We start from the raw sequence: 57671 nt of genomic DNA on the forward strand, positions 1-57671 counted from the left end.
TAAAAATGAATTATTTTAATGTTGGGAAAATCGTTAACACCCAAGGTCTGCAAGGTGAGATGCGGGTTTTGTCAGTGACGGATTTTGCAGAAGAACGTTTTAAAAAAGGTAATAAACTGGCCCTTTTCGATAAGAAGGACCAGTTTGTCATGGACGTGGAAATTGCTAGCCACCGCAAGGTCAAGAACTTTGACATTATCAAGTTCAAGGGGATGTATCATATCAATGACATCGAGAAATTTCGTGACTTTAGTCTGAAAGTAGCCGAAGAAGACTTGGCTGATTTGGAAGACGGAGAGTTTTACTACCATGAGATTATCGGCCTTAAAGTCTATGAAAATGATGTTCTGTTAGGTACGATTAAGGAAATTCTCCAGCCAGGAGCCAATGATGTCTGGGTGGTCAAACGAAAAGGCAAGCGTGACTTGCTTCTGCCTTATATTCCGCCAGTGGTGCTGGGAATTGACATCGAGCAAGGTCGGGTTGATGTAGAGATACCGGAAGGACTGGACGATGAAGATTGATATTTTGACTCTCTTTCCAGAGATGTTTGCGCCCTTGGAGCACTCTATCGTCGGTAAAGCTCGGGAAAAAGGCCTCTTAGAAATCAACTACCACAATTTTCGCGAAAATGCGGAAAAATCTCGGCATGTGGATGACGAGCCCTATGGTGGAGGTCAGGGCATGCTACTGCGGGCCCAGCCTATTTTTGATGCCTATGATGCCATTGAAAAGAAGCAGCCGCGCGTGATTTTGCTGGATCCTGCCGGACGGACTTTTGACCAAGCCTATGCTGAGGAGCTGGCTCAGGAAGAGGAATTGATCTTCATATGCGGTCACTATGAGGGGTATGATGAGCGGATCAAGACCTTGGTGACGGACGAGATTTCGCTGGGTGACTATGTGCTGACCGGAGGAGAATTGGCGGCTATGACCATGATTGATGCGACAGTTCGCCTAATTCCAGAGGTTATTGGCAAGGAAGTCAGTCACACGGACGACAGCTTTTCGTCTGGACTATTGGAGTATCCTCAGTATACTCGTCCCTATGACTATCGCGGCATGGTCGTTCCGGAAGTTCTCATGAGTGGGCACCACGAGAATATCCGCAAGTGGCGTCTTTATGAAAGTCTGAAAAAAACCTATAAGCGTCGTCCGGACTTGCTGGAAAAATATGAATGTACAGTCGAAGAAGCCAAAATGTTGGAAGAAATTCGAGCCAATAGTAGGGATAGTGAACACTAGTCCTTTCTATAAAATAGTAAAATTTAGATATCGTTTTCTCAAAGCCACGTTTGTGGCTTTTTTATTTGGATGAATGGTTGGAAAATTTTTGAAAAAATTCAAACTTCCTTCTTGACAGAAAAAATAAAAAGGAGTATTATCTTAACTAGTTAATAAACCAGTTAACAAAAGAAGCTATTTTTGAAAGCAATTCTTGGGAAAGAATGTTTTGAAAATAGTTATTTCTTTGAATGATTGCTAAACTGGTTAAGGAGTTGAAATGAAAATCAAAAAAGTTTTGATAGCTCTAAGTCTAGCCTTGCTGGGCCTTGGCCTTGCCGCTTGTAGTAAAAAGGAAGCAAGCGGTGCTGGTAGCAAACGCGGACTCAATATTGTCACGAGTTTTTACCCGATTTATTCAATGGTCAAAGAAGTATCAGGAGATTTGAACGATGTCCGGATGATTCAGTCGGGTGCAGGGATTCATGAATTCGAGCCGTCAGCCAGCGATGTAGCGGCTATTTATGAAGCAGATGTCTTTGTGTATCATTCTCGAACTTTGGAGTCTTGGGCTGGTAGTCTGGATCCTAGTTTACAAAAGTCCAAAGTAGCGGTCGTAGAAGCTAGCAACGGGATGCAGTTGGACAAGGTGGCTGGCTTAGAAGAAGTGTCTGCTGAGGAAGAGATTGATGAAAAGACCCTCTATGATCCACATACTTGGCTAGATCCTGAAAAAGTGGCAGAAGAAGCGCAACTCATCGCTCAAGAATTGTCCAAGCTAGATAGTAAAAATGCGGCTACCTATCAGAAAAATGCTCAAAAATTTGCAGAGAAGGCAAAGGCCCTGAGCGAAAAATATAAAGGAGTATTTAGCGGACTAGATGAAAAAACTTTTGTGACCCAGCATACAGCTTTTTCTTATTTAGCCAAGCGTTTCGGTCTCAAGCAATTGGGGATTTCAGGCATTTCGCCAGATCAAGAGCCTAGTCCAAGGCAGTTGACGGAGATACAAGATTTTATCAAGACCTATAAAGTCAAGACGATTTTTGTTGAGAGCAATGCTTCTTCTAAGTTGGCAGAAACCTTGAAGAAGGCGACAGGAGTCAACCTAAAGGTGCTAAATCCTCTCGAAGCAGATCCTGAAAATGATAAGACCTATCTTGAAAATTTAGAAGATAATTTAGAAATTTTAGCCAAAGAATTAAAACATTGAGGTGATGTATGAAAAAGAAATATATTATTAGTTCAGTTGCGGCACTAGCTACACTTGGTGTATGCGGTTATGCAATCATGCAGTATCAAGCAGATAAGCCACAAGAACAAGCAACAAATCGAGTGGCCTATGTAGAAAAGAAATCTACAAATAAGCAGGACAATAAATCTAAAAAAGCCGATAAATTGACACCTGAGCAGATTCAGGCCAAAGAAGGCATTACTGCTGAGCAGATCGTTGTCAAGATTACGGACCAAGGCTATGTGACTTCACATGGTGATCACTATCATTACTATAATGGCAAGGTTCCCTTTGATGCAATTCTAAGCGAAGAGTTGATCATGCGGGATCCAAATTATCAATTGCAAGAATCAGATATTGTCAACCAAGTGAAAGATGGCTATATTATCAAGGTTGCAGGAAAATATTACCTCTATCTGACCAATGCCAAAGAAACTAGCAATGTTCGTTCTGTTGATGAAATTGCACGGCAAAGACAAATTCATCCTAGCAAGGAAGAAGGCGAAAGCGGGTCAGAAGCTAAATCGACCCAAACTGTTAGCAGAAAAACGCAAGACTTCAGTCGTCCAAGTGCCGCCTATGCTGCAGGAAAGAGGACCTATCAAGCAGAAGGCACTGCATCGAGTCGGAGCAATGGCGCCTATACAACAGATGACGGCTATGTTTTCAGTCCATCTGATGTGATTTCGGATACAGGAGATGGCTTCCTTGTGCCACATGGCGGTCATATGCATTATATTCCAAAAAGTGATCTGTCGCCAGGTGAGTTAGCGGCTGCCCAAGCCTATTGGGATTCCTTGCAGCGAGGCAAGCAAACAGCTAGTCCAGCTGAAAATCCTAATACAGGAGGAGAGGCTTCTGCTCCTACAGGTAAAGCATCAGAAAATCAACATGCAGGAACTGCGACTAAGCCAGCGCATCAAGCTGACAAGGGACAGACTGCTAAGCCAGCTCAACCGTCCAAACCTGCCCAATCAGATGCTGGGCACGGAGTTAAACCAGCTGAAAAAGTAGAAGATGCACCATCAAGTTACCAAACCTTACTTGAGAAACTCTATCGTACACCAAAAGAAAAACGCTATGTTGAAAAAGATGGTCTTGTCTTTGATCCAAGCAAAATCGTTAGACGGACCGCAGAAGGAGTGGCCATTCCACATGGAAATCACTACCACTTTATCCCTTACAGCAAACTGTCTGCTCTAGAAGAAGAAATAGCTCGGAACATTCCTGTTGCTGGTCAGAAGACTTATCCTAAGGCTGCTGCAAGTACACCAAGCCAGCCTAGTCAACCAGCAAATCCAAATCAGCCAGCTAAACCAGCTGATAAAGATGAGCACGATCATGGTTTCCATGCTGAGAATGTCATCTCAAAAGATGAAGAAGGTTACGTTGTCCAACACGGCGGGCATGCACATTATTTCTTCAAAAAGGATTTGACCAAAGATCAGATTGCAGTAGCAGAAGCAAACCTGGCTAAGCACAAAGATTTAAGCCAATCCAGTCAAGTCAGCACAGAATATGACCGTTTTTCTCGTGACGCAAGTGACGAAGAGAAAATCGCTTATATTTCCAAGACTTATGGTGTACCGCGTGAAGCGATTAAGATTTCAAAAGGCTTCTTTGTCTTTAATAATCCAGATCAAGACTACGATCCGACACACATCCATCCATACGCTGTTCGAAAAGAGCACGTTCGGATTCCTTTAGAAACTGGAAATCCAGAGCTGGACTTCCTAAACGAGCTTTATACAACAGCACTGCGTTCAGGTCTGTCTCCATACAGTATTCAGGTTGAAAATGGTCAGTTTGTCATACCGCATGGCGATCACAACCACTACATCCGTGTCCAATCCAAAGGATTGAATCTAGGCTTGAAGAATAAAATTCCAGCCTTGCAGTCAGCTTATCTAGAAGGAGCTTATGATCAAAAGGCCGTTCTTGAAAAGGTGGATGCCCTCTTGGCAGCTAGCCGAAGCATTTATGCTAAAGACTTGCTTATGCAACGTCGAATCGAGCTAGCTCTCGGTAATTTTGTAGAAACCATGAAGCAATTGCCAAGCAACTCAACAGAGGGATATTTGGCAAGTCTAGATCAATTTGATAAGCACTACATTCATGTTGATGAAAAAGCGAAAGCGGAAGAGCTGACCGAAGTTGATAAAAAATATCAAGAATTGGTTGACAAGATCAAACGTTTGGAAACGGATAGCTACAATGTGAACAAAACCAGCTTGCTCGGTGAATTGCAATCAGCTAAGGTAGAAAAAAATCAAGCTAAGATGGCTGAGATTGAGCAGCTATTGGCAAGTCTGCAAGATTATCAAGATCGGACAGGTGTGACTTCCGTTGAGTATCTCAAGGCTTTCTATCTTGCGGTTGATGATGCTCGTTTGCAGCCAGAACTTCGTAAGAAAGTTGCTGATTTGACGCTTAAGCTTTATAAATCCCAAGCTTTTATCGAAGCGGTCGATCTGAAAGCTCTTTTCTTGGAACTCTATCAAACCAAGCTCGAAGTTGATAAGGCTCTGGCAAGTGGCGAGGCTGCTTCAGCCAAGGATAAAACGGTTCTGGATACCGAAAAGCTGGACGACCACAGTTATAAGACGGCTATCTATGGTTTCTTGAAAGAATTGTATGGAGAATTTGCACCGCAGCCTACGGAGGAAATCTCAGAAGAAACTCTCCAAGCTCTCTTCCAAAAAGGCCAGGAACTTTTGGAAAAAGTAACGGATTCGACACTGCAAGAAAATTATCAAAAGCAACTCGCAGCACTTCGAACCGATTTGCAAGAAACTCGCAAAGATAGAGAAACAATCTTAGCAGAAACGAAAACACTCTTGGCTCAGATCGTTGAAACCCTAAAAGAACAGCAAGCATCTGCAGCGCTCAAGGATAAAGAGACCTATCTGAAAATTTACAATTTGCTGATGTCCGCCCACAAGATGCTTGAGGAACAACAGGGGACAGATGAGCAATTTGCCAAGGTAGATGCCCTATTGGATAAATTATCCGATCCGAGTGTAGACAAAGTAGCCCTGCTAGCCGAAGCAGAAGCGTTCGTTAATCAGCTTCAAGCCAACAAGCCGGCTCCTACTGAAACTAAAACTGAGCCGGAGGCTAGTTCGACTGAGGAAACTAAGGAAGAAAAAACTAGCGAGTCTCCTAAAGAAACAGTGGAAGAGTCAAGCTTGCCAGCTACTCCTAAAGTAGAAGAAGCGAATGCAGCAGCTCCTTCAGAAAAAGAGGCTGAAAGTCAAGTGACACCAGAAGAAAATAAGCAGTAAAGATTTTTTCGAAATAAATGGAACAAGGAGCGGAAGAAGCTGGAAAACGCTTTAAATCCGCTCTATTTTCACTTTATTAGGATGAAGTGTTCGATTTTTGTCATAGAATTGTAATAAAATTTCTATTTAAATGATATGGTTTTGACTGGTTTAACCAGTCATTTTATGTTAGTATTATAGCATAGGACTAAAATATGAAATGATACATGTGCTATTAGAAGGAGATGTCTATGGACAAGAAAATTGGTAAATCCGTTGTAGCGACTGGCATTGCAGCGACAACGATTATTTCTGGTGTGCTCAGCCATCAGGTCAAAGCGGATGAACTCGTTGAGTCAACAGCGACGAAACCAAAGGCAACAGCAGTTACCGAGAAACCAATTACGGCAGCGGATGTAGCAGAAGCCAAGGAAAAAGCGGATGCTGCCAAAGAAAATGTGAATCAACAACAAGAACAAACTAAGAAAGCTGAAGCAGACCTTGAAGGAGCAAAAGCAGCAGTTTCAGAAGCTCAGGAAAAGATAGATACAGCTACTGAAAATGAAAAGGCAGCAACTGAAGAAAACATTTCTCAAGCAGAAAACAGTGTTAAAAAAGCTGAAGAAGAAGTTACAGCAAAATCAGAAACTGTCAAAGAAGCAGAAACTGCAGTCCAAGAAGCAGGTAAAGCAGTTAAAGAGCAAGAAAATACCATTGCTGGCCAACAATCATTGGTGGATGTGGCAGAATCTGAGTTAAACAAAGCCAAAGAACCAGTTCATACGGAAACTGCAGCTGTAGAAACTGCTAAAAATCAAGAAAATCAAGCTCAGACAGCTGTGGAGCATGCTAAAAATGAACTAGCAAAAGCGGAACAGGCAGCAAGTGTTGCACCACAAAATCAAGCAGAAATTCAAAACAAAATCAATCAAACTCAGGCTAACTTAGAGCAGACCAAGCAATTGATTACTGCAACAAACACTGAGTTGGCGCATGAACAGAAAAATGCAAGTACGGCGCCAGTTGATCTACGGAATACGACCTATTCGCAATTTTTAGAGAATCTTCGAGATAATTCGAATAACGAAGCTGTAAGAAATGCTGCAGCTGATGCTTTAGCCCTTTACAAACGTGGTCAGAATGAATTCAACGTCACTGTTGGTTCAGATCCATCTAGCCCAGCTAGCTTGGAAAATAACTTGCAGGCCTTGGAATTGGTTAAGGCTATCAATGCCTACCGTCGTAATGCAGGACTGCCAGAACTTTTGGTGGATCCATATGCCAATGTTGCCAGCCAAATTCAGACCTTGTACTTTGAAAAGGCTAACTGGCACATGGGCAAGCTGATTGGCAATGAAAACGTAGCTATTAGCTTTGATCCTCAAGGTGCGGTTAATTTCTGGCATAGTGAAAAAGCCTTGTATCAGAAGATTGCTGCTCAATACGGTCTGCCAACTGATGAAAGACAACTGGATGCTAATGCCATTTATATGAAAGTGGGTGCGGAAGTCTTTGCTAAAATTGGTCACTATGTCCAAATGATGGATAATAAGGCCAATGCTATTTCTGCTGCCTATGATACTCATCCAAATCAATGGGGAACTCCACACGGAACTTCAGAAGTTGGATTCCACAATGTTCGTAATTTCAACCAAAGAGTCAATAATGGCACACTGCTAACAGTTGAAGCGATGGAGAAACTTCTCCGCAGCGGCGGCAGTCGTGGGGCTGCTTCAAGTGCCAATGTGACAGCGTTGAAGAATCGTTTGGCAGAGTTACAAGCGCAGAAAGTTAGTCAAGAGTCTAGCCTGAATCTTTTAAATAATCAGCTGACGGATTTGTCTAATGAGCAGAAAAATCGTGTGGCTGCTGTTATCAAAGCTAAGCAGAACCTTGAAGCTGCTGAGAATGGTCTAGCCCTGACTCAACAAAACTTGTCAGATAAAAAGGCTGCTTTGAGATCAGCGACAGCGAGAATCGCTTCTGCCCTCTCTCCATACCAAGCTAAATTGCAGAAAGCCCAAGCAACCTTGGAAGAGGCTAAAAACCAGCTTGCAGCCTTGAAGACGGCTGAAGAAAACAAGAATGCAGCCTTGGAAGCAGCTAAAGCTGAATTGGTCGCTGCTCAAAATCGTGTGGTGGCAGCTAAGAAGAAAGTTGTAGATCTGAAAACAGCTCCGCAGCAATTGGAAAAAGCTAAGCAAGATTTGGCAAGAGCAGAGGCTGACCTGAAAGCTAAACAGGCCCTCGCTGAGACCGAAAATAAAAAATTAGCTGATTTGCAAACAGCCTATAATGAGTTGCTAGCAAATTATAATTATTTGCTAGACCTTCTTCCAAAAGAAGAGCGTCAAGCCCTAGTATCTGCCACTACAACTACTTATCAAGCAAATGGTGGACTTAATTTTGCTGCAGCAGGTGCAGGTAGTCAAACGCTTCTGACTTCGAATGCAAATCCAGTTTCTCAAGATGAGAAGGATGCGCAGGTTGAACCGACAGCTAACGTAGCTGCTCAGGCTCAGCCAAAAACTGATAATAATACTAATGCTACATCGACTCCATCGACTCCTAAAGCTTCGCCTAGCCAGTCAGTTGTTCTTCCTAATACAGGAATGGAAGCGGAACAATTAGCCTTCCTTGGAATGACTCTCGGTGCAGCTCTTCTAGCAGGTGCAGTGAAACATCGCCGCAGAAAAACTTTATAGTATATAACAGTGAAGTGAGTATTACATCTCACTTCATTTTTTATTGGTGAATTAGTTTGATTGAAACAAATTTAAGAAGAAAAGTTTTTGAGACTCAAATAATTCTTAATTTAGCTAGAAAACATTCCTTTTATCTGCTTTTCAGGGGATATCATGTTATAATAGCAGAGGATTTTATACAAAAAGAGGAACTTATGACTAAAAAAGCTATTCTAATGATGACCTTTGGATCGCCAGAGGGTTATACTTTTGAGGATATTGCAGAATTTTTCACGAATATCCGTCGTGGTGTGCGACCTACTGACCAGGAGATTCAGCACCTTCATGATAATTATCAGCGTATTGGTGGCAGCCCCCTGCAACGCATCACGCGGACAGAGGTTGAGCTGGTGAAGGAAGCTTTAAAAGGAGAGTATGCTGTCTATTTTGCTAATAAATTTTCTCGCCCCTTTATTCCAGATGTTATTAAGCAGATGGAGGATGACGGGATTGAGGAATGTATCTGCTTGATTTTAGAACCGCATTATTCTTTTTACTCTGTCATGGGGTATGAAAAATTTATTACGAGCCAGACAATTAAATTCCATATTATCAAAGAATGGTATCAGGCTGAGGACTTGCTTCGCTTTTGGGAGGAAGAAATCAGGAAAATCTTGCAAACGCAAGTCAAAGATGAAAGTTTTAAGGTCATCTTCTCAGCTCACAGTGTCCCAGTTTTAGCGCTTGATTTTGAAGATCCATATATTGATCAGATTATTGAAAACTCACAGTTGATTGCCCATCGGCTGGGCCTTGCTCCATCTGAGTATACCAATACTTGGCAGAGCGAAAGCGATATTGGATTGCCGTGGATCAAGCCAGATGTCTTAGAATATCTCCGAGATCAAACGAACCACCCGCAACATTATATCTTTGTCCCAATTAGTTTCATCAGCGAACATATCGAGGTACTGTTTGATAATGACGTGGAGTGTCAGGAATTGTGTCAAGAACTCGGTGTGGCTTATCATCGCCCACCAATGCCTAACACAGACTCCCGCTTGATTGCTGCATTATTAGCAACTATTCGTCAGCATGAAACAGAAGAGCTTCGATACATGCACCCAGAAGAAACAACCTTTGATGAATTGGCTCCTTCAGAAGAAAGTAATCAAATCTTAAGCGAAACTGAAGAACTTCAAATGCCTGAATTTGTCAAAAAGTTGATAGAGAAAAAGGGCAGAGAAAATGTCAAAATGCCTTATTTCATAAAGAAAATGTTAGAAAAAAGGGCGCAAGAATCAAAGTAAGTCTAAGATCTACCAGCCTAGAAAGAAACATTTGCAATGAGGAATGATCATGAATTGTTAGGAAAGTGCATGTTCTAGGAAAATGAAAAATTTCTATTGAAAAGATAGGGTTTTGGAGAAATATGTCTACAAACAAGCTAATTCAATCCAAGCTGGAACTGTTGCCGACCAGTCCCGGCTGTTACATTCACAAGGACAAAAACGGTACTATTATCTATGTCGGCAAAGCCAAGAATCTCCGTAATCGGGTTCGCTCTTACTTTCGTGGCAGCCACGACACCAAGACGGAGGCTCTGGTTTCCGAGATTGAGGATTTTGAGTTTATTGTCACTGAGTCTAATATCGAGGCTTTGCTCCTAGAAATCAATCTAATCAAGGAAAATAAGCCCAAGTACAATATCATGCTCAAGGACGATAAGTCCTATCCTTTTATTAAGATTACCAACGAAGTCTATCCGCGTCTGATTATCACGCGCCAAGTCAAAAAGGATGGCGGTCTTTATTTTGGTCCTTATCCAGATGTCGGTGCAGCCAATGAAATCAAACGCCTGCTTGATCGCATTTTTACGTTCAAAAAATGTACCAATCCACCTGCAAAAGTCTGTTTTTATTATCACTTGGGGCAATGTGAAGCCCATACGATTTGCAAGCGGGATAACCAGTATTTCAAGAACATGGCCCAGGAAGTGTCGGACTTTCTCAAAGGTCAGGACGACAAGATTATCGATGAGCTCCGTGATAAGATGAATAAAACAGCTGCAGCTATGGAGTTTGAGCGGGCGGCTGAATACCGAGACCTGATTCAGGCTATTGGAACCTTGCGTACCAAGCAGCGGGTCATGGCCAAAGATCTCCAAAACCGCGATGTTTTTGGCTATTATGTGGACAAGGGCTGGATGTGCGTGCAGGTCTTCTTTGTGCGCCAAGGCAAGTTGATTGAGCGTGATGTCAATCTTTTTCCCTATTACAATGATCCCGACGAAGATTTCCTGACCTATATTGGCCAGTTTTACCAAGAAAAGTCCCACCTCAAGCCCAATGAAATCTTAATTCCAGCGGATATTGACGAAGAAGCTGTTCGGGCCGTTGTGGATACAAAAGTAGTCAAGCCTCAGCGAGGCGAGAAGAAGCAGTTGGTTAATATGGCTATTAAGAATGCTCGGGTCAGCCTCCAGCAGAAATTTGACCTTTTGGAGAAATCCGTTGAGAAAACGCAGGGGGCTATAGAAAATCTAGGGAAGCTCCTCAATATTCCGACACCCGTTCGGATTGAGTCTTTCGATAACTCCAACATCATGGGGACCAGTCCTGTCTCAGCTATGGTGGTCTTTGTAAATGGTAAGCCGAGTAAGAAAGATTATCGCAAATACAAGATCAAGACCGTGGTAGGGCCGGACGACTACGCTAGTATGCGAGAGGTTATCAAGCGCCGTTACAGTCGGGTGATTCGTGACGGGCTGACGCCACCAGATCTGATTGTCATTGACGGAGGACAAGGTCAGGTCAATATCGCTAAAGAAGTTATTCAGAACCAGTTGGGGCTTGATATTCCTATCGCTGGACTGCAAAAAAATGACAAGCACCAAACCCATGAATTGCTCTTTGGCGATCCTCTGCAAGTCGTAGAACTGTCCCGTAATTCTCAGGAATTTTTCCTTCTCCAGCGCATTCAAGATGAAGTCCACCGCTTTGTCATTACCTTCCACCGCCAGCTCCGGTCTAAGAATTCCTTCTCATCGCAACTCGATGGCATCGAAGGCTTGGGGCCAAAACGCAAGCAAAATCTCATGAAACACTTCAAATCTCTGACAAAGATTAAAGAAGCCAGTGTGGATGAAATCGTCGGAGTGGGCGTACCACGAGCAGTGGCAGAAGCTGTGCAGGCAAAACTCAATCAAACAGAGCCATCCCGTCCCTTGTTAGAAGTGGCGGAACCTTTGGCAGAATTGGATAGTTAATATATAAACTAAGACCGTGAAAACGGTCTTTTGTGGTATAATGGAGGTATTCTAGGAGGAAATATATGAACCACAAAATCGCGATTTTATCAGATATTCATGGAAATGCGACTGCACTGGCTGCGGTGATTGAAGATTCCAAAAAGCAAGGAGCAACAGAATATTGGCTTTTGGGGGACATTTTCCTCCCTGGTCCGGGGGAAAATGATTTGCTATCCTTGTTAAAAGGTCTTCCTATCACAGCGACTGTCCGGGGAAACTGGGATGATTGTGTCTTAGAGGCTTTAGATGGACAATATGGCTTAGAAGACCCACAGGAAGTCCAGCTCTTGCGTATGACTCAGTATTTGATGGAGCGAATGGATCCTGATCAGATCGCTTGGCTGCGGAGTCTGCCTATGGTTGCGAAGAAAGAAATTGATGGCCTGCGTTTTTCGCTCTCTCATAATTTGCCTGACAAAAACTATGGGAGTGACTTACTGGTTGATAATGGGACGGAGAAATTTGACCAGCTACTTGATGAGGAGACTGATGTGGCAGTTTACGGTCATGTCCACAAGCAGTTGCTTCGCTATGGCAGTCAAGGGCAACAAATCATCAATCCAGGTTCGATTGGGATGCCCTATTTTGATTGGCAGGCTTTGAAAAATCACCGTGCCCAGTATGCCTTGATTGAAGTTGAAGACGGGGAACTGGTAAATATCCAATTCCGAAAAGTCGCCTATGACTACAAAGCAGAGTTAGAATTGGCCAAAGAAAAAGCTCTCCCTTTTATCGAAATGTATGAAGAATTGCGACGTGAAGATAACTACCAAGGCCATAACCGAGAGTTGTTGGTTTACTTGAATGACAAGTACGGTTACACTGAGGATGTGAGAAAATTTTTTGGAGAAAATGACGATTAATCCCCTGAAAGAAGGAAAGGTGAAAAAGAAGGCTAGAGTAGCTAAATCATCTAGTCATACTAATGAAGTTGTTGGATGATAATAGACTGGAGCAGTATCATGTTAGACATAAGAAAGCAAAGTGTAAAGCCCCTTTTAGCAACATCCTAGTATTTGGAATTATTATCTAGAATAGAGGTAGCAGAACTTGAAAAGGGAATTTGGCTGGCTTGCCACAAATGTGCTTCAGCTATGATTTGACAATAAAATAATTTTGTATTATAATATATGTATTCTTTATTTACAGGAGACAATAATGAAAAAAATTATTACAGCTAGTGTAGCGCTTTTATCAGTTATCACTTTAGCAGCATGCTCAGGAAAAACACCTTCAGAATCTTCTGGCAAAGCTTCAAGCTCTGTAGAAAAAAAATCTACTTCAGAGAATCAATCAAGTGGCTCTGAAACTTCATCAAAAACGGCTAGTTCAGATGCAGAACTGTCAGAAATTGTTCTCTTGACTGACGAAGAAATCGACAATGCTAAGACAATTGGCGATATGAAAGCTCTCTTTGGGAAGCTGATTGATAACTACCAAAAATACATTACTGAAATCGGGAAGAAAGTCCCAGAGGCTGGGAAAGAAGCTTACAATCAACAAGTAGAACCTGCAATTCAGTCTATGGAAGCTTCTAGAAAGGCATTTAATGACACGCTTTCAAGTGTTGGCTCAGACGATGCAGAACTTCCAGAACAAAGTCGTGCCCTATTCGTTCAACAGTTGAAAACAGGACGTGATACCATGAAGAAAGCGATTGAAGGGGCTTATAAAGCTCTTGCTCCTCTCACATCTGGACAATAATATCAACAAAGTAGGTGAGCTATCACCTGCTTTTTCTGTGCTAAAATTAAAAAAGAGAAGCAAAGAAAGGACACTTTGAGAGAAAAGTTTGAATATACAAGTTCCTGAGTGTTTTCTCATTTAGAGAAATCTGTAAAAATAGAGAATAGCTACTGAAAACATTCCTAACACTTTTTTAGTCAGGTTCCTTTCCATGAAAAATCTCTGCAAACTCTTTCAATTTGTGGTAAAATAAGAGTAACAGAAATTAGAAAAGGAAATCAATTATGAAATTTCTTGAATTAAATAAAAAGCGTCATGCGACTAAGCATTTCAATGATAAACCGGTAGATCCTAGAGATGTCCGTACAGCTATTGAGATTGCGACCTTGGCACCGAGCGCTCACAATAGTCAGCCTTGGAAGTTCGTGGTGGTGCGTGAGCGAAATGAAGCCCTAGTGGGCATTGCTTTTGGCTCTAACCAAGATCAAATCAAGGAAGCCCCAGTGACAATTGCCCTCTTTACAGATACGGATTTGGCTAAGCGGGCACGAAAAATCGCGCGTGTCGCTGGAGTAAGAAATTTTTCTGATGAACAGCTTCAATTTTACATGCAGAATTTGCCAGCTGAGTTTGCTCGCTATAATGATCAGCAAAAGAGTGATTACTTGGCCCTTAACGCTGGCTTGGTAGCTATGAACCTTGTTTTAGCTTTGACTGACCAAGGTATTGGCTCAAATATCATCCTAGGATTTGATAAATCAAAAGTCAACGAAGTTTTGGAGATTGATGAGCGCTTCCGTCCGGAACTTTTGATTACTGTTGGTTATACAGATGACAAGCTAGAACCTAGCTATCGATTACCAGTTGACGAGATTATCGAAAAGCGTTAATAAAGTAGAAAATAGAAATCGCGATTTAATTCAGATAGTTTAAAACGAAGTGTTTTATAGAGGTGAGAAAATGACAATTGATTTTAAAGCAGAAGTTGAAAAACGTAGAGAAGCTCTGTTGGCGGACTTGTTCAGCCTTTTAGAAATTAATTCAGAGCGGGATGATTCAAAGGCAGACAAGGAGCATCCTTTTGGACCGGGTCCTGTAAAGGCCTTGCATAAGTTCTTGGAAATTGCTGAACGTGATGGTTACCCAACTCAAAATGTGGACAATTATGCTGGTCACTTTACTTTTGGTCAAGGAGAAGAAGAACTGGGAATATTTGCCCATATGGATGTGGTACCTGCTGGAAGCGGTTGGGACACAGATCCTTATACGCCGACGATTAAGGATGGCCGTCTCTATGCCCGTGGTTCTAGTGATGACAAGGGACCAACTATGGCATGTTACTACGGCTTGAAAATCATCAAAGACTTAGGCTTGCCGGTTTCTAAGCGCGTGCGCTTTGTGGTGGGGACAGATGAAGAGTCTGGTTGGAAAGACATGGAGTATTACTTTGCTCATGTAGGCCTGCCTGAGCCTGATTTCGGCTTCTCGCCAGATGCTGAGTTCCCGATTATCAATGGTGAAAAAGGAAATATCACAGAGTACCTGCATTTTGATGGTGAAAATGCTGGCGCAGCACGCCTGCATAGCTTTACTGGTGGCTTGCGGGAGAACATGGTGCCTGAGTCTGGAACAGCTGTCTTGTCAGGTCACTTGCCAAATCTAGTTGATAAATTAGAGCAGTTTGCTAAGGAAAATGGGCTAGATTTTACTTATGAAGAACTAGCTGGTGACCAAGTCACTGTAACCATTATCGGTAAGTCTGCGCACGGTGCTTCTCCTCAGTCTGGTGTCAATGGCGCAACCTATTTGGCCAAATTCCTAACGCAGTTTGACTTTGCTGGACCAGCTAAGGATTACCTAGATGTGGCTGGAAATATTCTCCTAAATGACCATGAGGGTAAGAACTTAAAGATTGCTTATGTGGATGGGAAGATGGGGGCTCTGTCAATGAATGCGGGCGTTTTCCGCTTTGACGAAAACAAGGCTGACAACACAATTGCCCTCAATATTCGTTATCCTAAGGGAACTAGTCCAGAAGCCATTCAGAATGTTTTAGAGCAGTTGCCAGTTACCAAAGTGACCTTGTCTGAGCACGGACATACTCCTCACTATGTACCGATGGAAGATCCGTTGGTGCAGACCTTGCTGGCTGTTTATGAAAAACAAACTGGACTAAAAGGTCATGAGCAAGTGATCGGTGGTGGTACCTTTGGACGCCTCTTGAAACGTGGTGTCGCTTACGGCGCGATGTTCCCAGACTATATCGACACTATGCACCAAGCCAATGAATTTATCGATGTTGAAGATTTATTCCGTGCAGCTGCTATCTATGCGGAAGCTATTTACGAATTGATCAAATAAGATAAGAACTCATTTGGCTATGCCAGGTGAGTTTCTTTTCAAGGAAGGAAATATGATGCAGACAATAGAGGATATTACCAAGGCCATTATATCTGACCCACAGAATAAAGATTTCACAGAGCAGGGGATCAAACCACTCTTTGCAGCGCCTAAGAATGCTCGGATTAATATTGTTGGCCAGGCACCAGGGCTGAAAACCCAGCAGGCGGGGCTTTACTGGAAGGACAAGAGTGGTGACCGGCTGAGAGAATGGTTGGGTGTTGATGAGGAAACTTTCTATCAGTCTGGATATTTTGCAGTTCTCCCCATGGATTTTTATTTCCCTGGGCATGGTAAGTCTGGGGACTTACCACCTCGTAAGGGCTTTGCTGAGAAATGGCATCAGCCGATTTTAGAGCTCCTACCAGATATTGAGTTGACTATCTTGATTGGCCAGTATGCACAGAAATATTATCTGCATCAAAAAGGAAATGTCAAACTGACCGAGACGGTTCAGCATTATCAAGACTACCTACCAGAATTCTTTCCCTTGGTACACCCATCGCCCCGCAATCAAATCTGGATGGTGAAAAATCCTTGGTTTGCAGAGCAGGTTGTGCCAGAATTGCGAGCATTGGTACAAAAGATTATTCATCATTAAAGGAGGAAAACTATGGATGCTTATCAACATGTAGCTAATAAGTTGCAAGAGTTGGGGATCCCCTTTGATGTGGTGGAGCACCCACCTGCATTTACGACAGAGCAGGCTGACTCCTATATCGAAGGAATCGAAGGAGTCCGGACTAAGTCTATGTTTTTGACCAATAAGAAGAAAACTCAATATTATCTTCTGATTATGGATGACAAGAAAAGTCTGGATATGGACCTATTTAAAGAGCTGGTTTCAGCCAACCGTATTCGCATGGCTTCAGCGGAATCCCTCTATGAAAAAATGCAGCTACCACCAGGAACAGTATCGCCTTTTGGTTTGTTAAATAATGAAGAAAAAGATATTCAAGTTTATTTTGATAAGGACATTGTATCAGAGGATATCATGACTTTCCATCCCAATACCAATGAAAAGACGATTTTTGTCGCCACCCAAGATCTTTTTAAGTTCCTGGCTCATCTGGGCTATGATTATCAAATTTTGGAACTATAATTTTGAAAATGCTGTGGGGCTTCTTGACCTTGCAGCATTTTTCTTGACACAAAAACTTTAGGACAATTATTATTCATTTCAAAGAGCAAGAGAAAGAGAGAAATAGAAAAGAGAGTGGGACAGAAATCGGTAATTCGTTAGAATTCGATTTCGTCGTCCCACCTCCGCACAGTTGAGTAGGGCTGTAAAAGCTGATGAATTCAGCGTAATAGAGCCCACTCAACCACTGCGTCTTGCTCGATAATCCAAAGACAATTGAGAGGCTAGGACTTTTGTCCCAGCCTCTTCTTGGATAGATTGAATATAGTTTTTAGTTGGATGCTTGAGTGCTGGACTCTGTTGTTGTATGCTGGTCTTGGCTTGTCGAACTGCTGTCAGTGGAAGGAGTTGTATGGCTCGTATTCGCTTCTGCGCTTGAGGAGCTTGATGATGTTTCGGTCTCAGTAGCAGCTGAAGTTTCTGTTGGAGTCGAGCTAATAGATGTAGACTCTTTTTCTACCTCTTTGATAATGGTAGTAGTCGTTGTCGAGTTGCCTGTATCAGTTTTTGATTTTGAGTCATTGTTGTTCATAAGGTTCATGATGGTAAAGCAAGCAATGACGATTGAAAGAAGACTGGCAATTGTAGCAATAGTCTTTTGTAGGGCAGAAAAGCCAGTTTTAATATGCTGACTGGTTGGTTTTCGATTTGAATTGCTGTTATTTTTTTCTCTGCGAGAATATTTTTCCATGTAAAAGTCGCTCCTTTTCGTTCTTAATTTATTATACGTCTTTTATTTAGAAAAGTCTTCCAAAAATTTGAAAATTTAAAATGAAAACGTACACAAAAGATAAATAACAACAGCTCTAAAAGGCGGAGAGATAAGCCTCTTAGAGCTGTTAGTTTTATCAAAATGTTAGAGCTTTTTTGGTGTCGTTTCAGAGTTAAGGGCAGCTTGGGCCACAGCTAGCCGAGCTGCTGGGACGCGATAAGGGGAGCAAGAGACGTAAGTGACTCCGATTTCTTGTAAGAAAGGAATGGAAGCTGGATCACCACCAACTTCGCCACAAACTCCGATGGATAAGGTTGGATCTACTTGGCGAGCTTTTTCAATGGCCAATTTCATCAATTGGCCGACACCTTCTTGATCAAGGCTTTGGAAAGGATCCTGGGTGAGCAACTTTTTCTCTTTATAGTCGTTGAGGAATTTTCCGATATCATCCCTTGAAAAGCCAAAGGTCATCTGGGTCAAGTCATTGGTTCCAAAGCTGAAGAAGTCCGCTTCCTGAGCCAGCTGATCAGCAATGAAGCAGGCTCTCGGCAGTTCGATCATGGTACCGATGTCATATGGGAATGGAGGGCATTGATACTTTTTGAAAATCCATTCGATATGCTTGATGAGCAGCTCTTTGAGATAGACAAGCTCTGATTTTGTAGCAATTAATGGAATCATAATTTCAGGACGGACTGGATGTCCTTCTTGCTGTAGTCGAATGGCGCTGCTAAAGATAGCTTCTATTTGCATCTTATAGATATCTGGCAAGGTGATTCCCAAGCGACAGCCGCGATGGCCTAGCATAGGATTTGTTTCTTGCAATTGCGTGATTTTTCTTTCTAGTTGACTGGCTTTTTTATTGAGCTTTTCAGCCAGTAGGGCAATTTCAAGTTGGTCTTTAGGGAGAAATTCGTGCATTGGAGGATCCAATAGACGGACAATCATGGGTTTTTGGCCAACAGTCTGGAACATTTGATAGAAGTCTTCGGCTTGGTAATCTAGGAGATGGGCAAGTGCCTCTCGTCTTTCTATCTCATTCTCGGCCAGAATTAATTTCCTCATTTGCAGGATTCTTTCCTCACCGAAAAACATATGCTCTGTTCTTGCTAGTCCAATTCCTTGAGCTCCAAAGCTAATAGCGGTTTGCAAATCTTGAATCGTTTCAGCATTGGCGCGGACTGTAAGTTTAGCTACTTCATCAGCCCAAGTCAGCAAGAGCTGCAAATCCTGATCATTTTCTACAGAGACTGTCGGGATTTGCCCTAGATAGAGAAAACCAGTCCGACCATCTACCGATAGAATATCTCCTTCATTGAGCAAGATATCTCCGCACTGGATGGTCTTGCTGTCCTCTTGGATAAGTAGATCTCCACATCCTGCTACACAGCAGGTTCCCATTCCTCGGGCGACAACTGCCGCGTGTGAGGTCATTCCACCTTGGCTAGTGACGATTGCTTGGCTGACAATCATTCCTTCTATATCTTCGGGAGAGGTTTCTTGTCGGACTAGCACAACTTTTTCGCCAGCTTCATGTAGTTCTTTAGCTCGCTTGGCAGTAAAGACAATTTTTCCTGTTGCAGCACCGGGACTGGCTGGCAATCCCTGCGCTAAAATTGTCGCTTGCTGGAGCTCATTTTCATCAAAAACTGGGTGAATCAGCTGATTGATATGAGCCGGGCTAATCCGGCGAATGGCCTCGCACTTGTCTATCTTGCCTTCTTCTACTAATTGCAGAGCGATTTTCAAAGCAGCCTTGACTGTTCGCTTACCATTACGAGTTTGCAGGATATAGAGCTTGCCTTTTTCGATTGTAAATTCGATATCCTGCATATCTTTATAGTGATCTTCAAGGATGTGGGCATATTCTTGAAAAGCAGCATAGGCTTCTGGCATCTTTTCTTGCAGATTTTGAATGGGCTCGGGCGTACGAATACCAGCAACGACATCCTCTCCTTGGGCATTTAAAAGAAATTCGCCAAAGAGGCCCTTTTGACCAGTTGCTGGATTTCGAGTGAAGACGACACCAGTTCCACTTTCTTGATCAAAGTTGCCAAAGACCATGACTTGAATATTAACGGCGGTTCCCAAATCTTCTGGAATCTGATTGAGCTTGCGATAGACTTGGGCGCGTGGATTATTCCAAGAGCGGAAAACAGCTTTGATAGCAGTGAAGAGTTGTTCCTTAGGATTTTGAGGAAAAGTCTGATAATGCTCACGATAGAGCTGCTTGTATTGATCGATGAGAGCTTGGTGCTCTTCTAAGCTAAACTCGTAGGCAGTCTTACCAGCATTCTTCTCAAAATAGGAGAGCAACTGATCGAAGTCCTCTTTGGGAATTTGGAAAACGACATCTGCATACATCTGAAGCAGCCTGCGGTAGCAATTATAGGCAAAAGCCATATTGGTTTTGGAAGCCAAGGTTTGGGTTCGCAGGTCATTTAGTCCCAAGTTTAAAATCGTATCCATCATGCCAGGCATAGAAAACTTGGCACCACTACGCACAGAGACTAGCAGTTGGTCCTCTTCGTTTCCTGAGAAGTATTGGCCAGTTTTTTGCTCTAGTTCGGAAATAGCCTGCAAAACATTCTCTCTTAATTTTTCTTCAAAAAAATAGGGGCTGTTTAAAAAATGAATACAGGCTTGCGTCGTAATGGTAAATCCTGGTGGAACTGGCAGTCCTAAATTGGTCATTTCAGCCAGATTGGCCCCTTTACCACCCAGAAGAGCATTTTGCTCGGCTCGTCCTTCCTCAAAGGAATAAATCCATTTCGTCATATCTTACCTCCAAATAGACAAAAATGTGTCATATATATCTGTTTTATATTCTAATATACATCACATATATTTGTCAATGGAAAAAACGTTATATTTCATTGATATAAGATAAAAATATGATATAATATGACAGAAAAATATGAAAAATAAAGTATTCTATCTCTAAAAAGGAGACATATTGTATTGGAATTATCAGCACGTCAAAAGCAGATTGTTGACATTGTCAAGAAAGAGCAGCCCGTCAGCGGGGAAAAGATTTCTGAATTGATGGAGATTTCTAGAGCAACTTTACGCTCAGACCTGTCCTTTTTGACGCTGGTTGGCATTTTAAAAGCGACGCCCAAGGTTGGCTATACTTATTCAGGGAATGATTTGGAAACCTTATTTTTCTTTGACACTTTTCGCAAGAAAGCGGAAGATATCATGGTTTCTCCAGTTTTGGTGCCTCAAGATACTTCCATCCAGGATGCGGTGATAAGGCTCTTTATGTATGACGCGGATGTTCTTTATGTCATTGATGAAAAGAAGCTACTCTTAGGAATTGTCTCGCGCAAGGATTTGCTACGAGCGGCTTTATCCAGTAGTATCGGAACAACGCCTATTGCAGTTTGTATGACTCGGATGCCTCATCTTAGAACCTGCCATAAGGATATGAATATATTAGAGGTGGCTGCTCTTTTACAGGATTTTGCCATTGATTCACTGCCTGTGGTAGAAAAAGATAATGAGCGCAAGATTTTAGGGACGGTGACTAAGACAGCCCTGCTGGACTATATCATTCAGGAAGCGCGCCAAGCGGAAGTAAAGAGACAGGAGTAGTGACAATGAAGAAAGAAATTATTGTATATAGCATTTCGGATTCTTTAGGAGGAACCTCGCAGCGACTCTTGTCAGCTGTAAGTGCGCAGTATCCAGATTTGACATTTAATAATAGCTACCGTTTTCCTTTTATAGACAAAGAGCAAGAATTGCTGGAAATTTTGCAAGATGCTTTAAAAGATGATGCCTTGGTCATCAGTACTTTGGTAAATGGAGAATTAGCTAGACTAGCTAGAGAATTTAGCCAAAACCACAAGCTGGCCTACATTGATCTCATGCACCCTTTCTTTGAAATCATAGGGGAAAAGACTGGGATTAGACCGATTGAGATACCAGGAACCTTGCACCGTTTGGATACGGAATATTTTAATAAAATATCAGCGATTGAGTTTGCAGTAAAGAATGATGATGGAAAATCTCCGCAAGGATTTTTGGAGTCGGATCTAGTTCTACTGGGAGTTTCACGGACTTCAAAAACTCCTCTCAGCATTTTTTTGGCCAATAAGGGCTACAAAGTTTCCAATTTGCCTTTGATACCAGAAGTTCCGCTTCCTCAAGTTTTAGACAAGGTGGACAAGCGTAGGATGATCGGTCTGGTCTGTGAGCCAGAAAAATTAGTCAAAATTCGTAGCAACCGTCTTAATTCGTTGGGCTTGTCCCACTCGACCAGTTACACAGATTTGGAAAAGATTTATCAGGAATTAGACTATTCCAAAGAAGTCTTTAGAAAATATCAGACGGAGGTCATCAATATTACAGATAAATCAATTGAAGAGACAGCTTTCCTGATTGAGGATTATTTAAAAAAATTAGATATGATTGGCGAGGCGAAGTAATCGTCTTCAGGGCTGGTTCCTAAATTTATCAGATAGGAACCAGCCCTTTTCTTGTCCCTAGGCTCGTTTCGTGTTACAATAGGAGTATTGATTTTTACTGATAAAAACAGAGGAAAAAGATGATTTATTTAGATAATTCAGCGACAACCAAGCCCTATCCAGAGGCGCTGGCTACCTATACAGAAGTGGCTTCTAAAATCTGGGGTAATCCTTCTAGCCTGCATAGTTTGGGCAGCCAGGCTACCCGTCTCTTAGAGGCCTCTCGCCGTCAAATAGCAGAGCTTTTAGGTAAGTCTTCGTCGGAGATTTTTTTTACGTCTGGAGGGACAGAAGGGGACAACTGGGTACTTAAGGGAGTTGCTTTTGAAAAAATTCCTTTTGGCAAACACATCATCGTATCTAACATTGAACATCCAGCGGTTAAAGAATCAGCCCTCTGGTTGCAGAGTCGGGGATTTGAAGTCGATTTTGCTCCAGTTGATAAGGCAGGCTTTGTTGATGTAGACAATCTAGCGGAGCTGATTCGACCTGACACCACTCTGGTTTCGGTCATGGCAGTCAATAATGAAATCGGCAGTATTCAGCCCATTCAGAAAATATCCGAACTGCTAGCAGATAAGCCGACTATTTCCTTTCACGTGGACGCTGTGCAGGCTGTTACGAAGATTCCGACAGCTGCTTATCTGACGGATCGCGTGGATTTTGCAACATTCTCCAGTCATAAATTTCACGGCCTTCGGGGCGTAGGATTTGTCTATATCAAGTCTGGCAAGAAAATCAGTCCGCTTTTGACTGGTGGTGGTCAGGAGTCGGATAAGCGCTCCACAACGGAAAATCTAGCAGGCATTGCAGCCACAGCCAAGGCTCTTCGTCTGTCCATGGAAAAACAAGAAACGTTTGCTCAGCGAACGTTTCAGTTGAAGAAGATTATCTTTGAAGAACTGCAGAAGTATCCAGATGTGGTGATTTTCTCAGACATGGAAGATTTTGCGCCTCATATCCTGACCTTTGGTATCAAGGGAGTGCGGGGTGAAGTCGTCGTCCATGCTTTTGAAGACTATGAGATTTACATATCGACTACCAGCGCTTGCTCTTCCAAGGCTGGAAAGCCAGCAGGTACGCTGATTGCTATGGGAGTCGAAAAGTCTCTCGCTCAAACTGCTGTCCGTATCAGTTTGGATCTTGATAATGATATGAGTCAGATGGAGCAATTTTTGACAACCTTTAAAATTATTTACGAAAAAACCAGAAAAGTAAGGTAAACAATGCAATATTCAGAAATTATGGTGCGCTACGGCGAGCTTTCTACCAAGGGCAAGAACCGCATGCGCTTTATCAACAAACTTAAACGCAATATTCAGGCTGTTTTGTCAGTCTATCCGCAGGTCCATGTCAAGGCCGACCGTGATCGGACTCATGTCTATCTGCACGGAACAGACTATCAGCCAGTCGCCGAGTCACTCAAGAAGATTTTTGGGATTCAGAATTTTTCACCATCTTACAAAATCGAAAAGTCTGTACCAGCCCTAATCGAAGCTGTCCAAACCATCATGAAGGAAGTTTATCAAGAAGGTATGACCTTTAAGATTTCCAGCAAACGCAGTGATCACAACTTTGAATTGGATAGCCGTGAGCTTAATCAGACGCTGGGAGATGCTGTTTTTAAGGCCATTCCCAATGTTCAGGTCAAGATGAAAGCGCCTGATATTGAGCTTCGTGTCGAGATTCGCGAAGAAGCAGCCTATATCTCTTATGAGACGATACGCGGTGCTGGAGGCTTGCCAGTCGGCACTTCAGGCAAGGGTATGCTTATGCTGTCTGGTGGGATTGACTCACCAGTGGCGGGCTATCTGGCTCTCAAGCGCGGGGTGGATATCGAGGCGGTTCACTTTGCCAGTCCTCCCTACACTAGCCCAGGTGCGTTGAAAAAAGCTCAAGATCTGACGCGAAAATTGACCAAATTTGGTGGCAACATCCAGTTTATCGAAGTTCCTTTTACAGAAATTCAGGAGGAAATCAAGGCCAAGGCTCCAGAAGCCTACCTGATGACACTGACTCGTCGCTTTATGATGCGCATTACAGACCGGATTCGAGAGGAGCGGGGTGGTCAAGTCATTATCAACGGAGAAAGTCTAGGTCAGGTGGCAAGTCAAACAATTGAGAGTATGCAGGCTATCAATGCTGTGACCAATACACCAGTTATCCGTCCTGTCGTGACCATGGACAAGCTTGAAATCATTGATATTGCAGAAAAAATCGATACTTTTCAAATCTCTATCCAGCCATTTGAAGACTGCTGTACTATTTTTGCACCTGACCGACCTAAAACCAATCCGAAAATCAAGAATGCCGAGCAGTACGAAGCTCGCCTAGATGTTGAAGGTTTGGTAGAACGCGCCGTCGCAGGCATCATGATTACAGAAATCACACCGCAAGCAGAGACTGATGAAGTTGACGAGATGATTGAGGACTTGTTATAGGAGTTTAAAAGTAGCTTTTTACTGAAAGAATCTGGAAAACTATCTATTGATGATGAAGATAAAAGGGGATATTTATGAACGAATGGGATTCCTTTTTGAGTGGACTCATGGGAGCATTGTCTTGGAAAGATGGACAAGATAATGCTTTGCTGTTTGGAATGCCCAGTTGGACTTATTTACTTGGTCTCTTAGTTCATTTTCAGATTTTCCTAAGCTTGTATGCTCTCTTATTTTGGGGATTTCATTTAAGCATTAAGGAAGCCGGCTCTGTCAAGAAGGCCATGAGAAATAAATGGAAAACCATACGCCAAAGCCATAAAAGTAAGGGCAGAGCTATTTTTGTTACAATAATTGGCTCTCTTCCTATATTTATTATCTTTCCTGCTTATGAAGGCTATCGAATGACCAATGGTATCTGGCGCTATCATTACTTTACTAATCAGACAACCGAGCTAAAAACGGCTTTAGTGACTGGTGTTGATGCCGAGACCGGAGGAAGCAAGTCTACCTATTCTCGTATTACCTTCACTATTACGGTTGATGGGAAAGAGCGAGAGGTTAATGTTTCAGATAGTAATAAAAGTCTTGCCAGATCAGCTAAAAAACACTTGAAGCCTCCGATAGCTATTGAGGTTCATGTCAATCAAGAAGGGCAGATTGTATATTTGAAATAAATGAAAGTAAAGAATGATAATATTTAGTTGAAAATCCGTTTTCATCAAATAAAATCACTTGCCAAAGGTTAGTAGAAGTGCTATACTAAGAATGTTGACTATGCACAGCCTGTGCAACCGCTCGAACATCGTAGCTCATATTTAGTGAGTATTAAGTGGTTCGTCCCACGATGCTAGGCGAGTCTTCACAAAAATACGGGGAAATCCCAAAAAAATCATAGGAGGTGCATAATGAGCACATACGCAATCGTTAAAACTGGCGGAAAACAGGTTAAAGTTGAAGTTGGTCAAGCTATCTACGTTGAAAAATTGGATGTTGAAGCTGGTCAAGAAGTGACTTTTAACGAGGTTGTTCTTGTTGGTGGTGATAAAACTGTTGTCGGAACTCCACTTGTTGCTGGAGCTACTGTAGTTGGAACTGTTGAAAAACAAGGAAAACAAAAGAAAGTTGTTACTTACAAGTACAAACCTAAAAAAGGTAGCCACCGTAAACAAGGTCACCGTCAACCATATACTAAAGTTGTCATCAACGCAATCAACGCTTAATTTATAGGAGAACACATGATACAGGCAGTCTTTGAGAAAGCCGAAGATGGCGAGCTGAGGAGTGCGGAAATTACTGGACACGCCGAAAGTGGCGAATACGGCTTTGATGTCGTGTGTGCATCGGTTTCTACGCTTGCCATAAATTTTATCAATTCAATTGAAAAATTTGCAGGCTACGAACCAATCTTAGAATTAAACGAAGAAGAAGGCGGATATTTACGAGTAGAGATCCCTATGGATATTCCGCCGCATCAGAGAGAAATGACTCAGCTTTTCTTTGAATCATTTTTCTTGGGAATGGCAAACTTATCGGAGAACTCTTCTGAGTTCGTCCAAACTAGAGTTATCACAGAAAACTAACACGGAGGAAAAACACTATGTTAAAAATGAATCTTGCAAGCTTGCAACTTTTCGCCCACAAAAAAGGTGGAGGTTCAACGTCAAACGGACGTGATTCACAAGCAAAACGTCTTGGAGCTAAAGCAGCTGACGGACAAACTGTAACTGGAGGATCAATCCTTTACCGTCAACGCGGTACACACATCTACCCAGGTGTTAACGTTGGCCGTGGTGGAGACGATACATTGTTCGCAAAAGTTGAAGGCGTAGTACGCTTTGAACGTAAAGGTCGCGATAAGAAACAAGTATCAGTTTACCCAATTGCGAAATAATTCATTATTGATAAAAATCCCTGTCTCAAGATCGGGATTTTTATTTTTGGTAAAAATTGAAATCGTTTCCTTGACATTTTCTCTTCTTAGTGTTTTAATATACCCTATAGGGGTATAAAGGAGAAAAATATGTTTCATTTTTTTACAAAGATAGATAGTATTTCGACGGATGAGTTGGAGAAGCGATTGAAGTCCAATATCCAACTAATTGATGTACGGACGCCATTTGAATTTCGTAGAGGACATATCAAAGAGGCCCAGAATGTTCCTTTGAGCCAAATTGGTCAATTTTCTCCAGCTAAAAAGGAGACGATTTACGTCATCTGCCATTCAGGCATGCGGAGCAAGATGGCAGCGAAAAAGCTGAAGAAAAAGGGCTATGATGTTGTCAATGTCCGAGGTGGTATGAGCGCTTGGACAGGGAAAACCATTTAAGTAGAAGGGGTTAAACAATGAAAATTATTATCATTGGTGGAGTTGCGGGTGGTATGTCTGCGGCAACACGCTTAAGACGGCTGATGGAAGATGCTGAAATTGTAATTTTTGAAAAAGGTCCTTTTGTATCTTTTGCGAACTGCGGCCTGCCTTATTATATTTCTGGTGAAATTGCTGAGCGAGAAGCTCTCTTGGTTCAAACACCTGAAAGTCTCAAGGCACGCTTTAACTTGGATGTGCGACCTTTTCATGAGGTGGTGAAAATTTCGCCTGAAGAGCACACGGTGACGGTGGCTCATGATGGTTCAGAGTTCACAGAGCAGTATGACAAGCTGATTCTTTCACCTGGGGCGAAGCCTTTTATTCCTGAGATTGAAGGACTTTCAGAAGCAACTAATGTCTTCACTTTGCGCAATGTTCCAGACTTGGATCAGATCATGTTAGCCTTGGATGAAGAGCCACAAGAGGCTGTGGTCATCGGTGCTGGATTTATCGGCCTAGAAACGGCTGAAAATCTGCGTAAGCGTGGCCTGAATGTGACAATCGTAGAAAAGGCACCGCATGTCTTGCCTCCACTGGATGAGGAGATGGCAGCTTTTGTCCAAGCTGAATTAGTCGATAAGGGAGTGAAAATCATCACTTCCCAGTCGGCTACTCGCTTCGAAGAAAAGGGCAAAGTGATCGTCTTGGAAGATGGTCAAAAATTGGCTTCAGATGTGACTATTCTCTCTGTCGGGATCCAGCCTGAAAACAGCTTGGCCAAGGCAGCAGGTATTGAGACAGGTCTTCGTGGGGGAATCTTAGTTGATGAGCATTATGAGACGAGTCAGAAAGATATTTTTGCAGTCGGAGACGCCATCCTTGTCAAGCAGGAAATTACTGGCGACGATGCTTTGATTGCTCTAGCTTCGCCTGCTAATCGACAAGGACGTCAGGTGGCAGATGTAATTGCTGGCTTGGAGCGGAAGAATAAGGGAAGCATTGGCACGGCTATTGTGCGTGTCTTTGACATGACAGCCGCTTTAACAGGTCTGAACGAGCGTTTCCTTCAGCAAAATCATTTGCCTTGCCAAGTGATTCATGTCAGCGGTAAGGATCATGCGGGCTACTATCCAGGTGCGACTGACTTGACCTTGAAATTGCTCTTTGAGCCAAAAACTGGCAAAATCTATGGTGCTCAAGGTGTAGGGAAAAAAGGCGTTGATAAGCGGATTGATATTCTGGCGACGGCTATTAAAGGAAATCTGACGATCTTTGATTTGCCAGAGCTGGAGTTTACCTATGCACCACCTTTTGGCTCAGCCAAGGATCCAGTCAATATGCTGGGCTATGCAGCCATGAATCTAGCAGAAGGCTTGAGTGAAAATATCCAATGGCACCAGCTGGAAGACGAGTTGGCTAGCGGGAAAGTCTTTTTAGATGTCCGAACACTTAATGAGTTTAAGCAAGGACGCCTGAAGACAGATAAGACAGTCCATATTCCGCTGAATGAACTCAGAGAACGCTTGGATGAGCTAGATAAGGAAGCAGAATATATCGTGAGCTGTCACAGTGGTCTGCGCAGCTATATTGCCGAGCGAATCTTAAAACAAGCAGGATTTGCAGTGAAAAATCTAGACGGAGCTTATGCTTTGTACAAAATGGTAAAACCAGAAGGAGTAGAAAAATGAAAACTATATCAGCAGCTGACCTAGAAAAGCAGTATCAATCTGAAAAAATGGCCATCGTAGATGTGCGCGAAAGACATGAATTTCAAGCGGGTCATATCCCAAATGCTGGAAATCTTCCACTCAGTGAGTTGGAAACTGGCTATAAAAAGCTGAATCCTGACTACAAATACTATGTCATTTGCCAAGGAGGAGCGCGTTCAGCGACTGCTTGCCAATTTCTTGCCATGCAGGGCTTCGATGTGACCAACGTATCAGGTGGCATGAACGCTTGGTCTGGAGAGACTGAATAAAAGATAAAAGGATTCAAGTCGTTGCTTGAATCCTTTTTTCCTGTCCTTCTTATTTTCGATTTACCAGAAAATGAATAGCTTTCTCTATTCTTTCCCTTTGTTTTTTCGGATCATCAGCTGGATTTTCTAGGCAATCCGTTAAATTCTCAGTGATAACCATCTCAATAACACGGTCAACGCTGGAGCGGACGGCTAATAACTGTGTGAGAATATCTGAACATTCCCTGTCCTCTTCAATCATTCTTTGAATGCCTCTTAACTGACCTTCAGAGCGCTTGAGGCGGGTAATATAATTATAATTCACTGTGATTTCCTCGTTTGCTTACATTGAGTTTATTATATGCTTAATCTGTATATTTGTCAATTGGATTGGTTGGAGGCTGTTTTCAGAAATTTTCCATAATCACTCTCTGATTCTTCTATTTACTTTTCATTATAATTTTGGTATAATAGTTTATGTTATAAAATGTAACATAGAAATTGGACTAAGATTAATATTGGATCAAATAAAGGAACAGCTTTATTTTTACTTCTCTTATTCTTAGGCTTCTCTCGATTTTTGGAGGTGTATTTATGAAAGTATCAAAAATGCTTTTAGCTACTGGAGTGGTACTTAGTGCAGGCGTGTTCTTGTCAGCTTGTGGCAAATCCTCATCTAGTACATCAATGTATTCTTATGTTTATGCCAGCGATCCTGATAGCTTGAACTACCTGACAGCTAACCGTGCTACCACGTCAGACGTTATTACAAACCTTGTTGATGGTCTTTTAGAAAATGACGAATATGGAAATTTAGTTCCCTCTCTTGCAGAATCATGGACAGTTTCTCAAGATGGCCTGACCTATACATATAAGCTCCGTAAGGACGCTAAGTGGTTCAATGTTGAAGGTGAAGAAATTGCAAACGTTAAAGCTCAGGACTTTGTGACAGGTCTTAAGTATGCGGCTGATAATAAGTCTGAGGCCCTTTACCTGATTCAAGACTCGATTAGTGGCTTGGATGCCTATGTCAAAGGCGATGAAAAAGACTTCTCAAAAGTTGGAGTGAAGGCAGTAGATGATTACACAGTCCAATACACGCTGACTCGCTCAGAACCTTATTGGAACTCAAAAACAACCAATAATATCTTGTTCCCTGTCAATGAAGAATTTTTGAAGTCTAAAGGAAAAGATTTTGGTTCTGTTGATCCTTCCAGCATCCTTTACAATGGTCCTTTTCTTTTGAAGTCTTTGACGTCTAAGTCTTCTATGGAATTTGTTAAAAATCCAAATTATTACGATAAGGACAAGGTCAGTCTAGAAGATGTCAAATTAACCTACTATGATGGGTCAGACCAAGAATCTTTAATTCGCAACTTCAGCGATGGTGCTTATAGCGGTGCTCGTCTCTATCCGAATACTTCAGGATACGCAGCAGTTAAAAAGAAATATGCGGACAATATCCTTTATAGCCCACAGGATGCGACCTCATATTACTTTAATTTTAACTTCAACCGTCAATCGTACAATCACACTTCCAAAACAAGTGATGATCAAAAGAATGCAACAAAAGAAGCGGTTTTAAATAAAGACTTCCGTCAGGCCGTCAATTTTGCCCTTGACCGGACTTCTTATGGTGCGCAAAGTAATGGTAAAGATGGAGCTACCAAGCTGTTGAGGAATACGCTTGTCCCTCCAACATTTGTTCAAATTGGCGATCAAACATTTGGCCAAGTTGTTGCCTCTAAATTAGTAAATTATGGCACAGAATGGGCGAATATCGACCTGACAGATGCTCAAGATGCTTATTATAATCCAGAAAAAGCCAAAGCAAGATTTGCTAAAGCTAAGGAAGCTTTAGAGTCTAAGGGAGTTCAATTCCCAATTCATTTAGACCTTCCTGTAGACCAGGCTGACAAGGTGAGTATCCAATGGGCAAGTTCAGTAAAACAATCAATTGAATCAACCTTGGGTGCAGAAAATGTAGTGATTGACCTGCAGAAGATTAGTGTGGATGATTTGAACAACATCACCTACTTTGCAAATACTGCAGCTCAAAAAGACTATGACTTCTATACAGGAGGCTGGTCAGCTGACTATCAAGATCCATCTACCTACTTAGATACTCTAAATGTAAATAATGGTGCTAGCTTGCAAAACTTTGGTTTTGAGCCAGGCCAAGACATGGACAAGATGAAAGAGCTGGGCTTGGACACTTATACTAAGATGTTGGAAGAAGCAAATGCTGAAACAACAGATGTGAAAGTTCGCTATGAAAAATATGCGGATGCACAAGCTTGGTTGCTGGATAGTGGAATTATCATGCCGACCATTTCAGGAGGCGGTAGTCCTTCTGTAAGTAAGTCCAAACCTTTCAGTCGTGCCTATTCACTCGTTGGAATTAAGGGATCTGGCTTCAACTTTAAATATACAAAACTCAGAAGTGAAATTGTAACGACCAAAGAATATGAAGAAGCTAAGAAGAAATGGCAAGAAAAAACCTTAGAATCTAACAAAAAAGCCCAAGAAGAGCTAGCAGATCATATCGAGAAGAAATAAAATATATAAAGAGGCTGGGACAAAAGTCCTAGCCTCTCAATTGTCTTTGGCTTGTCGAGCAAGACGCAGTGGTTGAGTGGGCTCTACTACGCTGATTTCATCAGCTTTTACAGCCCTACTCAACTGTGCGGAGGTGGGACGACGAAATCGAATTCTAACGAATCACCGATTTCTGTCCCACTCTCTTTTGATTTGCCCTAGATTAGAAATTTCATAAAAGGAGCCATTTAGGCTTGTTTTTTTGTGAAAAATTAGTTATAATAAATAAGTTGCCACCCTTAGTGTAATGGATATCACGTAAGATTCCGGTTCTTGAGATGGGAGTTCGATTCTCTCAGGGTGGATGATTTAAGCTTGGACTCGTGAGAGTCCTTTTTTGTCATCTAAGGGAGGAAATTGCTATGGCAGTAAAGTTAATCGCTCATACCTTGATTGAGAAGGATGGGCAGTATTTGCTTATCAAACGCTCTAAAATAAAGCGTGGACTTCCTAATGTCTATCCGGGCTACTGGGATGTTCCAGGCGGAAGTGTCGAGGAAAACGAGGCTGGGACAAAAATCCTAGCCTCTCAATTGTCTTTGGATAGTCGAGCAAGACGCAGTGGTTGAGTGAGCTCTACTAGGCTGATTTCATCAGCTTTTACAGCCCTACTCAACTGTGCGGAGGTGAGACGACGAAATCGAATTCTAACGAATTACCGATTTCTGTCCCACTCTCTACGTGAAGCTATGGAGGAAGTCAATCAAAAGATTCAGCTTGATAGGATTATTCATGAAGATAGTCAATTTGACTCAAGTAAAAATGCTGTTTTTACACGCTTGGTTTATGGGGCGAGGACTATAGAGCAGCGTGATATTATATTAGATCCAGAAGAGCATACGGACTTTGTCTGGATTTCTTCTTTGGAAGATATGGAGGGAGAGCTGATTGTTCCATATCTGATTGATATTTTTGATGATAAATCCATATAAAAAACATCCCCTTTTAGCAAGGAGATGTTTTTTCTGATTAGTTTTTAGATGCTGCTTGGAATTCTGGATTTTTCCATGCTTCATCAATGATTGCTTGCAATTCTTTAGCAGATGCTTGCATCTTTTGAGTCTCCGCATCGTTCAATGGGATGTTTACTGGGCGTACGATACCGTGTGCACCAACGATTGCTGGTTGGCCGATAAAGACATTTTCAACACCGTATTGACCTTCTTGGAAGACAGAAAGTGGAAGAACTGCATTTTCATCGTCAAGGATAGCTTTAGTAATACGAGCAAGAGCTACAGCGATACCGTAGTAAGTTGCACCTTTCTTGTTGATGATTGAGTAAGCAGCGTCACGAACAGAGATGAAGAGATCTACAAGGTCAGCTTCGTTCAAGTCGCGGTTTGCTTGCAACCATTGTTCCAATTTAACACCGGCAACGTTAGCGTGTGACCATACAGCAAACTCAGAGTCACCGTGTTCACCCATGATGTAGGCATGGACAGAACGAGCATCAACACCGATTTTATCAGCCAAAGCTTGACGGAAGCGAGCTGAGTCAAGTGATGTACCTGAACCGATAACGCGTTCTTTAGGGAATCCTGAGAATTTCCATGTAGAGTAAGTCAAGACGTCAACTGGGTTAGCTGCCACAAGGAAGATTCCATCAAAGCCTGAAGCAACAACTTGTTCAACAATTGATTTGTTGATAGCAAGGTTTTTACCTACAAGGTCAAGACGAGTTTCACCTGGTTTTTGAGGGGCACCTGCAGTGATGACTACGAGGTCAGCGTCCGCACAGTCTTCGTATTTAGCTGCGTAGATTTTCTTAGGTGAAGTGAAAGCAAGCGCATGGCTAAGGTCTTCGGCATCACCAACAGCTTTGTCAAACAATTGAGGGATTTCGATGATACCCAATTCTTGTGCAATTCCTTGGTTAACGAGCGCAAATGCGTAAGATGAACCTACGGCACCGTCACCGACAAGGATGACTTTTTTATGTTGTTTAGTAGCAGTCATTTCTAAACATCTCCTTATTATATTTAGGGTTTTTCCCATACACCTACATTCTACCACTTTTGAGACAGTTTGTCACGGCTAATCATCGGATTTTGACCCCCTGAGCACTATGTAAACGTTTTTATATCCGGCTTTAAATACTGAAAATATAGCTAAAATGTGGTATAATGAGATGGTGATTTAATATTGAAACGAGGCATTTTTTAATGCAAGATAGAAACTTAGTAGATGTCAATTTGACCAGTGAAATGAAGACCAGTTTCATCGATTACGCAATGAGTGTTATCGTGGCTCGGGCGCTTCCAGATGTTCGCGATGGTCTTAAGCCGGTTCATCGCCGGATTCTTTATGGCATGAATGAGCTGGGCGTTACGCCTGATAAGCCTCATAAGAAATCAGCTCGTATCACAGGGGATGTCATGGGTAAGTATCACCCGCATGGAGACTCCTCTATTTATGAAGCGATGGTGCGGATGGCTCAATGGTGGAGCTATCGTTACATGCTGGTGGACGGTCATGGAAACTTCGGTTCGATGGACGGAGATGGGGCCGCTGCCCAGCGTTATACAGAAGCACGTATGAGTAAGATCGCTCTTGAGATGCTTCGTGATATCAATAAAAATACTGTTGATTATATCGACAACTATGATGCCAGCGAGAGAGAGCCGGTGGTTCTTCCTGCTCGCTTCCCTAACTTGCTTGTAAATGGAGCGACAGGGATTGCTGTTGGGATGGCGACCAATATCCCACCTCATAATCTAGGCGAGTCTATTGATGCAGTTAAGCTGGTTATGGACAATCCGGAAGCAACGACTCGTGACATCATGGAAGTCCTGCCTGGACCAGATTTCCCAACTGGAGCGCTGGTGATGGGCAAGTCTGGTATTCACCGGGCTTATGAAACAGGGAAAGGTTCGATTGTTCTTCGTTCTCGTACTGAAATCGAAGAGATGAAAAATGGCCGCGAGCGAATTGTCGTAACCGAGTTTCCTTACATGGTGAATAAGACCAAGGTTCACGAGCATATTGTTCGTCTGGTGCAGGAAAAACGCATTGACGGTATCACAGCCGTTCGTGATGAGTCCAATCGTGAAGGGGTTCGTTTTGTCATTGAGGTTCGTCGTGACGCCTCTGCTCATGTCATTTTAAATAACCTATTCAAGCTGACTCAGATGCAGACCAATTTCAGCTTCAATATGCTGGCTATTCAAAATGGTGTGCCGAAGATTCTGTCTCTACGTGAGATTTTGTTGGCCTACATTGAGCACCAAAAAGAAGTAGTGACTCGACGGACGGCCTTTGATAAAGAAAAGGCGGAAGCGCGAGCTCACATCTTGGCTGGTTTGCTGATTGCGCTGGATCACATTGATGAAGTGATTCGCATCATCCGTAATAGCGCGACGGACGCAGAAGCTCAGGCTGAATTGATGGCTAAGTTTGAACTTTCTGAGCGCCAGAGTCAGGCTATCCTTGACATGCGTCTGCGCCGTCTGACTGGTTTGGAACGTGATAAGATTCAGTCAGAATATGACGAATTGATTGCTTTGATTGCGGACTTAGCTGATATCTTGGCTAAGCCAGAGCGCGTTGTCGCTATTATCAAGGAAGAGTTAGACGAGGTCAAGCGTAAATATGCGGATGACCGCCGAACTGAGCTGATGGTGGGAGAAGTTCTTTCTCTTGAAGATGAAGATTTGATTGAAGAAGCGGATGTTTTGATTACCCTGTCTAATAAAGGCTATATCAAACGTCTAAATCAGGCAGAATTCACTGCTCAGAAACGTGGTGGACGCGGTGTTCAAGGAACGGGTGTCAAAGATGATGACTTCGTCAAAGAGCTGGTTTCAACGAGTACCCACGATAGACTGCTCTTCTTTACCAATAAAGGCCGAGTCTATCGTCTCAAGGGCTATGAAATCCCTGAGTACGGCCGAACAGCCAAGGGCTTGCCAGTGGTAAATCTCTTGAAGCTTGATGAAGGAGAGACCATTCAGACCATTATCAATGTTCAGCAGGACAGTAGCAATCATTCCTACCTCTTCTTTACAACCCGTTTGGGTATGGTTAAACGAACCAGCGTAACAGAATTTGCTAATATTCGTCAGAACGGTCTCAAGGCCTTGAATTTGAAAGATGAAGACGAGCTTATCAATGTCTTTCTGACGGACGGTGATGCGGATGTTATCATTGGTACTAAGTTTGGTTATTCGGTCCGCTTCAATGAGACAGCTGTCCGGAGCATGAGCCGCAGTGCGACTGGTGTTCGTGGGGTCAATCTGCGTGACGGCGACCAAGTCGTTGGAGCAGGTGTGATTACTGAGGGTGACGAAGTGCTTGTCATCACCGAAAAAGGCTATGGTAAGCGTACTCTTGCTAGCGAGTATCCAACCAAGGGCCGTGGTGGTAAAGGGATTAAAACAGCCAATATCACTGATAAGAATGGGCCTCTCGCTGGTCTGATGACCGTTACTGGCGAGGAAGATTTGATGATTATCACTAATACTGGTGTTATCATTCGGACCAGTGTGGCTAATATTTCTCAGACCGGTCGTTCGACCTTGGGAGTGAAGGTCATGCGTCTGGATCAAAATGCACAGATTGTCACCTTTACAACGGTTGCGCCTGACGCAAAAGACGATGAGGAAGAAGTAGAATAAGAGGAGGATGAATGTGAAGAAATCTAAGAAGAAATTCAAGCTCAGAAATTTTATCATTAACTGTGCAGTTTTCCTTTTATTTCTGGTTGCCTTAGCGCTGATTTTCAACTCCTCTATCCGAAATATGATCATGGTTTGGCACACAAATCAATACCAGGTTAGCAAGGTTTCCAAGGAGGAAATCAAGCAAAATAAGGCAGTCGAATCGAGTTTTGAGTTTAGCGAAGTCCAATCTCTTTCGACAGAAGCGGTGATCAATGCTCAGTGGCAGGCTCAAAAACTACCAGTTATCGGTGGCATTTCAATTCCTGAGGTTTCGATGAATCTGCCAATTTTCAAGGGCTTGGATAATGTTGGACTTTACTATGGTGCTGGTACCATGAAAGAAGATCAACAGATGGGACAAGGAAATTACGCCTTAGCCAGTCATCACGTCTTTGGAATTACTGGAGCCAGTGACATGCTCTTTTCACCGCTAGATCGGGCCAAAATAGGGATGAAAATCTATATCACGGATAAGGAAAAGATCTATACCTATACGATTTCTAGTATAGAAAGTGTCGCACCAGAGCGCGTGGATGTTATCAATGACACAGAGGGAGTGGCTGAAATCACTTTAGTCACATGTGAAGATGCAGCCGCAACCAGTCGAACAATTGTCAAAGGTACACTTGAAAGTACAATTGACTATGATAAGGCACCAAAAGACATTTTAGATGCTTTCAGTCAATCTTACAATCAAATGCAGCTATAATGCAAATTTTATCAAAACGAAGTAACAAGAGTTGCTTCGTTTTTTGATTGATAAGACCTGCAAATGTCTTCAATGGAATTTAATGATTTAGATACTGTATGAGAATTTAATCTTTTTTTTTACTTAATCTCGAATTAATAAGTAAGGAGGTTGATATGTATCGTATTTCATTGCAGGATGACATAAGCATGATGCCGCGTGAACGGCTGATAAGAGAAGGAGCAGATAAACTTAGTAATCAGGAATTGCTATCTATATTTTTGCGAACAGGCAGCAAAAAAGAAACTGTTTTTCAAGTTTCTCAAAGGATTTTATCATCGATTTCTAGTTTGAATGATCTGAAATATTTGACTTTACAGGAATTACAGACAATTTCAGGAATTGGGCCTGTGAAGGCTGTTGAGTTGCAGGCCATTATTGAGCTTGGTTGTCGTATCAACAAAGCTGAAGTGCTGGAGAGGGAGCAAATTCTTGGCAGTCAAAAGCTAGCTCGTAAAATGCAGGTAGAATTAGGAGATAAAAAGCAGGAATGTTTAGTCGCTATTTATCTAAACAGTCAAAACCAGATCATCCATCAGCAGACAATCTTTGTAGGAACGGTAACTAGAAGTATTGCTGAACCGCGCGAGATTTTGCATTATGCGCTCAAACACTTGGCGACCGCTATTATACTTGTGCATAATCATCCTTCTGGAGTAACACTGCCAAGTAAGAATGACGACGAAGTCACCAAACATATGAAAGAGGCCTGTGAGCTAATGGGCTTGGTTCTTTTAGATCATTTAATCGTCTCAAAACATGATTATTATAGCTATCGTGAAAAAACAGATTTGATCTAAAGTTCATGCACCACATAATCAAACAAGGCTAAATCCCCTGGTCTTGTATGGAAGAGGTATTCTGGATGCCACTGAACACCGAGGAAGGGACTCCCATCAGTCGAGGTAACCGCCTCAATGACCTTGTCACGAGGATCGTAGGCTATAACTTCCAAATTTCTTGCTAAATCTTTGATACTTTGGTGATGGAATGAGTTAATTTGGCAAGTAGAACCGTATAATTCATGGAGGATGGAGCCGTTTTTAGTGACCATAGTCTGTGTGGTATATTGAGCGGTGCTATCTTGCCAGTGATTTTCAATGTCTTGGTGAAGTGTGCCACCCATGGCGACATTGTAAAGCTGGGTACCGCGACAGACGCCAAAAATAGGCTTGTTTTGCTTTCGCGCTTCTCGGATGAGAGCCAGTTCAAAGAGATCCCTTTGAAGCAGATAATCGTCACTTACGATAGTCTGCTCTTCGCCGTAGAAATGAGGGTTGACATTTTGCCCACCAGTCAAAATCAGTTTGTCAATCATAGTAATATAAGACTCGGCTAATTCCTCATCACCAATGGGCAAGATAATTGGAATGCCTCCGACTTGTTTGATTCCCTCAATAAAGCCAGTTGCAGTATAACTTATATGAATGAATTGGTCATTTGGGATGTCCCTTTGGTTTCCTGTTATACCGATAATCGGTTTTTTCATAAAGTGGATGTTTCCTTTCTCATCTTACTCATCATCTTTTCTCATGAAATAGAGCAAGGTTTGGAGTTCGCTGGTTAGGTCTACGTACTGCACAACAACATCTTTAGGGACAGACAAGTGCACAGGAGAGAAGCAGAGAATTCCTTTGATACCAGCATCTACCAAGATGGATGCGACTTCTTGCGCCTTAACACTTGGTACTGTCAGAATGGCAGTCTTTACATTTCCTTCTTGGACTTTTTCTTTAATTTGAGAAATTCCGTAAATAGGAATCCCATCATTTGTGGTGGTTCCAACATCAGAATAATCATCTGTATCAAAGGCCATCACGATTTTCATTTTATTGCGTTCATGAAAGCGGTAGTGTAAAAGAGCACGTCCCATATTTCCGACACCAACAATCATGACATTAGTAATCGAGTTATCGTTGAGAAGATTGGCAAAGAAATTCATGAGTTTCTTGACATCGTAGCCAAAACCTCTGCGCCCCAACTCACCGAAGTAAGAAAAATCACGCCGAACAGTAGCAGAGTCGATTCCAATCGCCTCTGCAATTTGTTTTGAATTGGCTTTTTCGATATTCTCAGAGTTAAATCGCTTGAAAATCCGATAGTAGAGCGAGAGCCGCTTAGCAGTAGCACGTGGAATAGAATTGCTTTTTTCAGTTTTCACAAAATCACGACCTTTCTATTTCTATTTTATAGAAAGTTTGTGAAAAAATCAACTAATTTGATGAGCAAAATATTATTATACTAATAAAGATAGATAAAATAATAGAAATAAGCAAAATTCTTAGAATTTCGCTTATTGGGGTGTTTTTTCAAAAATATCTCTTTCAACTAAACTATCCATCAAGAAATAGAATTTTTGCTGAATAATATGGTGTTTTTCTGATTTGAAGATATTAACCAATCTTAAACCAGACTTGTCCGTAATATTGATTTTTACTCCGCTTAGATCTTTATTAACGATAATCTTAAGCAAGAATCCATCGCCACTATTGGGAACAGCTTCGAGTAAACGAGAAAGCTCATAATTACCAACTTTTGTTTCAGCAAATGTATTGTCCCGCAAGGTAAATTTCTTAACGTTTGGATGGAGCGAATAGGTGAAGTTGCAGTTTGCTAAGCTAACAGATGTTTGAAAAGCCATCTTATCCTCCTAGTATTTCTTTTAGTTTTTGGCTGAAGAGTTTGATTTCTTGGATGCTAGTTTGGTCTGACACACTGATACGAATGGATTCTTTTAGGCGTTCAGAATCTTGTCCATAGATAGCTTGAAGGACATGGCTGGGCTGTACAGCACCTGCTGTACAAGCAGAGCCAGTCGAGATTGAAAATCCATTAAGGTCCATTTGAAGCAAGATAAGATCGTTCTTATGGTTTGGAAATCCAATATTGATAACATAAGGCAGGCTAGGCTGACTTTCGTTTAGATAGAAGTCTAAATTTGCCAAATCGTCCAGTAGCGTATCTTTTAACTGTTGGGCATGCGCAAGATTTTCTTCTAAATGGGCAACACTTTCAGAAAGGGCAGTTGCCATCCCAACAATGGAAACGAGGTTTTCTGTACCTGCTCTATGTTTGTTTTCTTGATCGCCGCCATGCATGAAATTATCAAAATCCATCTGGTCAGCATAAAGAAATCCAACTCCTTTTGGACCGTGGAATTTGTGAGCTGAGGCACTCAGGAAATTGATTCCCCATTCTTCAGGATAGATAGGGAGCTTGCCAACGGCTTGGACTGCGTCAACGTGAAAAGCAGCAGGATGATCTTTTAGCAGTTGACCAATTTCTTGAATCGGCAAAATGTAGCCTGTTTCATTATTGACTGCCATGATTGAGACAAGAATAGTATCTGGTCTGAGAGCATTCTTGATATCTTCCGTTCGGATTTGCCCATCCACTGGCTGGATAATAGTCGCTTCAAAGCCAAAGTGCTCCACCAAGTATTCAACGGGTTCTAAAACCGCATGGTGTTCAATGGCAGTAGTGATAATATGCTTGCCTTGATTATGATGGCGTAGGGCATATCCCTTGATTGCAGTGTTATTACTTTCAGTACCACCTGATGTAAAGAGAATATTTTTGCTCTGTGTGTGTAGAACTTTAGCAATATCTTCGCGAGCTTGTCGGAGCAGTTTTTTAGCTTCTCGACCGTGGCTGTGGGTACTGGATGGATTGCCGAAGACTGTCATTGCCTGAGTCATGGACTCCATCGCAGCAGGCGATAAGGCAGTTGTAGCAGCATTATCTAAATAAATCACAAATGTATCCCTTATTTCTTTTGAAAAGCAAAAAGTGGGCTGACTGGTTTTCTTTCTTGAATACGCACGATAGCATCGCCAATCAACCCGCTAGCAGTGATATAGTGAACATTCTTCGGAGTCTTTTCTTTGGTATCAACAGAGTCAGTCACCAAGATTTCTCGGATAGGAACACTGTCTAGTAAGTCTGCAGCCTCATCTGCAAATAAACCATGACTTGAGACAGCATAGATTTCGACAGCTCCTTCACGTTCAACGATTTTAGCAGCTTCTGAGAAGGTACGACCGGTATTTAAGATATCGTCAATCAAAATTGCTTTTTTGCCTTCAACCTCACCGATGATATATCCTTCGGAGCGTCCTGCTTCATCTTCACCATAGTCGATGATGGCGATTGGAGCGTCGAGATATTCTGCCAAGCTACGAGCACGTTTCACGCCAGAATTTTTCGGGCTAACGACGACAACATCCTCGCCGGTTAATCCCATATTGCAATAATGTTCGGCAAACAACGGAATAGTGAAGAGATTATCGACAGGAATATCAAAGAAGCCTTGTACTTGGACAGCGTGAAGGTCAAGTGAGATGACTCTATCTACGCCAGCTCCAACGAGCATATTGGCCACGAGTTTTGCAGTAATTGGCTCGCGAGGAGCCGCTGTCCGATCTTGGCGAGCATAACCAAAATAGGGCATAACCACAGTTACTGTATTGGCACTTGCTCGTTTACAAGCATCAACCATAATCAATAACTCCATCAAGTGATTATTGACTGGGAAGCTGGTAGACTGAATGATATAGATATCATAGCCACGAACACTCTCCTCAATGTTGATTTGAATCTCGCCATCAGAAAATTGGCGGGAAGAAAGCTTGCCTAAAGGTACTCCGGCAGCTTCAGCAATCTTCTCAGCAATTGAGTGATTGGAATTGAGGGAGAAAAGCTTCATATTTTTTTTGTCTGACATTAGAATGACCATCCTCTTTTTGTCTCTTTAGATTTATAAATATTATTTTACCAAAAAAATGAGATTATTTCAGCATTTTTACAAGTTTTCGGCAAATCTAGCGATCTTACTTTTACCAGACTTGTATTGGATTTGATTTTCGTTTAAAAAGTCTTTGAACTTTTGCTCCCCCTCTTCAATATCGTTGATCTCTAATTCTAATTCGAAATCTTTTTTACCAAAGTAACGACTTTCGTCTAAGGCAAAAAGGCCAATTGCATCTTGTTTTTCATAGCGAATATTTTCAAGGGTTCCGAGTATTGTTAGTTTGTCAACTGGGATTCCCTTCTCTTGGAGTTTGTCTAGGATTTCTCCCTGAGGGAATTGCAATTTTTCTGTAATTTTCTTAAATTCATCTTTGGACAAGGCTTGGTTATACTCGAAATTTCCAAGTTTTTGAGGAATTTTCAGAGTGAACTCAGCAGCGTCAGGAGTGGTTCGGACTCGCAGAGCCATACGAGCTTCACGGAGAGCAAAGTCAGCCGAATCAATATAATAGTTGACTTGGAAAATTGGCTGGACATGATCAAAGAAGGTCAGAAGTCGTTTATGTTCGTCTTCCGTTAACATTGTTTTGTATTCAATTTCTAAATGGTTCATTTTTAAATCCTTTTCTTTATCTGAAAGCGATTTTATGTTATAATAACAACTGTGTTTATTTTATACAAAAAACGAATAGATGACAAGGTATGTATATGACAATAGATTGGGAAGATTTTCTGGATCCATATATTCAGGCGGTTGGTGAGTTGAAAATCAAGCTTCGTGGTATTCGCAAACAGTATCGCAAACAGCAACGCCATTCACCGATCGAGTTTGTAACCGGTCGCGTAAAACATATTGAAAGCATCAAGGAAAAAATGGAACTTCGAGGGATAACTGAGGAAAACTTAGCCCAAGAGATGCAGGATATTGCTGGTTTGCGTGTCATGGTTCAATTTGTAGACGATGTGGATGAAGTTTTAGAAGTTTTGCGAAATCGGACTGACATGCGTATCGTCCAGGAACGTGATTACATCAAAAACAAAAAAGCCAGTGGTTATCGTAGCTACCATGCCATCGTTGAATATCCGGTAGATACGATTAACGGAAACAAAGTTATCTTAGCAGAAATTCAGATTCGTACCTTGTCCATGAACTTTTGGGCAACGATTGAGCACTCTTTAAACTATAAGTATAAAGGAGAATTTCCAGAGGAAATCAAACGGCGCTTAGAAATAACAGCTAACCTCGCTTACCAGCTAGATGAAGAGATGGGAGCCATTCGCGATGCTATTCAAGAAGCACAAGCACTCTTTGATCCTCTGCACCGCAAGCTAAATGACGGTGTTGGAAATAGTGACGATACAGATGAAGAATACAGGTAAAAAAATTGCGATTATTCGCAATCGCAAAAGGCAGAGTGAGGAAGTATTTCAAACTCTGATGCAAAAATTGCGGAAAGCAGGCTTTATCCTGACACCCAAAAATCCAGATATCGTGATTTCTGTTGGTGGTGATGGGATGCTGCTATCAGCCTTCCACAAGTATGAAGATCAGCTGGATAAGGTTCGCTTTGTCGGTGTCCATACAGGACATTTGGGTTTCTATACGGACTATCGAGACTTTGAAATTGACAAATTAGTGGAAAATCTGAAATTGGACACAGGTGCTAAGGTCTCTTATCCGATTTTGAATGTCAAGTTGACCTTTGAAAATGGTGAAACGCGGACTATTCGAGCGCTCAATGAAGCAACCATTAAACGCTCCGACAGAACCATGGTTGTTGATGTGGTCATCAATAATGTTCACTTTGAGCGATTCAGAGGAGATGGAATTTCTGTCTCAACGCCGACTGGTAGCACGGCCTACAATAAATCTTTAGGAGGAGCAGTCCTACACCCAACGATTGAAGCCTTGCAAGTAACAGAAATTGCTAGTCTCAATAATCGTGTGTATCGTACTTTAGGTTCCTCGGTTATTGTTCCTAAAAAAGATAAGATTGAGCTGCTGCCAACACGCAATGATTACTATACCATAGCGGTCGATAATCAAACATTTTCTTGTAAAAATATTGTTCGACTGGAGTACCAGATTGATAATCATAAGATTAACTTTGTGGCTTCGCCCAGCCATACCAGCTTTTGGAATCGCGTGAGAGACTCCTTTATCGAGGAGTGCCAAGAATGAGATTTGAGTTTATTGCGGATGAGCATGTCAAAGTCAAAACTTTTTTGAAAAAGCATGAAATTTCAAAAGCCCTTTTGGCCAAAGTGAAGTTTGCAGGGGGGAATATTCTTGTCAATGGTCAATCTCAAAATGCCATTTATTTGCTGGATACTGGCGATAAGGTGACAGTAGATATCCCTTCTGAGAAGGGATTTGAAAGCCTAGAAGCCGTGGATCGTGATTTATCGATCGTGTATGAAGATGAGCACTTTCTAGTTTTAGATAAACCTGCTGGAGTAGCTAGTATTCCTAGTGTCAACCATTCGAATACGATGGCAAACTTTGTCAAGGCCTACTATATTCGTCAAGATTATGAAAATCAGCAGGTTCACATTGTGACAAGATTGGATCGTGACACCAGTGGTCTCATGCTCTTTGCAAAACATGGTTATGCCCATGCAAGACTGGATAAGCAACTGCAGAAAAAAATGATTGAGAAGCGCTATTACGCACTCGTTCAGGGGCGCGGTGAGCTTAAACCAAAGGGGGACATTATTGCGCCAATTGGGCGCGACCCTGATAGCATCATCACCAGATGTGTGACAAAGGATGGCAAATATGCTCATACCAGCTACAAGGTTGTAGAGCAGTTTGGCGATATCTATTTGGTAGATATTCGCTTGCACACTGGACGAACCCATCAAATTCGTGTGCACTTTGTCCATCTTGGCTTTCCGCTCCTTGGAGATGATCTCTATGGCGGGACTTTGGAAGCGGGAATTACACGTCAGGCCTTGCATTGCCACTCCCTATCTTTTTATAATCCATTTTTGGAAAAGCAGCTTCAATTGGAATCCCAGTTGCCGATTGATTTCCAAAATACTATTACATCGTTAACAAAAAATAATTAAAATTTTAAAGGAGAAACTCATGGAAGTTTTTGAAAGTCTAAGAGACTCAGTTGTTGGTAAAAATGTTCGTATCGTCTTGCCAGAAGGACAAGAACCGCGTATTCTTCAAGCGGTGAAACGCATAGTAAAAGAGTCAGAAGTTACACCAGTTCTTTTGGGAAATCCAGATAAGATCCGTATTTACTTGGAAATCGAAAACATTATGGATGGATATGAAGTCATAGATCCTAAAAACTATGACAGAATGGAAGAAATGGTAGCTGCTCTTGTGGAACGCCGTAAGGGCAAAATCAGTGAAGAAGAAGCTCTCGAGCTTTTAAGAACAGACGTTAACTATTTTGGAGTTATGCTGGTTTACCTCGGTATCGTAGATGGTATGGTTTCTGGCTCTATCCACTCTACAGCTGCTACAGTGCGTCCAGCCTTGCAAATCATTAAAACGCGTCCAAATGTAACAAGAACTTCAGGTGCCTTCCTCATGGTGCGTGGTTCAGAACGTTATCTTTTCAGTGACTGTGCCATTAACATCAATCCTGACTCAGAAGCCTTGGCAGAAATTGCGATTAACTCAGCTGTGACTGCCAAAATGTTTGGTATTGATCCAAAGATTGCTATGCTTAGCTATTCAACTAAAGGTTCTGGTTTCGGAGAAAGCGTTGATAAAGTGGTTCATGCGACTAAATTGGTTCATGACTTGCGCCCAGACCTAGAAGTTGACGGGGAATTGCAATTTGATGCTGCTTTTGTACCAAGCACAGCAGCCCTGAAAGCTCCAGGAAGCAAGGTTGCAGGTAAAGCGACTGTCTTTGTCTTCCCAAGCATTGAAGCAGGAAATATCGGTTATAAAATGGCAGAGCGTTTAGGTGGATTCTCAGCAGTTGGTCCAGTTCTTCAAGGATTGAATAAGCCAGTAAACGACCTTTCTCGCGGATGTAATTCAGATGACGTCTATAACTTAACATTGATTACAGCTGCACAAAGTGTTGACCAATAAAATAATTAAAAAGAGTCTGGGACAAAACTCCTAGCCTCTCAATTGTCTTTGGATTGTCGAGCAAGACGCAGTGGTTGAGTAGGCTCTACTAGTCTGATTTCATCAGCTTTTACAGCCCTACTCAACTGTGCGGAGGTGGGACGACGAAATCGAATTCTAACGAATTACCGATTTCTGTCCCACTCTCTTTTTTGTCTGCTTAAGTATAAGAAAAAATGTTAGATTTAAAAAAATTTGGAATTGAAATGTGGGAAGAGGAAAAAATTGCCTCTTTTCGTAAGAAATTACTGACTTGGTATGATGAACATAAACGTGATTTGCCTTGGCGCCGAACAAACGATCCTTATCATATCTGGGTTTCTGAGATTATGTTGCAACAGACTCGGGTAGATACGGTGATTCCTTACTATGAGCGTTTTTTAGACTGGTTCCCGACTGTAGCAGATTTAGCTCAGGCGCCAGAGGATAGATTGCTCAAAGCTTGGGAAGGGTTGGGCTATTATTCACGGGTGCGAAATATGCAAAAAGCGGCCCAGCAGATAATGACGGATTTTGATGCAAAATTTCCCGATAGCTACGAAGAAATTGCTAGCCTCAAAGGAATTGGGCCTTATACGGCTGGTGCCATTGCTAGTATTGCCTTTGGCCTTCCTGAACCCGCGGTAGACGGGAATGTCATGCGGGTGCTGAGTCGCTTGTTTGAGGTTGATTTAGATATTGGTCAACCCAGCAATCGTAAGGTCTTTCAGGCTATGATGGAGATTCTGATTGATCCAGACAGGCCGGGAGATTTTAATCAGGCCCTGATGGATCTGGGGTCAGATATTGAAGCTCCTGTTAATCCTCATCCAGAAGACAGTCCTGTAAAAGAGTTCAGCGCAGCTTATTTGCACGGAACAATGGATAAATATCCAATCAAAGCACCTAAAAAGAAGCCAGTTTCGGTCTATCTTCAGGGCTTGATTATCGAAAACGAGCAAGGACAGTTCTTGCTTGAAAAGAATGAAGCTGCTGGCTTGCTATCAGGTTTTTGGCATTTTCCCTTGATTGAAGTCGAGGAATTTCAAACCGAAAATCAGATCTCTCTATTTGAAGTGGCTGAAAATCAGCCTAGTCTGGATCTGTCTCCTCAAGAAAGTTTTGAACAGGATTATGATTTGACTGTCGATTGGCAGCAGCAGTCCTTTCCAAAGGTGCAACATGTCTTTAGCCATCGTAAGTGGCATATCCAGCTGGTTTACGGCCGAGTTAAAGATAGCCAGCACACAGCTGACGGAGAGGTCTTGTGGCTACATCCAGAGGCATTTGAGAAGTACCCTTTTGCCAAGCCCCAGCAGAAGATGTGGGAGGCTTTTAGGAACGTAAAAGATGGAAACTAGAGTCAATAGTCTGTTGTACTCGATTTAATTTACGAAGAATAGGAAATCATTAAAATATGTCCCATATCCCTAGTCCTCCAGATAAAACTTTTGTTGGACGTCGTAGCAAACTTGCCTGTGTCATTTATTTTATATTAGGTGCTTTGAATTTCTTACATTGCCTTCTTTATTTTCAGTGGGTATTTTCTCCAACGGTGAAACCTGACTTCGTCATTATTCCAATTTTTATAGGCTTAAATATTTATTTTTTGACTCGCGAGTTTATCTATAAATGCTTCCATTGGTGTGGCTATCATGCCTTACCTGAGTTAGTTGAGTTCGGGAGCGGACGCTATTCCTTTCACTTGCCTGTCTTCGAAAGACATACCGAAAACTATAAAGTCTATTACAGTAAAAGATCAAAGAAACATCAATTTCTCTTCTTTGTGAGCTATATTTTATATGTGAATTTGATTTTAGTAGTTCTTCTGCTTTTCTCATGTGTATATTGGGCTATGTTCATTGAGAGTTCCTCGAAATTTCAAGATTGGCACGCTTTTCTATTTATTTTTTTAATAATCATCCTGTATATCTGTATTGAGGCTTTATTTAAAAAATATAAACATTGGTTTAAAAATTATTTTAAACTAGATGATAAAATAGTAGAACACGGCTTTCCTATATATACTTTGAAAGAAAAATAAAAGACAAACAATATAGTTTGTCTTTTTTGTTTTAAAAATAACTTATAGTCCTTCTCGCTCTGTAAAGAGAGAGGCAAATAAACTACCCTTTAGATGGAGACATGTGCTTAAATCCCAGCAAAAGCTTTAATTTCATCTGCAGTCATAGAAGAATCACAGCGAACAGCAACTTGGCCGTCTTGAACATGCACGAAACCAGGAACCGTCGGAATGCCGTATTCTGAACGGAAAGCTTGCAGTTTGTCTAATTCGCTGGCTTCTTCGCTGTTGATGAAGAAAATATGCGCCTTGGTATCAGCGACAACGCCAGCAAGAGTAGAAGCGAATTTACGGCAGTAAGGGCAAGATTGGCGACCGACGAAGAAAGTTGCTGTCTCTTTGTCAGCAATCGCTTGACGAGCACGGTCAACAGTTGTGACCTCCAAGTCTTTAATATTTTGAGCAAATTGTTCCATAAATAATCCTCATTTCTTTTGATAAAACTAGTATGCCATAAAATGCAGAAAAATGCTTGATTTGGAAACGAAAAACCAGAGAATGCGAATTTCATCCTCTGGTTGATTGGTTGATAGTGTTATTTTACTTGATAAAGGCATTAATCTCTGCTTCAATAGCAGCAATTTTTGCTTGCGCATCTTCATTGCTGTCACCGACAACGGCAATGTAGAACTTGATTTTTGGTTCTGTACCTGAAGGGCGAACTGCAAGCCATGAACCATCAGCCAAGGTGTATTTCAGCACATCGCTTGGAGGAGTTGTCAAGTTTGTAACAGTACCATCTGCAGCAGTAGCAGTTTGAGCCTTAAAGTCTTCTACAACAGTGATAGCTGTTGCGTTCCATTCTTTTGGAGCATTATTACGGAACTTAGCCATGATAGCCTTGATTTGCTCAGCTCCATCAACACCAGACAAAGTCACAGAGATAGTCTTTTCAGCAAAGTAACCATACTCTTTGTAGATTTCTTCTATACCGTCAGCCAGAGTCAAGCCACGTGAACGGTAGTAGGCAGCAAGCTCAGCCACGACCAAAACAGCTTGGATAGCGTCTTTATCACGTACAAACGGTTTAATCAGATAGCCGAAGCTTTCTTCAAATCCCATCATGTAGGTGTGGTTGTGTTTTTCTTCGAATTCTTGAATCTTTTCAGCGATAAATTTGAAACCAGTCAAGACATTGAACATGGTTGCGCCATAACTTTCAGCAATCTTAGTTACCAAGTCAGTAGAAACGATAGACTTGCAGAGAGCTGCGTTAGCTGGCAGAGTTCCAGCACTCTTATGAGCTTCCAAGATGTACTTAGCCATAATGGCTCCGATTTGGTTACCTGAAAGGTTGAGATAGCTGCCGTCTTTTTGCAGAACTTCTACACCGACACGGTCAGCATCTGGGTCAGTTGCAACCAAGACATCTGCACCAACCTTGCGACCCAATTCCTCAGCTAAAGCAAAGGCTGCTTGGCTTTCAGGGTTTGGAGACTTAACAGTAGAGAAGTCAGGGTCAGCTACAGCTTGAGCTTCAACAACTTCAACAGAATCAAATCCTGCTTGAGCCAAAGCGCGACGAGCCAACATTTCACCAGTACCGTGCAGAGGAGTATAGACAATCTTCATGTCCTTACCGTATTCATCAATCAGTTTTTGGTTGATATTGACATCTTTAACTTCCTTGAGGTATTCAGCATCAATAGCATCGCCAATCACTTCAATCAAGCCAGAAGCTTTTTCAGCTTCAACATCAGCTACCTCAATAGCAAAAGGATTTTCAATCGCACGGATGTAGTCAGTCAATGCATCCGCATCATGCGGAGGCATTTGTCCGCCGTCTTCACCATAGACCTTGTAGCCGTTAAATGGAGCAGGGTTGTGGCTGGCAGTAATCATGATACCAGCAAAAGTTCCCAAATGACGTACCGCAAATGAAAGTTCTGGAGTTGGGCGCAGACTTTCAAAGACATAGGACTTGATGCCGTGTTTAGCTAAAACAGCAGCAGATTCAAAGGCAAACTCTGGTGAGAAATGACGAGAGTCGTAAGCAATCGCAACACCGCGTTTTTTGAACTCATCACCTTTTTCTTCAATCAAGCGAGCCAAACCTTCGGTTGCTTGGCGGACAACATAAATATTAATACGGTTGGTACCAGCGCCGATCAAACCACGCATACCAGCAGTACCAAACTCAAGGTTTGTATAAAAGGCATCTTCCTTAGTTTTTTCGTCCATACCTTCTAACTCTTTCCGAAGATAGTCAGGAAGTTCAGCGAAGTCAAGCCATTTTTTGAAGTTTTCTTGATAGGTCATAGATGGAGTCTCCTTTATATTTAAGATAGAAAATCACTGTGTGGTTTTAAGAAAGGGCACAAGATTTTCTTGTTTGTTCAATCGCTTTCATTGTAACATATTTTCATATTTTTTGAAAGCACTGACCTAAAAAATAGTGAAATACTTTGAAAAAATGAGCATGCTTGGATCAAAAAAATAATCACGCTAGGTGATTATTTTTTAAGTTTTTCAAGTGCTGGAACGATTGCAACTGTAAGGATAGCGGAAATAATCATTTCTGAGATTGCATTAGCTGAAAAAATCAATGCAAGCATGGCTTTGATGTCTCCATTGTAAACAGATGAAAATAGAATGAAAATTCCTCCGAGAACGAAGATGGTGTTAGTCATTGAGCCCACAGCACCAGCTAAAACTAAACCTGGCTTAGTTTTCATCCATTTGTAGACAAAATACGGAGTGATTCCGATTAGAATACGTGGAACCATAGCGATGATCAATGAATTGATGTTGCCGTTTTCTACAAAAGGACTGAAGAGGTAGCTAGTTGGCAGCTGGACAACGGTGTTGGTCACCACACTGATTACTCCCATCAGGGCTCCAAGAACAGCTCCAATTCGCGGTCCATAGATAATACTAGCGATAATAACTGGAATATGAATAATGGTCGGTTTAATCGGTACCGGTAGTAGGTTGAAAATAACAGAGCTCAGCAGATGGAGCACTAACATAATAGCAAAAAAGATAGCAATTTGCGCGATACTAGATTGTTTTCTCATTTATAATTTCCTTTACTTTTTCTATAATAATATTGACATCAGCTAGAGCACCAGTTCCATGATCTCCGCAAGCTAGAACAGCTTCACGCGGTTCGATAATCTCCCAGCCGAATTTTTTTAATCTTTCCAAATTGTGCTGAGTTAGTGGATTTTCATACATCTTGGTATTCATAGCTGGTGCGATGGCTTTTTTGACATGAGATGGGAGAGCAAGGGCTGTAGCGGTTACCATATTATCCGCTAGACCATTAGCCAGTTTGGCGATGGTATTAGCTGTTGCGGGAGCGACTAAGAAAAGATTTGTTTCTTTGCCGATTTCAATATGGTTTACCTTGTCTGGCCTCGGCTCGTCCATTAGGTCAAGGGAAACAGGATTCTTTGATAAAACCTGTAAAGTCAGCGGAGTGATAAAGTGACTGGCAGCTTCCGTCATGAGAACAGACACACTGTAGCCTAGCTTACCCAGCTGGCTCGTAATATCTGCTGCCTTATAGGCCGAAATACTTCCCGTGACAGCGAGAGTAACATGGGTCATGAACTGTCTCCTTTCTGGATAAGGCTTAACAATTGTTTAGCAATTTCTTCCTTGGAGAAAGCTTCTGTAACAGTGTTTGCTCCTAAGAGATAGGCGTGGTGTTGCCCGTTAGAAATTTCAGTCAAATCGTTGGCTACAATTAATTCAGCTTGATTTTTTTCAAGACTGGCTCTAGCAGTAGCCAGTAACTCTTCTTTAGAAACAGCTACCAAGAGCTTAAAGCCAATCAATCGAATATTTGGATTCCATTCTTTGACCTTGCTGATGATTTTAGGATTTTTCTTGAGGAAAAGTACCTGATAGTCATCAGCAGAAGAAATCTTACTTTCAGCATTACTTTTTCCCAGAAATTCTGCCAAATCTGAACTGGCAAGAACCTCCTCAAATCCTACCATATACACTGGTTTATAGTCAGAAACAGCCATCGAATGAATGAGTACGTCATGAGCAGGCACTAGTCCTTCCATAACTGTCAGGAGCTGCTCCGTATCTTCAATGATCTTAATCGTTAGGTTTTGATGCGGATCCGGTTTAACAGCTTTTGCCGTTGTCAGCAGAGTCACCGAAGCACCCTCTGCCAAACAATGCTCAGCTATCATTTTCCCAAGTTGACCCGTCGAATGATTAGTGATAGAGCGGACTTGGTCGATTTTTTCACTCGTTCCGCCAGAGGTAATCAATATATTCATAGCTTTATTCTACAAGAAAAAACGAATTTAGTAAAATAAAATAAACTTAAAGTTTTATTTAGCTAAACTTATTTTTTTATGAAAAACTCTCTATCCTCCAAAGGAATATAGAGTAATTACCGAACGTTGTGTTGTTATTAGACTTTAAATGTGCAGTTTTAATTCTTATCTGGTATAATAGTTTTATCAAATTAGAGGAGTTCCTAATGAAAACAGATATCGAAATTGCTCAGAGTGTTGCCCTGCAGCCTATTGTGGATGTAGTAAAAAAGGTTGGTATTGATTACGATGACTTGGAGCTGTATGGAAAGTACAAGGCCAAGCTCAGTTTTGAAAAGATTCGTGAAGTAGCAGAAAATCCTGTCGGCAAGCTGATTTTGGTGACGGCAATCAATCCGACTCCAGCTGGAGAAGGTAAGTCGACCATTACCATTGGACTGGCTGACGCGCTCAATAAGATTGGCAAGAAAACGATGATTGCTATCCGCGAACCGTCTCTGGGTCCTGTTATGGGAATCAAAGGAGGAGCAGCTGGTGGCGGTCACGCGCAGGTCCTACCGATGGAAGACATTAACTTGCATTTTACTGGTGACATGCACGCCATTACGACTGCTAATAATGCTCTGTCTGCTCTCATCGATAATCATTTACATCAGGGAAATGAGCTGGGTATCGACCAACGTCGTATTATATGGAAACGGGTTGTGGACCTAAATGACCGCGCTCTTCGCCATGTGACGGTTGGCTTAGGAAGCCCGCTCAACGGTATTCCGCGCGAAGATGGTTTTGATATCACGGTTGCTTCTGAAATTATGGCGATTCTTTGCTTGGCAACAGATATTGAAGATTTGAAAAATCGCTTGGCAAATATTGTCATCGGCTATCGCTATGACCGTACACCAGTCTATGTTCGTGACCTTGAGGTAGAAGGAGCCTTGGCTTTAGTCTTGAAAGATGCAATTAAGCCAAATCTGGTACAGACTATTTACGGAACACCAGCCTTTGTCCACGGCGGACCATTTGCTAATATCGCCCACGGCTGTAACTCTGTTTTGGCGACTAGCACAGCGCTACGCTTGGCGGATTATACAGTGACTGAAGCTGGCTTCGGTGCGGACCTTGGTGCTGAGAAATTCTTGGATATTAAGACTCCAAACTTGCCAACTTCTCCAGATGCAGTCGTAATCGTTGCAACACTTCGTGCTCTTAAGATGAATGGTGGCGTTGCTAAGGATGTACTTACAGAAGAAAATGTTGAGGCAGTCAGAGCTGGTTTTGCCAATCTCAAACGTCACGTTGAAAATATCCGTAAGTTCGGTATTCCAGCGGTCGTAGCCATTAATGAATTTGTCTCTGATACGGAAGCTGAAATTGCAACTCTTAAGGAACTCTGTGCAGAAATCGGGGTACCGGTTGAGCTTGCCAGTGTCTGGGCTGATGGCGCTGAAGGCGGTGTGGCTCTAGCTGAAACTGTTGTCAAAACCATTGACGAAAGTTTAGCACACTACACTCGTCTCTATGACAATGACTCAACTATCGAAGAGAAAATCGAAAAAATTGTCACAGAAATCTATCGTGGTTCAAAAGTGAACTTTGAGAAAAAAGCGCAGACTCAGATTCGTGAAATTGTCAAGAACGGCTGGGACAAATTGCCAATCTGTATGGCCAAGACCCAATATAGCTTCTCAGACAATCCTGCTGCGCTGGGGGCACCAGAAAACTTTGAAATTACCATTCGTGAATTGGTACCAAAACTTGGGGCAGGCTTTATCGTGGCTTTGACAGGAGATGTCATGACCATGCCAGGCCTACCAAAACGCCCTGCGGCACTCAATATGGATGTGGCAGCAGACGGCACAGCGATTGGTCTGTTCTAATTGAATTTAAGATATAAGAAGAGGTTGGGCTAAATAGCGCTGGGCCTCTCTTTTTTTAGACTTAAATTCCAGATATTTTGATATAATAAAGCCATATTCCCATCACCTAGTTTTTGCTCATAGGAGGATGAACATTGAAAAAAAGAAGTCTCAAACAGGAATTAATTTATTTGGCCTCAGGGGAATCGATAAGTGTCGTGTTGTTTTGTATCGTGTATGTCCTGTATACGAAACCAGAGACCGATTTGCCACATCCAGTGCCGTCCTTTATTTCCCACTGTTAATTCTTAATCTGATATTACTCCAAGGTTCCATCTATTGGCTTAACTGTTTGAAACGAATCCAAAAGAAGAAGGCCTTGGAGACTCAACTGCTTGCACCTCTTTATAAAGGGCTAAAAGCGTTGGATTTTATGATGCTGCTTGCAAATATACCGATTTGGATCTGGTCTTTTAGAGTGAGTAGTAGCAGTAATATCATTATTGGTGTTTTACTTTGGTTGTTTGCCATCATTGAATTTGTAAATTATTTTTACTATCGCCTGTCTTACTATGCAATGGGTGGCTTAGGACTGCAAGTGATGAGGCCTCTCAAGTTATTATTGACGGGAAAAGCAGCCAAATCACAAATTGCAAAAGAAATTTCCTTATACGAAAAAAATATGGAGCATAAATAATGAAAAAGAAACATTTATTAATAACTCTTCTAAGCATTGCCCTTTTGACCTTGACTGGCTGTCAGTCCGTTGAAAAGTGGTTCAAAAATGCCAAAGAGGAATGGTTGGGGTTGGAGATGACGGTTCGCACCTACGATGAGAATTCCCAGCTCATTGACCAAATGTCGGGCAAGTCCCTATCCATCTCGCGTAACGAGGAGTTCGACTCAGTTGATGCGGAAGGTAATTCAAAGGAAGATTCATCTGTGCTCAAAATCACCTTGGGTAAGTATGAGATTGACCATGTGGGCTCTTCCTTGATCGCAGAAGAAAAGGGATTGAAAGACGTGTTTGCTCAATATCAAAAGACTGCAGATGTTGAGGAGAATAGCCATGCAATCCCTGTTTTAAATCGTATGATTTCTGCTTTTAAAAACGACTTTAACGGCAAGAAGAAGGTTATTCTGATTCGCTCTCAAAATGGCACTCCACTAGCAGCTTATGCTGGGGACCGTGTCTCTCTCGATAAATCTGATGCTCCCAAAACTTCTGAGTTGCTGATTGACAGCAAGCGCCTCGTGATTTACCGCTGCGACTACACTATTTATGACCGTGAATTGCTGGAGTAAGCTATGGATGTAGAGGAATTATTTGAAAATCTGAAAGCAGTAGCTAACCCTAATGATGCGGTAGCTATGAAAGCCTATATGAAAAACAAATTTGAGTTTCTAGGAGTCAAAACTCCAGCCAGGCGGAAACTCGCAAAGGCTTTTTTCAAACAACAGACTGACTTCGTCATTGACTGGAATTTTATAAATGAAGCTTGGAAGAATCCCTATCGAGAATTGCAGTATGCTGCGCTAGATTATCTGGAAAGTCGCAAGAAACTATTGACTCCATCTGACTTGCCACGTTTGAAAAAGCTGGCTCAAACAAAATCTTGGTGGGATACCATTGACTTTTTGGACCGCTTGGTTGGATCAATCATTGCTCGATTTCCAGAAACATTGGTTGCGGCGCTTGGCTATTGATCATCAGCTGTTGCGAAAAGAAAAAACAGACACAGAGCTCTTGGAGAAAATTTTAGTGAATAATCTAGGCCAAACAGAATTCTTTATTAACAAGGCCATCGGCTGGGCGCTGAGAGATTATTCTAAAACTAATCCAGACTGGGTCAGAGATTTTATCCAGCAACATCGGGCAGAAATGACTGCGCTTAGTATTCGAGAGGGAAGTAAGTATCTGTGATGGTTGACTAATCTTTATGGCTTGACATTTTCTACGCTATAGCTTATGATAGATAAGTGCGATGAGTCGATATGCAGATTTTCTGCAAATTGAAGCATGGGAGGTCATAAACGCAGGAGCGGACCTTGATCAGTTGTGTGAACCTGCTGATCACACGAAAGTGCCCTTATCCCCAGTCTACGGATTGGGGATTTTCTATTGCTCTTGATGAAGCAACTTCGCAGAAGGCAGTTGAGGCATAGAGCAATGGATGCAGTTTTGTTCGTGAGAACAAAATCTGTAAACCTTGAAACCTCTCTTAGAGAGGCAAGACTCTTAGTCGCATCCGAGTTTAGAGACATTGATGCTGAGACGGTTAGCGTTGTGGGGGCTACATATTTCGACAAAATAAGGCCGTAATTCTTTAGAAATATTTGCATTTTTCCTTAAAAATAGTATAATACTAGAATATACAAAATTTTTAGAAAATTCAGAGGTGGATTGTATGGGATATACAGTTGCTGTAGTTGGTGCCACTGGTGCTGTTGGCGCTCAAATGATTAAAATGCTGGAAGAATCAACACTTCCAATTGACAAGATTCGTTATTTGGCTTCTGCTCGTTCAGCTGGTAAGGTTCTTCAGTTCAAGGGACAAGATGTCACCATTGAAGAAACAACGGAAACTGCCTTTGAAGGTGTAGATATCGCTCTTTTCTCAGCTGGTGGCTCTACTTCAGCAAAATATGCTCCGTATGCAGTTAAAGCTGGTGCAGTCGTAGTGGACAACACCTCATATTTTCGCCAAAATCCTGATGTGCCTCTGGTTGTTCCAGAAGTCAACGCCCATGCACTAGATCAGCATAAAGGGATTATCGCTTGTCCCAATTGCTCAACTATTCAGATGATGTTGGCCTTGGAGCCAGTCCGTCAGCAATGGGGCTTGGAGCGTATCATTGTTTCTACATATCAGGCGGTTTCTGGTGCAGGTATGGGAGCCATTCTTGAAACGCAACGTGAGCTTCGTGAAGTGTTGAATGATGGTTTGAATCCACGTGATTTGCATGCGGAAATCTTGCCTTCAGGTGGTGATAAGAAACATTATCCTATCGCCTTTAACGCTCTTCCACAAATCGATGTCTTCACTGACAATGATTACACATACGAAGAGATGAAGATGACTAAGGAAACTAAGAAAATCATGGAAGATGACAGCATTGCAGTATCTGCAACATGTGTGCGTATTCCCGTCTTGTCAGCTCACTCTGAGTCTGTTTACATCGAAACAAAAGAAGTAGCACCAATTGAAGAAGTGAAAGCAGCTATTGCAGCCTTTCCAGGTGCAGTTCTTGAGGATGATGTAGCTCACCAAGTCTATCCGCAAGCCATCAATGCAGTTGGTTCACGCGATACTTTTGTAGGTCGTATTCGTAAAGACTTGGATGCAGAAAAAGGAATCCATATGTGGGTCGTTTCAGACAACCTTCTCAAAGGTGCTGCTTGGAATTCTGTCCAAATTGCTGAAACTCTTCATGAGCGTGGTTTGGTCCGTCCGACGGAAGAAGTTGTTTTTGAATTAAAATAAACTGTCTGAAAATACGTGACAGGTCGAGGATTGAATATCTGTCATTCAATCCTCTTTTCATACAAAGAGAGGTAAGTCTATGGCATACGCAGATTTGAAGAATTGTAAAATCATCACAGCTTTCATTACGCCTTTTCATGAAGATGGCTCCATCAATTTTGAGGCCATTCCAGATTTGATTGAGCACCTTTTGGCTCACCATACGGATGGGATTTTGCTAGCTGGAACGACTGCGGAGAGTCCAACCCTGACCCACGATGAAGAGTTGGAATTATTTGCGGCTGTACAAAAAGTTGTCAAGGGTCGCGTTCCTTTGATAGCTGGTGTTGGTACCAAT

52 protein-coding genes, 1 tRNA gene, 4 pseudogenes and 1 other annotated feature (1 of these 58 cut by a window edge) are annotated in these 57671 nt (G+C 42.0%); of the genes and pseudogenes, 42 read left to right on the plus strand and 15 right to left on the minus strand.

Features of this window, described 5'->3' with window-relative positions:
- Positions 1-5: 5 nt before the first annotated feature.
- The 13 genes and pseudogenes from rimM (at position 6) to FXF62_RS00710 (ending at position 16903) form a co-directional block, all read left to right on the plus strand.
- A complete protein-coding gene (gene rimM / locus FXF62_RS00650) occupies positions 6-524 on the plus strand; it encodes a ribosome maturation factor RimM (protein ID WP_149517258.1) in 519 nt (172 codons plus the stop codon).
- On the plus strand, positions 514-1245 hold the full coding sequence (gene trmD / locus FXF62_RS00655) for a tRNA (guanosine(37)-N1)-methyltransferase TrmD (RefSeq protein WP_149517259.1): 732 nt from the start codon (positions 514-516) through the stop codon (positions 1243-1245). Before rimM ends, trmD begins: the two co-directional genes overlap by 11 nt.
- 259 nt (positions 1246-1504) lie before the next feature.
- Positions 1505-2437, plus strand: a complete 933-nt coding sequence (locus FXF62_RS00660) for a metal ABC transporter solute-binding protein, Zn/Mn family (RefSeq protein WP_149517260.1) — start codon at positions 1505-1507, stop codon at positions 2435-2437.
- A gap of 8 nt (positions 2438-2445) precedes the next feature.
- Positions 2446-4656: pseudogene (locus tag FXF62_RS00665) on the plus strand (pneumococcal-type histidine triad protein); the annotation flags it as partial.
- Positions 4657-5972: 1316 nt separating this feature from the next.
- Positions 5973-8426 carry a CAP domain-containing protein gene (locus FXF62_RS00670; RefSeq protein WP_149517262.1) on the plus strand — a complete coding sequence of 818 codons (2454 nt, stop codon included), beginning with the start codon at positions 5973-5975 and terminating at the stop codon, positions 8424-8426.
- A gap of 194 nt (positions 8427-8620) precedes the next feature.
- Positions 8621-9715, plus strand: a complete 1095-nt coding sequence (hemH, locus tag FXF62_RS00675) for a ferrochelatase (protein ID WP_149517263.1) — start codon at positions 8621-8623, stop codon at positions 9713-9715.
- A 122-nt stretch (positions 9716-9837) separates the two neighbouring features.
- Positions 9838-11673 carry an excinuclease ABC subunit UvrC gene (gene uvrC, locus FXF62_RS00680; protein WP_149517264.1) on the plus strand — a complete coding sequence of 612 codons (1836 nt, stop codon included), beginning with the start codon at positions 9838-9840 and terminating at the stop codon, positions 11671-11673.
- A 65-nt stretch (positions 11674-11738) separates the two neighbouring features.
- The gene (locus FXF62_RS00685; protein WP_149517265.1) at positions 11739-12578 is read left to right on the plus strand and encodes a metallophosphoesterase family protein; all 840 of its coding nucleotides are present in this window, start codon (positions 11739-11741) and stop codon (positions 12576-12578) included.
- A gap of 295 nt (positions 12579-12873) precedes the next feature.
- Positions 12874-13419, plus strand: a complete 546-nt coding sequence (locus FXF62_RS00690; protein WP_149517266.1) for a hypothetical protein — start codon at positions 12874-12876, stop codon at positions 13417-13419.
- 266 nt (positions 13420-13685) lie between these two features.
- Positions 13686-14291 carry a nitroreductase family protein gene (locus FXF62_RS00695; RefSeq protein WP_149517267.1) on the plus strand — a complete coding sequence of 202 codons (606 nt, stop codon included), beginning with the start codon at positions 13686-13688 and terminating at the stop codon, positions 14289-14291.
- Between the two features lie 70 nt (positions 14292-14361).
- Complete coding sequence (pepV, locus tag FXF62_RS00700; RefSeq protein ID WP_149517268.1) at positions 14362-15762, plus strand: dipeptidase PepV; 1401 nt, start codon at positions 14362-14364, stop codon at positions 15760-15762.
- 55 nt (positions 15763-15817) lie between these two features.
- A complete protein-coding gene (locus FXF62_RS00705) occupies positions 15818-16402 on the plus strand; it encodes a uracil-DNA glycosylase family protein (protein WP_149517565.1) in 585 nt (194 codons plus the stop codon).
- Positions 16403-16414: 12 nt separating this feature from the next.
- Positions 16415-16903 carry a prolyl-tRNA synthetase associated domain-containing protein gene (locus FXF62_RS00710; RefSeq protein WP_149517269.1) on the plus strand — a complete coding sequence of 163 codons (489 nt, stop codon included), beginning with the start codon at positions 16415-16417 and terminating at the stop codon, positions 16901-16903.
- Between the two features lie 310 nt (positions 16904-17213).
- On the opposite strand, the gene FXF62_RS00720 is transcribed toward FXF62_RS00710, so the two are convergent.
- Together FXF62_RS00720 and ppdK are read right to left on the minus strand one after the other, a co-directional pair.
- Entirely contained in the window at positions 17214-17633 is a 420-nt protein-coding gene (locus FXF62_RS00720; RefSeq protein ID WP_149517270.1) for a DUF6556 family protein, read from the minus strand.
- 165 nt (positions 17634-17798) lie between these two features.
- Complete coding sequence (ppdK, locus tag FXF62_RS00725) at positions 17799-20432, minus strand: pyruvate, phosphate dikinase (RefSeq protein ID WP_149517271.1); 2634 nt, start codon at positions 20430-20432, stop codon at positions 17799-17801.
- A 183-nt stretch (positions 20433-20615) separates the two neighbouring features.
- Here ppdK and FXF62_RS00730 point away from each other — a divergent pair, with 183 nt between their 5' ends.
- The 11 genes from FXF62_RS00730 (at position 20616) to FXF62_RS00780 (ending at position 28853) form a co-directional block, all read left to right on the plus strand.
- Entirely contained in the window at positions 20616-21251 is a 636-nt protein-coding gene (locus tag FXF62_RS00730; RefSeq protein WP_061422779.1) for a CBS domain-containing protein, read from the plus strand.
- Positions 21252-21256: 5 nt separating this feature from the next.
- Positions 21257-22087 (plus strand): pyruvate, water dikinase regulatory protein, encoded by an 831-nt coding sequence (locus FXF62_RS00735; RefSeq protein ID WP_149517272.1) that lies wholly within the window; start codon positions 21257-21259, stop codon positions 22085-22087.
- 119 nt (positions 22088-22206) lie between these two features.
- Positions 22207-23349, plus strand: a complete 1143-nt coding sequence (locus FXF62_RS00740) for a cysteine desulfurase family protein (protein ID WP_149517273.1) — start codon at positions 22207-22209, stop codon at positions 23347-23349.
- A gap of 3 nt (positions 23350-23352) precedes the next feature.
- A complete protein-coding gene (gene thiI / locus FXF62_RS00745) occupies positions 23353-24567 on the plus strand; it encodes a tRNA uracil 4-sulfurtransferase ThiI (protein WP_149517274.1) in 1215 nt (404 codons plus the stop codon).
- Positions 24568-24641: 74 nt separating this feature from the next.
- The gene (locus FXF62_RS00750) at positions 24642-25241 is read left to right on the plus strand and encodes a hypothetical protein (RefSeq protein ID WP_149517275.1); all 600 of its coding nucleotides are present in this window, start codon (positions 24642-24644) and stop codon (positions 25239-25241) included.
- 105 nt (positions 25242-25346) lie between these two features.
- Positions 25347-25436 (plus strand) — a sequence feature (ribosomal protein L21 leader region).
- 36 nt (positions 25437-25472) lie between these two features.
- Complete coding sequence (gene rplU, locus FXF62_RS00755) at positions 25473-25787, plus strand: 50S ribosomal protein L21 (protein ID WP_015605032.1); 315 nt, start codon at positions 25473-25475, stop codon at positions 25785-25787.
- A 15-nt stretch (positions 25788-25802) separates the two neighbouring features.
- Positions 25803-26147: a ribosomal-processing cysteine protease Prp gene (locus tag FXF62_RS00760; RefSeq protein WP_149517276.1), complete on the plus strand. Its 345-nt coding sequence runs from the start codon at positions 25803-25805 to the stop codon at positions 26145-26147.
- A gap of 17 nt (positions 26148-26164) precedes the next feature.
- Positions 26165-26458, plus strand: a complete 294-nt coding sequence (gene rpmA / locus FXF62_RS00765; protein ID WP_005590406.1) for a 50S ribosomal protein L27 — start codon at positions 26165-26167, stop codon at positions 26456-26458.
- A gap of 129 nt (positions 26459-26587) precedes the next feature.
- Positions 26588-26893 (plus strand): rhodanese-like domain-containing protein, encoded by a 306-nt coding sequence (locus FXF62_RS00770; RefSeq protein WP_149517277.1) that lies wholly within the window; start codon positions 26588-26590, stop codon positions 26891-26893.
- Positions 26894-26910: 17 nt separating this feature from the next.
- Entirely contained in the window at positions 26911-28563 is a 1653-nt protein-coding gene (locus FXF62_RS00775; protein ID WP_149517278.1) for an FAD-dependent oxidoreductase, read from the plus strand.
- On the plus strand, positions 28560-28853 hold the full coding sequence (locus tag FXF62_RS00780) for a rhodanese-like domain-containing protein (protein ID WP_125390461.1): 294 nt from the start codon (positions 28560-28562) through the stop codon (positions 28851-28853). The genes FXF62_RS00775 and FXF62_RS00780 overlap by 4 nt, the downstream gene beginning before the upstream one ends.
- Positions 28854-28902: 49 nt before the next feature.
- Here FXF62_RS00780 and FXF62_RS00785 read toward each other — a convergent pair whose 3' ends face one another.
- Positions 28903-29157: a metal-sensitive transcriptional regulator gene (locus tag FXF62_RS00785; protein ID WP_149517279.1), complete on the minus strand. Its 255-nt coding sequence runs from the start codon at positions 29155-29157 to the stop codon at positions 28903-28905.
- Positions 29158-29426: 269 nt separating this feature from the next.
- On the opposite strand from FXF62_RS00785, the gene FXF62_RS00790 reads away from it, so the two are divergent.
- From FXF62_RS00790 to FXF62_RS00815, 4 genes and pseudogenes are all read left to right on the plus strand, one after another.
- The gene (locus FXF62_RS00790) at positions 29427-31391 is read left to right on the plus strand and encodes a peptide ABC transporter substrate-binding protein (protein ID WP_149517280.1); all 1965 of its coding nucleotides are present in this window, start codon (positions 29427-29429) and stop codon (positions 31389-31391) included.
- A 272-nt stretch (positions 31392-31663) separates the two neighbouring features.
- Positions 31664-31735, plus strand: a tRNA-Arg gene (locus FXF62_RS00800).
- A gap of 57 nt (positions 31736-31792) precedes the next feature.
- A pseudogene (locus FXF62_RS00805) lies at positions 31793-31951 on the plus strand (NUDIX hydrolase); the annotation flags it as partial.
- Between the two features lie 153 nt (positions 31952-32104).
- Positions 32105-32362: pseudogene (locus tag FXF62_RS00815) on the plus strand (NUDIX hydrolase); the annotation flags it as partial.
- Positions 32363-32399: 37 nt separating this feature from the next.
- On the opposite strand, the gene FXF62_RS00820 reads toward FXF62_RS00815, so the two are convergent.
- Positions 32400-33386: an L-lactate dehydrogenase gene (locus FXF62_RS00820; RefSeq protein ID WP_015605023.1), complete on the minus strand. Its 987-nt coding sequence runs from the start codon at positions 33384-33386 to the stop codon at positions 32400-32402.
- A gap of 206 nt (positions 33387-33592) precedes the next feature.
- Between FXF62_RS00820 and gyrA the strand changes: the two genes are divergently transcribed.
- From gyrA to radC, 3 genes are all read left to right on the plus strand, one after another.
- A complete protein-coding gene (gyrA, locus tag FXF62_RS00825; protein WP_187984205.1) occupies positions 33593-36043 on the plus strand; it encodes a DNA gyrase subunit A in 2451 nt (816 codons plus the stop codon).
- 7 nt (positions 36044-36050) lie between these two features.
- Positions 36051-36797 (plus strand): class A sortase, encoded by a 747-nt coding sequence (locus tag FXF62_RS00830; RefSeq protein WP_125372790.1) that lies wholly within the window; start codon positions 36051-36053, stop codon positions 36795-36797.
- A gap of 155 nt (positions 36798-36952) precedes the next feature.
- The gene (gene radC / locus FXF62_RS00835; RefSeq protein ID WP_149517283.1) at positions 36953-37636 is read left to right on the plus strand and encodes a RadC family protein; all 684 of its coding nucleotides are present in this window, start codon (positions 36953-36955) and stop codon (positions 37634-37636) included.
- On the opposite strand, the gene FXF62_RS00840 is transcribed toward radC, so the two are convergent.
- The 6 genes from FXF62_RS00840 to FXF62_RS00865 form a co-directional block, all read right to left on the minus strand.
- Complete coding sequence (locus FXF62_RS00840) at positions 37633-38325, minus strand: gamma-glutamyl-gamma-aminobutyrate hydrolase family protein (RefSeq protein WP_149517284.1); 693 nt, start codon at positions 38323-38325, stop codon at positions 37633-37635. The genes radC and FXF62_RS00840 overlap by 4 nt on opposite strands.
- A 24-nt stretch (positions 38326-38349) precedes the next feature.
- Positions 38350-38997 (minus strand): redox-sensing transcriptional repressor Rex, encoded by a 648-nt coding sequence (locus tag FXF62_RS00845; protein ID WP_015605008.1) that lies wholly within the window; start codon positions 38995-38997, stop codon positions 38350-38352.
- 132 nt (positions 38998-39129) lie between these two features.
- Positions 39130-39477, minus strand: coding sequence for a DUF1831 domain-containing protein (locus FXF62_RS00850; protein WP_149517285.1), 348 nt, complete (start codon positions 39475-39477; stop codon positions 39130-39132).
- 1 nt (position 39478) lies between these two features.
- On the minus strand, positions 39479-40591 hold the full coding sequence (locus FXF62_RS00855; RefSeq protein ID WP_149517286.1) for a cysteine desulfurase family protein: 1113 nt from the start codon (positions 40589-40591) through the stop codon (positions 39479-39481).
- An 11-nt stretch (positions 40592-40602) separates the two neighbouring features.
- The gene (locus FXF62_RS00860) at positions 40603-41559 is read right to left on the minus strand and encodes a ribose-phosphate diphosphokinase (protein ID WP_149517287.1); all 957 of its coding nucleotides are present in this window, start codon (positions 41557-41559) and stop codon (positions 40603-40605) included.
- A gap of 78 nt (positions 41560-41637) precedes the next feature.
- Complete coding sequence (locus FXF62_RS00865) at positions 41638-42198, minus strand: CYTH domain-containing protein (RefSeq protein ID WP_149517288.1); 561 nt, start codon at positions 42196-42198, stop codon at positions 41638-41640.
- 95 nt (positions 42199-42293) lie between these two features.
- Between FXF62_RS00865 and FXF62_RS00870 the strand changes: the two genes are divergently transcribed.
- The 5 genes from FXF62_RS00870 (at position 42294) to mutY (ending at position 47030) form a co-directional block, all read left to right on the plus strand.
- On the plus strand, positions 42294-42965 hold the full coding sequence (locus FXF62_RS00870) for a GTP pyrophosphokinase (protein WP_149517289.1): 672 nt from the start codon (positions 42294-42296) through the stop codon (positions 42963-42965).
- Entirely contained in the window at positions 42949-43767 is an 819-nt protein-coding gene (locus FXF62_RS00875) for an NAD kinase (RefSeq protein ID WP_185758386.1), read from the plus strand. Before FXF62_RS00870 ends, FXF62_RS00875 begins: the two co-directional genes overlap by 17 nt.
- Positions 43764-44657: an RluA family pseudouridine synthase gene (locus FXF62_RS00880; RefSeq protein WP_149517290.1), complete on the plus strand. Its 894-nt coding sequence runs from the start codon at positions 43764-43766 to the stop codon at positions 44655-44657. Before FXF62_RS00875 ends, FXF62_RS00880 begins: the two co-directional genes overlap by 4 nt.
- A 19-nt stretch (positions 44658-44676) precedes the next feature.
- Positions 44677-45651 (plus strand): phosphate acetyltransferase, encoded by a 975-nt coding sequence (pta, locus tag FXF62_RS00885; RefSeq protein ID WP_149517291.1) that lies wholly within the window; start codon positions 44677-44679, stop codon positions 45649-45651.
- Positions 45652-45866: 215 nt separating this feature from the next.
- Positions 45867-47030 carry an A/G-specific adenine glycosylase gene (mutY, locus tag FXF62_RS00895; RefSeq protein WP_149517292.1) on the plus strand — a complete coding sequence of 388 codons (1164 nt, stop codon included), beginning with the start codon at positions 45867-45869 and terminating at the stop codon, positions 47028-47030.
- A gap of 790 nt (positions 47031-47820) precedes the next feature.
- On the opposite strand, the gene FXF62_RS00905 is transcribed toward mutY, so the two are convergent.
- The 5 genes from FXF62_RS00905 to FXF62_RS00925 form a co-directional block, all read right to left on the minus strand.
- Complete coding sequence (locus tag FXF62_RS00905; protein ID WP_149517294.1) at positions 47821-48168, minus strand: thioredoxin domain-containing protein; 348 nt, start codon at positions 48166-48168, stop codon at positions 47821-47823.
- 124 nt (positions 48169-48292) lie between these two features.
- A complete protein-coding gene (locus tag FXF62_RS00910) occupies positions 48293-50011 on the minus strand; it encodes a phospho-sugar mutase (RefSeq protein WP_149517295.1) in 1719 nt (572 codons plus the stop codon).
- A gap of 194 nt (positions 50012-50205) precedes the next feature.
- Positions 50206-50769 carry an ECF transporter S component gene (locus FXF62_RS00915; protein ID WP_149517296.1) on the minus strand — a complete coding sequence of 188 codons (564 nt, stop codon included), beginning with the start codon at positions 50767-50769 and terminating at the stop codon, positions 50206-50208.
- Positions 50753-51304, minus strand: coding sequence for a phosphopantothenoylcysteine decarboxylase (gene coaC / locus FXF62_RS00920; protein WP_149517297.1), 552 nt, complete (start codon positions 51302-51304; stop codon positions 50753-50755). Before coaC ends, FXF62_RS00915 begins: the two co-directional genes overlap by 17 nt.
- A complete protein-coding gene (locus FXF62_RS00925) occupies positions 51301-51993 on the minus strand; it encodes a phosphopantothenate--cysteine ligase (protein WP_149517298.1) in 693 nt (230 codons plus the stop codon). Before FXF62_RS00925 ends, coaC begins: the two co-directional genes overlap by 4 nt.
- 206 nt (positions 51994-52199) lie before the next feature.
- Between FXF62_RS00925 and FXF62_RS00930 the strand changes: the two genes are divergently transcribed.
- The 6 genes and pseudogenes from FXF62_RS00930 to dapA form a co-directional block, all read left to right on the plus strand.
- A complete protein-coding gene (locus FXF62_RS00930) occupies positions 52200-53870 on the plus strand; it encodes a formate--tetrahydrofolate ligase (protein WP_149517299.1) in 1671 nt (556 codons plus the stop codon).
- Positions 53871-53997: 127 nt separating this feature from the next.
- The gene (locus FXF62_RS00935) at positions 53998-54546 is read left to right on the plus strand and encodes a hypothetical protein (protein ID WP_149517300.1); all 549 of its coding nucleotides are present in this window, start codon (positions 53998-54000) and stop codon (positions 54544-54546) included.
- A complete protein-coding gene (locus FXF62_RS00940; protein WP_187984206.1) occupies positions 54546-55154 on the plus strand; it encodes a DUF5052 family protein in 609 nt (202 codons plus the stop codon). Before FXF62_RS00935 ends, FXF62_RS00940 begins: the two co-directional genes overlap by 1 nt.
- A 3-nt stretch (positions 55155-55157) precedes the next feature.
- Positions 55158-55773, plus strand: a pseudogene (locus FXF62_RS00945) (DNA alkylation repair protein).
- Between the two features lie 484 nt (positions 55774-56257).
- Positions 56258-57334: an aspartate-semialdehyde dehydrogenase gene (locus tag FXF62_RS00960; protein ID WP_149517302.1), complete on the plus strand. Its 1077-nt coding sequence runs from the start codon at positions 56258-56260 to the stop codon at positions 57332-57334.
- A gap of 79 nt (positions 57335-57413) precedes the next feature.
- Positions 57414-57671: the 5' portion of a 4-hydroxy-tetrahydrodipicolinate synthase gene (gene dapA, locus FXF62_RS00965; RefSeq protein WP_005590358.1), read on the plus strand. Its footprint extends 678 nt past the window's final position; 258 of the gene's 936 nt are visible here — the first part of the coding sequence; its start codon is at positions 57414-57416; its stop codon lies off the right edge, out of view.

The sequence above is a fragment of the Streptococcus cristatus genome (genome assembly GCF_008369405.1).
Lineage (GTDB): Bacteria > Bacillota > Bacilli > Lactobacillales > Streptococcaceae > Streptococcus > Streptococcus cristatus_G.

Excerpts from the sequence above, each read along its gene's own strand:
- rplU (WP_015605032.1), top strand. The coding sequence starts at position 25,473 with ATGAGCACATACGCAATCGTTAAAACTGGCGGAAAACAGGTTAAAGTT.
- radC (WP_149517283.1), top strand. The coding sequence starts at position 36,953 with ATGTATCGTATTTCATTGCAGGATGACATAAGCATGATGCCGCGTGAA.
- FXF62_RS00905 (WP_149517294.1), bottom strand. The coding sequence starts at position 48,168 with ATGGAACAATTTGCTCAAAATATTAAAGACTTGGAGGTCACAACTGTT.
- FXF62_RS00860 (WP_149517287.1), bottom strand. The coding sequence starts at position 41,559 with ATGTCAGACAAAAAAAATATGAAGCTTTTCTCCCTCAATTCCAATCAC.
- FXF62_RS00930 (WP_149517299.1), top strand. The coding sequence starts at position 52,200 with ATGAAAACAGATATCGAAATTGCTCAGAGTGTTGCCCTGCAGCCTATT.
- FXF62_RS00865 (WP_149517288.1), bottom strand. The coding sequence starts at position 42,198 with ATGAACCATTTAGAAATTGAATACAAAACAATGTTAACGGAAGACGAA.
- FXF62_RS00720 (WP_149517270.1), bottom strand. The coding sequence starts at position 17,633 with ATGGAAAAATATTCTCGCAGAGAAAAAAATAACAGCAATTCAAATCGA.
- FXF62_RS00915 (WP_149517296.1), bottom strand. The coding sequence starts at position 50,769 with ATGAGAAAACAATCTAGTATCGCGCAAATTGCTATCTTTTTTGCTATT.
- FXF62_RS00775 (WP_149517278.1), top strand. The coding sequence starts at position 26,911 with ATGAAAATTATTATCATTGGTGGAGTTGCGGGTGGTATGTCTGCGGCA.
- FXF62_RS00875 (WP_185758386.1), top strand. The coding sequence starts at position 42,949 with ATGAAGAATACAGGTAAAAAAATTGCGATTATTCGCAATCGCAAAAGG.
- FXF62_RS00735 (WP_149517272.1), top strand. The coding sequence starts at position 21,257 with ATGAAGAAAGAAATTATTGTATATAGCATTTCGGATTCTTTAGGAGGA.
- gyrA (WP_187984205.1), top strand. The coding sequence starts at position 33,593 with ATGCAAGATAGAAACTTAGTAGATGTCAATTTGACCAGTGAAATGAAG.
- uvrC (WP_149517264.1), top strand. The coding sequence starts at position 9,838 with ATGTCTACAAACAAGCTAATTCAATCCAAGCTGGAACTGTTGCCGACC.
- FXF62_RS00685 (WP_149517265.1), top strand. The coding sequence starts at position 11,739 with ATGAACCACAAAATCGCGATTTTATCAGATATTCATGGAAATGCGACT.
- FXF62_RS00940 (WP_187984206.1), top strand. The coding sequence starts at position 54,546 with ATGAAAAAGAAACATTTATTAATAACTCTTCTAAGCATTGCCCTTTTG.
- trmD (WP_149517259.1), top strand. The coding sequence starts at position 514 with ATGAAGATTGATATTTTGACTCTCTTTCCAGAGATGTTTGCGCCCTTG.
- FXF62_RS00740 (WP_149517273.1), top strand. The coding sequence starts at position 22,207 with ATGATTTATTTAGATAATTCAGCGACAACCAAGCCCTATCCAGAGGCG.
- FXF62_RS00830 (WP_125372790.1), top strand. The coding sequence starts at position 36,051 with ATGAATGTGAAGAAATCTAAGAAGAAATTCAAGCTCAGAAATTTTATC.
- pepV (WP_149517268.1), top strand. The coding sequence starts at position 14,362 with ATGACAATTGATTTTAAAGCAGAAGTTGAAAAACGTAGAGAAGCTCTG.
- FXF62_RS00910 (WP_149517295.1), bottom strand. The coding sequence starts at position 50,011 with ATGACCTATCAAGAAAACTTCAAAAAATGGCTTGACTTCGCTGAACTT.
- FXF62_RS00770 (WP_149517277.1), top strand. The coding sequence starts at position 26,588 with ATGTTTCATTTTTTTACAAAGATAGATAGTATTTCGACGGATGAGTTG.
- thiI (WP_149517274.1), top strand. The coding sequence starts at position 23,353 with ATGCAATATTCAGAAATTATGGTGCGCTACGGCGAGCTTTCTACCAAG.
- FXF62_RS00925 (WP_149517298.1), bottom strand. The coding sequence starts at position 51,993 with ATGAATATATTGATTACCTCTGGCGGAACGAGTGAAAAAATCGACCAA.
- FXF62_RS00670 (WP_149517262.1), top strand. The coding sequence starts at position 5,973 with ATGGACAAGAAAATTGGTAAATCCGTTGTAGCGACTGGCATTGCAGCG.
- ppdK (WP_149517271.1), bottom strand. The coding sequence starts at position 20,432 with ATGACGAAATGGATTTATTCCTTTGAGGAAGGACGAGCCGAGCAAAAT.
- FXF62_RS00870 (WP_149517289.1), top strand. The coding sequence starts at position 42,294 with ATGACAATAGATTGGGAAGATTTTCTGGATCCATATATTCAGGCGGTT.
- FXF62_RS00780 (WP_125390461.1), top strand. The coding sequence starts at position 28,560 with ATGAAAACTATATCAGCAGCTGACCTAGAAAAGCAGTATCAATCTGAA.
- rpmA (WP_005590406.1), top strand. The coding sequence starts at position 26,165 with ATGTTAAAAATGAATCTTGCAAGCTTGCAACTTTTCGCCCACAAAAAA.
- FXF62_RS00710 (WP_149517269.1), top strand. The coding sequence starts at position 16,415 with ATGGATGCTTATCAACATGTAGCTAATAAGTTGCAAGAGTTGGGGATC.
- mutY (WP_149517292.1), top strand. The coding sequence starts at position 45,867 with ATGTTAGATTTAAAAAAATTTGGAATTGAAATGTGGGAAGAGGAAAAA.
- FXF62_RS00750 (WP_149517275.1), top strand. The coding sequence starts at position 24,642 with ATGAACGAATGGGATTCCTTTTTGAGTGGACTCATGGGAGCATTGTCT.
- FXF62_RS00790 (WP_149517280.1), top strand. The coding sequence starts at position 29,427 with ATGAAAGTATCAAAAATGCTTTTAGCTACTGGAGTGGTACTTAGTGCA.
- FXF62_RS00695 (WP_149517267.1), top strand. The coding sequence starts at position 13,686 with ATGAAATTTCTTGAATTAAATAAAAAGCGTCATGCGACTAAGCATTTC.
- FXF62_RS00690 (WP_149517266.1), top strand. The coding sequence starts at position 12,874 with ATGAAAAAAATTATTACAGCTAGTGTAGCGCTTTTATCAGTTATCACT.
- FXF62_RS00705 (WP_149517565.1), top strand. The coding sequence starts at position 15,818 with ATGCAGACAATAGAGGATATTACCAAGGCCATTATATCTGACCCACAG.
- FXF62_RS00840 (WP_149517284.1), bottom strand. The coding sequence starts at position 38,325 with ATGAAAAAACCGATTATCGGTATAACAGGAAACCAAAGGGACATCCCA.
- FXF62_RS00960 (WP_149517302.1), top strand. The coding sequence starts at position 56,258 with ATGGGATATACAGTTGCTGTAGTTGGTGCCACTGGTGCTGTTGGCGCT.
- FXF62_RS00660 (WP_149517260.1), top strand. The coding sequence starts at position 1,505 with ATGAAAATCAAAAAAGTTTTGATAGCTCTAAGTCTAGCCTTGCTGGGC.
- FXF62_RS00820 (WP_015605023.1), bottom strand. The coding sequence starts at position 33,386 with ATGACTGCTACTAAACAACATAAAAAAGTCATCCTTGTCGGTGACGGT.
- coaC (WP_149517297.1), bottom strand. The coding sequence starts at position 51,304 with ATGACCCATGTTACTCTCGCTGTCACGGGAAGTATTTCGGCCTATAAG.
- FXF62_RS00850 (WP_149517285.1), bottom strand. The coding sequence starts at position 39,477 with ATGGCTTTTCAAACATCTGTTAGCTTAGCAAACTGCAACTTCACCTAT.
- FXF62_RS00880 (WP_149517290.1), top strand. The coding sequence starts at position 43,764 with ATGAGATTTGAGTTTATTGCGGATGAGCATGTCAAAGTCAAAACTTTT.
- pta (WP_149517291.1), top strand. The coding sequence starts at position 44,677 with ATGGAAGTTTTTGAAAGTCTAAGAGACTCAGTTGTTGGTAAAAATGTT.
- FXF62_RS00935 (WP_149517300.1), top strand. The coding sequence starts at position 53,998 with ATGAACATTGAAAAAAAGAAGTCTCAAACAGGAATTAATTTATTTGGC.
- rimM (WP_149517258.1), top strand. The coding sequence starts at position 6 with ATGAATTATTTTAATGTTGGGAAAATCGTTAACACCCAAGGTCTGCAA.
- hemH (WP_149517263.1), top strand. The coding sequence starts at position 8,621 with ATGACTAAAAAAGCTATTCTAATGATGACCTTTGGATCGCCAGAGGGT.
- FXF62_RS00760 (WP_149517276.1), top strand. The coding sequence starts at position 25,803 with ATGATACAGGCAGTCTTTGAGAAAGCCGAAGATGGCGAGCTGAGGAGT.